This is a genomic window from Streptococcus sp. 27098_8_148 (assembly GCF_041432105.1).
GTDB lineage: Bacteria > Bacillota > Bacilli > Lactobacillales > Streptococcaceae > Streptococcus > Streptococcus parasanguinis_AE.
Map to the genome: position 1 here is coordinate 57,672 of NZ_JAPVYY010000004.1, position 57,671 is coordinate 115,342.

The 57,671-nt window shown below is 43.2% G+C and carries 56 protein-coding genes, 1 tRNA gene, 1 other RNA gene and 1 pseudogene (2 of these 59 cut by a window edge); 41 read left to right on the forward strand and 18 right to left on the reverse strand.

Annotated elements, in window-relative coordinates; genetic code table 11:
- The 14 genes from O3646_RS04465 to O3646_RS04530 form a co-directional block, all read left to right on the forward strand.
- A protein-coding gene (locus O3646_RS04465) for a sensor histidine kinase (protein ID WP_371610592.1) crosses the window boundary here: on the forward strand, nt 1-176 show its 3' portion. The gene continues 1,141 nt to the left of window position 1, outside the view; only the last 176 of its 1,317 coding nucleotides appear in the window; its start codon lies off the left edge, out of view; the stop codon is at nt 174-176.
- Between the two features lie 5 nt (nt 177-181).
- Nucleotides 182-865, forward strand: a complete 684-nt coding sequence (locus O3646_RS04470) for a response regulator transcription factor (protein WP_037585171.1) — start codon at nt 182-184, stop codon at nt 863-865.
- Nucleotides 862-2,160: an extracellular solute-binding protein gene (locus O3646_RS04475; RefSeq protein ID WP_371610593.1), complete on the forward strand. Its 1,299-nt coding sequence runs from the start codon at nt 862-864 to the stop codon at nt 2,158-2,160. The genes O3646_RS04470 and O3646_RS04475 overlap by 4 nt, the downstream gene beginning before the upstream one ends.
- 140 nt (nt 2,161-2,300) lie before the next feature.
- Entirely contained in the window at nt 2,301-2,738 is a 438-nt protein-coding gene (locus tag O3646_RS04480) for a PTS sugar transporter subunit IIA (RefSeq protein ID WP_061455738.1), read from the forward strand.
- Between the two features lie 14 nt (nt 2,739-2,752).
- Complete coding sequence (locus O3646_RS04485) at nt 2,753-3,247, forward strand: PTS sugar transporter subunit IIB (RefSeq protein WP_000261775.1); 495 nt, start codon at nt 2,753-2,755, stop codon at nt 3,245-3,247.
- A 56-nt stretch (nt 3,248-3,303) separates the two neighbouring features.
- Nucleotides 3,304-4,146: a PTS sugar transporter subunit IIC gene (locus tag O3646_RS04490; protein ID WP_014712796.1), complete on the forward strand. Its 843-nt coding sequence runs from the start codon at nt 3,304-3,306 to the stop codon at nt 4,144-4,146.
- On the forward strand, nt 4,130-4,984 hold the full coding sequence (locus tag O3646_RS04495; protein WP_037585172.1) for a PTS system mannose/fructose/sorbose family transporter subunit IID: 855 nt from the start codon (nt 4,130-4,132) through the stop codon (nt 4,982-4,984). The genes O3646_RS04490 and O3646_RS04495 overlap by 17 nt, the downstream gene beginning before the upstream one ends.
- Before the next feature lie 101 nt (nt 4,985-5,085).
- The gene (locus O3646_RS04500; RefSeq protein WP_003013750.1) at nt 5,086-5,379 is read left to right on the forward strand and encodes a hypothetical protein; all 294 of its coding nucleotides are present in this window, start codon (nt 5,086-5,088) and stop codon (nt 5,377-5,379) included.
- A gap of 130 nt (nt 5,380-5,509) precedes the next feature.
- On the forward strand, nt 5,510-5,791 hold the full coding sequence (groES, locus tag O3646_RS04505) for a co-chaperone GroES (RefSeq protein ID WP_024055367.1): 282 nt from the start codon (nt 5,510-5,512) through the stop codon (nt 5,789-5,791).
- Nucleotides 5,792-5,812: 21 nt separating this feature from the next.
- Nucleotides 5,813-7,438: a chaperonin GroEL gene (groL, locus tag O3646_RS04510; protein WP_003004647.1), complete on the forward strand. Its 1,626-nt coding sequence runs from the start codon at nt 5,813-5,815 to the stop codon at nt 7,436-7,438.
- Nucleotides 7,439-8,463: 1,025 nt separating this feature from the next.
- Nucleotides 8,464-9,198, forward strand: a complete 735-nt coding sequence (locus O3646_RS04515; RefSeq protein ID WP_037608250.1) for a response regulator transcription factor — start codon at nt 8,464-8,466, stop codon at nt 9,196-9,198.
- Nucleotides 9,199-9,229: 31 nt separating this feature from the next.
- Nucleotides 9,230-10,516 (forward strand): sensor histidine kinase, encoded by a 1,287-nt coding sequence (locus O3646_RS04520; protein WP_254729376.1) that lies wholly within the window; start codon nt 9,230-9,232, stop codon nt 10,514-10,516.
- Between the two features lie 289 nt (nt 10,517-10,805).
- Nucleotides 10,806-11,486, forward strand: coding sequence for an ABC transporter ATP-binding protein (locus O3646_RS04525; protein WP_070674680.1), 681 nt, complete (start codon nt 10,806-10,808; stop codon nt 11,484-11,486).
- On the forward strand, nt 11,483-12,190 hold the full coding sequence (locus tag O3646_RS04530) for an ABC transporter (protein ID WP_371610594.1): 708 nt from the start codon (nt 11,483-11,485) through the stop codon (nt 12,188-12,190). Before O3646_RS04525 ends, O3646_RS04530 begins: the two co-directional genes overlap by 4 nt.
- A gap of 197 nt (nt 12,191-12,387) precedes the next feature.
- Here O3646_RS04530 and O3646_RS04535 read toward each other — a convergent pair whose 3' ends face one another.
- Nucleotides 12,388-12,918, reverse strand: coding sequence for a hypothetical protein (locus tag O3646_RS04535; RefSeq protein WP_070465254.1), 531 nt, complete (start codon nt 12,916-12,918; stop codon nt 12,388-12,390).
- Nucleotides 12,919-13,134: 216 nt separating this feature from the next.
- On the opposite strand from O3646_RS04535, the gene O3646_RS04540 reads away from it, so the two are divergent.
- Nucleotides 13,135-13,665 (forward strand): hypothetical protein, encoded by a 531-nt coding sequence (locus O3646_RS04540; protein WP_049486467.1) that lies wholly within the window; start codon nt 13,135-13,137, stop codon nt 13,663-13,665.
- Nucleotides 13,662-13,760 (forward strand): TipC family immunity protein, encoded by a 99-nt coding sequence (locus O3646_RS04545; protein WP_227038345.1) that lies wholly within the window; start codon nt 13,662-13,664, stop codon nt 13,758-13,760. The genes O3646_RS04540 and O3646_RS04545 overlap by 4 nt, the downstream gene beginning before the upstream one ends.
- A 503-nt stretch (nt 13,761-14,263) precedes the next feature.
- Here the strand turns inward: O3646_RS04545 and O3646_RS04550 are convergent.
- From O3646_RS04550 to O3646_RS04580, 7 genes are all read right to left on the reverse strand, one after another.
- Nucleotides 14,264-14,779: a DUF308 domain-containing protein gene (locus tag O3646_RS04550; protein WP_371610595.1), complete on the reverse strand. Its 516-nt coding sequence runs from the start codon at nt 14,777-14,779 to the stop codon at nt 14,264-14,266.
- A 218-nt stretch (nt 14,780-14,997) separates the two neighbouring features.
- Nucleotides 14,998-15,414 (reverse strand): helix-turn-helix domain-containing protein, encoded by a 417-nt coding sequence (locus O3646_RS04555; protein WP_371610645.1) that lies wholly within the window; start codon nt 15,412-15,414, stop codon nt 14,998-15,000.
- Between the two features lie 518 nt (nt 15,415-15,932).
- Nucleotides 15,933-16,943, reverse strand: a complete 1,011-nt coding sequence (locus O3646_RS04560) for a YeiH family protein (RefSeq protein ID WP_031576934.1) — start codon at nt 16,941-16,943, stop codon at nt 15,933-15,935.
- A gap of 315 nt (nt 16,944-17,258) precedes the next feature.
- Entirely contained in the window at nt 17,259-17,672 is a 414-nt protein-coding gene (locus O3646_RS04565; RefSeq protein ID WP_371610646.1) for a helix-turn-helix domain-containing protein, read from the reverse strand.
- Nucleotides 17,673-17,768: 96 nt separating this feature from the next.
- Nucleotides 17,769-17,841: transfer RNA gene (locus O3646_RS04570), tRNA-Lys, on the reverse strand.
- 5 nt (nt 17,842-17,846) lie between these two features.
- Nucleotides 17,847-18,039, reverse strand: a non-coding RNA gene (gene ssrS / locus O3646_RS04575) — 6S RNA.
- Between the two features lie 66 nt (nt 18,040-18,105).
- The gene (locus O3646_RS04580) at nt 18,106-19,377 is read right to left on the reverse strand and encodes a replication-associated recombination protein A (protein WP_037608262.1); all 1,272 of its coding nucleotides are present in this window, start codon (nt 19,375-19,377) and stop codon (nt 18,106-18,108) included.
- A gap of 114 nt (nt 19,378-19,491) precedes the next feature.
- Between O3646_RS04580 and O3646_RS04585 the strand changes: the two genes are divergently transcribed.
- The 6 genes and pseudogenes from O3646_RS04585 to dtd all read left to right on the forward strand — a co-directional run bounded on the left by O3646_RS04585 (nt 19,492) and on the right by dtd (nt 25,613).
- Nucleotides 19,492-19,962 (forward strand): DUF3013 family protein, encoded by a 471-nt coding sequence (locus O3646_RS04585; RefSeq protein ID WP_045759019.1) that lies wholly within the window; start codon nt 19,492-19,494, stop codon nt 19,960-19,962.
- 12 nt (nt 19,963-19,974) lie between these two features.
- Nucleotides 19,975-20,403, forward strand: a pseudogene (locus O3646_RS04590) (NUDIX hydrolase); the annotation flags it as partial.
- A 400-nt stretch (nt 20,404-20,803) separates the two neighbouring features.
- On the forward strand, nt 20,804-21,754 hold the full coding sequence (gene prmA / locus O3646_RS04595) for a 50S ribosomal protein L11 methyltransferase (protein WP_125826758.1): 951 nt from the start codon (nt 20,804-20,806) through the stop codon (nt 21,752-21,754).
- A 1-nt stretch (nt 21,755) separates the two neighbouring features.
- Nucleotides 21,756-22,499: a 16S rRNA (uracil(1498)-N(3))-methyltransferase gene (locus tag O3646_RS04600; protein WP_371610596.1), complete on the forward strand. Its 744-nt coding sequence runs from the start codon at nt 21,756-21,758 to the stop codon at nt 22,497-22,499.
- A 174-nt stretch (nt 22,500-22,673) separates the two neighbouring features.
- Nucleotides 22,674-24,893 (forward strand): bifunctional (p)ppGpp synthetase/guanosine-3',5'-bis(diphosphate) 3'-pyrophosphohydrolase, encoded by a 2,220-nt coding sequence (locus O3646_RS04605; protein WP_195327199.1) that lies wholly within the window; start codon nt 22,674-22,676, stop codon nt 24,891-24,893.
- Nucleotides 24,894-25,169: 276 nt separating this feature from the next.
- Nucleotides 25,170-25,613: a D-aminoacyl-tRNA deacylase gene (dtd, locus tag O3646_RS04610; RefSeq protein ID WP_150905184.1), complete on the forward strand. Its 444-nt coding sequence runs from the start codon at nt 25,170-25,172 to the stop codon at nt 25,611-25,613.
- A gap of 21 nt (nt 25,614-25,634) precedes the next feature.
- Here the strand turns inward: dtd and O3646_RS04615 are convergent, their stop codons facing one another.
- Entirely contained in the window at nt 25,635-26,288 is a 654-nt protein-coding gene (locus O3646_RS04615; RefSeq protein ID WP_371610597.1) for a metal-dependent transcriptional regulator, read from the reverse strand.
- A gap of 124 nt (nt 26,289-26,412) precedes the next feature.
- Here O3646_RS04615 and O3646_RS04620 point away from each other — a divergent pair, with 124 nt between their 5' ends.
- Nucleotides 26,413-27,438, forward strand: coding sequence for a DUF3114 domain-containing protein (locus O3646_RS04620; protein ID WP_371610598.1), 1,026 nt, complete (start codon nt 26,413-26,415; stop codon nt 27,436-27,438).
- Between the two features lie 34 nt (nt 27,439-27,472).
- On the opposite strand, the gene tpx is transcribed toward O3646_RS04620, so the two are convergent.
- The 4 genes from tpx to O3646_RS04640 form a co-directional block, all read right to left on the reverse strand.
- The gene (tpx, locus tag O3646_RS04625; protein WP_195623508.1) at nt 27,473-27,967 is read right to left on the reverse strand and encodes a thiol peroxidase; all 495 of its coding nucleotides are present in this window, start codon (nt 27,965-27,967) and stop codon (nt 27,473-27,475) included.
- A 78-nt stretch (nt 27,968-28,045) separates the two neighbouring features.
- On the reverse strand, nt 28,046-28,975 hold the full coding sequence (fimA, locus tag O3646_RS04630) for a metal ABC transporter substrate-binding lipoprotein/fibrin-binding adhesin FimA (protein ID WP_371610599.1): 930 nt from the start codon (nt 28,973-28,975) through the stop codon (nt 28,046-28,048).
- 11 nt (nt 28,976-28,986) lie between these two features.
- Nucleotides 28,987-29,829: a metal ABC transporter permease gene (locus O3646_RS04635; protein ID WP_324737880.1), complete on the reverse strand. Its 843-nt coding sequence runs from the start codon at nt 29,827-29,829 to the stop codon at nt 28,987-28,989.
- On the reverse strand, nt 29,826-30,548 hold the full coding sequence (locus O3646_RS04640; RefSeq protein WP_371610600.1) for a metal ABC transporter ATP-binding protein: 723 nt from the start codon (nt 30,546-30,548) through the stop codon (nt 29,826-29,828). The genes O3646_RS04635 and O3646_RS04640 overlap by 4 nt, the downstream gene beginning before the upstream one ends.
- 148 nt (nt 30,549-30,696) lie before the next feature.
- Between O3646_RS04640 and O3646_RS04645 the strand changes: the two genes are divergently transcribed.
- Together O3646_RS04645 and O3646_RS04650 are read left to right on the forward strand one after the other, a co-directional pair.
- The gene (locus O3646_RS04645; protein ID WP_223345468.1) at nt 30,697-32,592 is read left to right on the forward strand and encodes a M13 family metallopeptidase; all 1,896 of its coding nucleotides are present in this window, start codon (nt 30,697-30,699) and stop codon (nt 32,590-32,592) included.
- Nucleotides 32,593-32,996: 404 nt separating this feature from the next.
- Nucleotides 32,997-34,088: a glycerol dehydrogenase gene (locus O3646_RS04650; RefSeq protein WP_070674705.1), complete on the forward strand. Its 1,092-nt coding sequence runs from the start codon at nt 32,997-32,999 to the stop codon at nt 34,086-34,088.
- 58 nt (nt 34,089-34,146) lie between these two features.
- On the opposite strand, the gene O3646_RS04655 is transcribed toward O3646_RS04650, so the two are convergent.
- Nucleotides 34,147-35,469, reverse strand: coding sequence for a DUF1958 domain-containing protein (locus tag O3646_RS04655; RefSeq protein WP_195487391.1), 1,323 nt, complete (start codon nt 35,467-35,469; stop codon nt 34,147-34,149).
- A 165-nt stretch (nt 35,470-35,634) separates the two neighbouring features.
- Between O3646_RS04655 and O3646_RS04660 the strand changes: the two genes are divergently transcribed.
- From O3646_RS04660 to O3646_RS04670, 3 genes are all read left to right on the forward strand, one after another.
- Complete coding sequence (locus O3646_RS04660; RefSeq protein WP_349977233.1) at nt 35,635-37,611, forward strand: peptide ABC transporter substrate-binding protein; 1,977 nt, start codon at nt 35,635-35,637, stop codon at nt 37,609-37,611.
- Nucleotides 37,612-37,734: 123 nt separating this feature from the next.
- Nucleotides 37,735-40,236 carry a leucine--tRNA ligase gene (gene leuS / locus O3646_RS04665; protein ID WP_349977234.1) on the forward strand — a complete coding sequence of 834 codons (2,502 nt, stop codon included), beginning with the start codon at nt 37,735-37,737 and terminating at the stop codon, nt 40,234-40,236.
- 192 nt (nt 40,237-40,428) lie between these two features.
- On the forward strand, nt 40,429-41,100 hold the full coding sequence (locus tag O3646_RS04670; protein ID WP_023919569.1) for a DUF4352 domain-containing protein: 672 nt from the start codon (nt 40,429-40,431) through the stop codon (nt 41,098-41,100).
- Between the two features lie 76 nt (nt 41,101-41,176).
- On the opposite strand, the gene O3646_RS04675 is transcribed toward O3646_RS04670, so the two are convergent.
- The 3 genes from O3646_RS04675 to cbiM are packed head-to-tail and all read right to left on the reverse strand — an operon-like array spanning nt 41,177 to nt 43,679.
- Nucleotides 41,177-41,902 (reverse strand): energy-coupling factor ABC transporter ATP-binding protein, encoded by a 726-nt coding sequence (locus O3646_RS04675; RefSeq protein ID WP_023919567.1) that lies wholly within the window; start codon nt 41,900-41,902, stop codon nt 41,177-41,179.
- A gap of 12 nt (nt 41,903-41,914) precedes the next feature.
- Nucleotides 41,915-42,703 (reverse strand): energy-coupling factor transporter transmembrane component T, encoded by a 789-nt coding sequence (locus tag O3646_RS04680; RefSeq protein ID WP_023919566.1) that lies wholly within the window; start codon nt 42,701-42,703, stop codon nt 41,915-41,917.
- Nucleotides 42,696-43,679: a cobalt transporter CbiM gene (gene cbiM, locus O3646_RS04685; protein WP_371610601.1), complete on the reverse strand. Its 984-nt coding sequence runs from the start codon at nt 43,677-43,679 to the stop codon at nt 42,696-42,698. The genes O3646_RS04680 and cbiM overlap by 8 nt, the downstream gene beginning before the upstream one ends.
- A 256-nt stretch (nt 43,680-43,935) precedes the next feature.
- Here cbiM and O3646_RS04690 point away from each other — a divergent pair, with 256 nt between their 5' ends.
- The 7 genes from O3646_RS04690 (at nt 43,936) to glmS (ending at nt 52,072) form a co-directional block, all read left to right on the forward strand.
- Nucleotides 43,936-44,385, forward strand: a complete 450-nt coding sequence (locus O3646_RS04690) for a MarR family winged helix-turn-helix transcriptional regulator (protein WP_195327190.1) — start codon at nt 43,936-43,938, stop codon at nt 44,383-44,385.
- 18 nt (nt 44,386-44,403) lie between these two features.
- Complete coding sequence (locus O3646_RS04695; RefSeq protein ID WP_021154346.1) at nt 44,404-45,258, forward strand: SDR family oxidoreductase; 855 nt, start codon at nt 44,404-44,406, stop codon at nt 45,256-45,258.
- Entirely contained in the window at nt 45,251-45,979 is a 729-nt protein-coding gene (locus O3646_RS04700; RefSeq protein ID WP_371610602.1) for an ATP-binding cassette domain-containing protein, read from the forward strand. Before O3646_RS04695 ends, O3646_RS04700 begins: the two co-directional genes overlap by 8 nt.
- Nucleotides 45,972-47,492 (forward strand): ABC transporter permease/substrate-binding protein, encoded by a 1,521-nt coding sequence (locus O3646_RS04705; RefSeq protein ID WP_371610603.1) that lies wholly within the window; start codon nt 45,972-45,974, stop codon nt 47,490-47,492. The genes O3646_RS04700 and O3646_RS04705 overlap by 8 nt, the downstream gene beginning before the upstream one ends.
- Before the next feature lie 178 nt (nt 47,493-47,670).
- Nucleotides 47,671-48,366 (forward strand): gamma-glutamyl-gamma-aminobutyrate hydrolase family protein, encoded by a 696-nt coding sequence (locus O3646_RS04710; RefSeq protein WP_371610604.1) that lies wholly within the window; start codon nt 47,671-47,673, stop codon nt 48,364-48,366.
- A gap of 279 nt (nt 48,367-48,645) precedes the next feature.
- Entirely contained in the window at nt 48,646-50,031 is a 1,386-nt protein-coding gene (locus tag O3646_RS04715; protein ID WP_201036995.1) for a glycoside hydrolase family 1 protein, read from the forward strand.
- Nucleotides 50,032-50,263: 232 nt separating this feature from the next.
- A complete protein-coding gene (glmS, locus tag O3646_RS04720; protein WP_371610605.1) occupies nt 50,264-52,072 on the forward strand; it encodes a glutamine--fructose-6-phosphate transaminase (isomerizing) in 1,809 nt (602 codons plus the stop codon).
- A 58-nt stretch (nt 52,073-52,130) separates the two neighbouring features.
- Here glmS and O3646_RS04725 read toward each other — a convergent pair whose 3' ends face one another.
- A complete protein-coding gene (locus O3646_RS04725; RefSeq protein WP_049485854.1) occupies nt 52,131-52,988 on the reverse strand; it encodes a 5'-nucleotidase, lipoprotein e(P4) family in 858 nt (285 codons plus the stop codon).
- A 434-nt stretch (nt 52,989-53,422) separates the two neighbouring features.
- Here O3646_RS04725 and O3646_RS04730 point away from each other — a divergent pair, with 434 nt between their 5' ends.
- From O3646_RS04730 to O3646_RS04755, 6 genes are all read left to right on the forward strand, one after another.
- On the forward strand, nt 53,423-54,424 hold the full coding sequence (locus tag O3646_RS04730; protein ID WP_045759043.1) for a uroporphyrinogen decarboxylase family protein: 1,002 nt from the start codon (nt 53,423-53,425) through the stop codon (nt 54,422-54,424).
- Between the two features lie 17 nt (nt 54,425-54,441).
- A complete protein-coding gene (locus tag O3646_RS04735) occupies nt 54,442-54,642 on the forward strand; it encodes a hypothetical protein (protein WP_049482364.1) in 201 nt (66 codons plus the stop codon).
- Between the two features lie 98 nt (nt 54,643-54,740).
- Entirely contained in the window at nt 54,741-55,742 is a 1,002-nt protein-coding gene (locus O3646_RS04740; RefSeq protein WP_371610606.1) for a uroporphyrinogen decarboxylase family protein, read from the forward strand.
- A 27-nt stretch (nt 55,743-55,769) separates the two neighbouring features.
- A complete protein-coding gene (locus O3646_RS04745) occupies nt 55,770-56,648 on the forward strand; it encodes a transporter substrate-binding domain-containing protein (RefSeq protein WP_003004175.1) in 879 nt (292 codons plus the stop codon).
- 66 nt (nt 56,649-56,714) lie between these two features.
- Nucleotides 56,715-57,407, forward strand: coding sequence for an amino acid ABC transporter permease (locus tag O3646_RS04750; RefSeq protein WP_371610607.1), 693 nt, complete (start codon nt 56,715-56,717; stop codon nt 57,405-57,407).
- A gap of 3 nt (nt 57,408-57,410) precedes the next feature.
- Nucleotides 57,411-57,671: the beginning of an amino acid ABC transporter permease gene (locus O3646_RS04755; RefSeq protein WP_023919541.1), read on the forward strand. It continues 426 nt past the right edge of the window; the window shows 261 of its 687 coding nt (coding positions 1-261); the start codon lies at nt 57,411-57,413; its stop codon lies beyond the right edge, outside the window.

Consider the following 57,671-nt stretch of genomic DNA (forward strand, 5'->3'; position numbering starts at 1 on the left):
AAGATTACCTGATTGAGTTGCAGGACAATGGGGTTGGATTTGAAACCTTGACCTATGGCTATGGGCTCAAGCAGATGATGGAGCGTATTTCCATCCTAGGAGGACAGCTTCAATTTGAAAGTCGCGATGGATTTTTCACGCGCGTCAGTTTACCGAAATATAAAGAAGGGAGATAGAGATGGTGATAAAAGTAATGGTAGCAGATGACCAGGCCTTGATTCGAGAATCTCTGAAAATTATTTTGTCAGCCCACCCCGATATTGAAGTGGTGGCCACAGTGGAAGATGGGAATCACGTCTTGTCGAGCATTCCACAGACACATCCTGACCTGATCTTAATGGATATTCGGATGCCAGGCATGGATGGGGTCTTGGCGACAAAAGAAGTCAAAGAGCACTATCCGGATATCAAAATTATTATTTTAACGACCTTTGATGATGATGAATTTATCTATAGTGCACTCAAGTATGGTGCTTCAGGTTATCTTTTAAAGGGAGCCTCGACAGAGGAACTCTATGAAGCGATTAAGGTGGTGTATCAAGGCGGAGCCATGATCAACCCGAATATCGCTAGTAAAGTCTTTCAAATTTTCTCACAAATGGCCAAAACCAACTTCTCTATTGCTGTAGATGAGGACAATGTCAAGGATTTGAGCACGACGGAATGGCGTATTATCCAAGAGGTCGGCTATGGGGAGTCCAATAAAGAAATTGCAGCCAAACTCTTCTTATCAGAAGGAACCGTGCGCAATTACTTATCAACGATTTTGGCGAAATTAAACCTACGAGATCGAACGCAATTAGCGATCTGGTCAGTCCAAACAGGAGTGACGAGACGTGATTTTTCTAAAGGAAATACAGAATGAAATTGAAGCGAAAGCATCTTTGTTGGGGGATTGGTCTCCTTGTTGTGCTCTGTGTGAGCGCTGGTTTTTATTGGTGGAAACAGCAACTGACCGTACTCCATATCGGCGTTTATGCAGGTTCTAGCTGGGATGTGCCGACCAGTCAACGTTCCCATGCCTTGGATCGTGCGATTCAAAAATTTGAAAAATCCCATCCCCACGTCCGTGTAGAGTATGAAAACGGGATTCCTCAGTCGGATTATTCTGACTGGCTCTCCGAAAAGATTGTCTCAGGAAAGACGCCGGATGTGTTTATGGTCTCTGAGCAAGATCTTTCCTTATTAGCTGCGCGTGGCGTGCTCGAGAAGTTAAATGGTTATATGGATCGAAAAGACCAAGCTGCCTTTTATCCCGTTGCCTTTGAATCCGGTGTCTATCAGGGGCAAACCTATGCCTTACCTTATGAAAGCAATCCGATTTTGATGTGTGTCAATAAAGATCTCTTGGATAAAGAAGGCATCGCGGTTCCCAAAGAAGGTTGGACCCTTGAAGAGCTCTATACGATTTGCAAGAAACTAACCAAAGATACCAATGGGGATGGGCAATTGGACCAATTTGGGAGTACAGAATACACCTGGAAAGAAGCCTTGGCGGCAAATGGAGGTCATCTCTTCCAAGGTGGCATGCTCAAGCTGACAGCTCCAGAGGTGAAAGAGTCTCTGACTTTTCTTCAAAAATTGGAAGATCTAAATAAAAATTACAAGGTGAGCTCTAAAGATTTTGACCAGGGAAAAGTCGCCTTCTATCCCATGACCTTGGCCCAATATCGGACCTATAAACCTTATCCCTACCACGTTTCTAAATATTCAAACTTCACCTGGACCTGTATCCCGATGCCGGCTAAGTCAAAAACGACCAAGGCAACCTTGGTCACGACGACTTCTTTTGCTATGTCGGCTCGAAGTTCTCATTCCAAGTTGGCTTGGGAATTGATGCAACTCTTAACAGAGGATCCAGAAATTCAACAAACTCTCTTTGCCCAATCCCAGGGGATCTCTGTCATGCCACAGGTCGTCAAGAGTCGCTCTAGTAAAGACCTTTTGCAGGTGGATGATTTTGGGACGGATTCCTTGACCAATCAGACCTTGAACCGCATTATGGAACAAGCTGTTGAAAGTAGTCCGAAAAATGTCTCAAAAGAGGTGTTAGAAAAGTTAGATTACTTGATTGGCAATGCCTTGCGCGATCAAGATGTTGAGAACCGCTTGCCTCAAATTCAGAGGGAGATTGAAAGTAGTCTACAGGTAGGAGTTTAGAGTAAAATAAGATGGCATTTTGTCAAGTGACAGATGTCATTTTTTTATTGCTAAATGTCATATTAGGAATGTGACATTTGACAATGTAAAAACGCTTTCAAATAATCTACAATAGAGTCAAATAAAGGAGGCGTAGCAAAATGAAATACCTCATTTTGGTCAGTCATGGTGGACTGGCAGAAGGTCTAAAGACATCACTAGCCATGTTTGCTGGTGATAAGATGGATCAAGTCATCGCAGTTGGACTCAAAGAAGGAAAATCGGTCGATGACTTCGCAGTTGATTTCAGAGAGAGCATTTCAGGATTGACAGCTGATGATTCTGTTTTGGTCTTGGCAGATATCGTAGGTGGTAGTCCATTAACCACTGCAGCCACGGTTCTAGAAGAAGCTGGAAAGCTCGATGGAGCCTTGATCCTTGGTGGGATGAACCTCACCATGGCCTTGACGGCAGTTGTGATGAAGGATGTGTTGGATGGAGACGATTTGTCAGCTACCATCTTATCAGAAGCACGATCTGCACTACAGCCTTTTGAAGTTTCAGCTACTAGTGCTGAAGAAGATGATGACGATATTTAATAGGGAGGTACCTTATGGTAGTAACATTTGTACGGATTGATGACCGCATGATTCACGGTCAGACAGTCACACGCTGGGCAAAAGAAAAACCATGTGATGGTTTGATTGCCGTAAACGATGCAGCAGCATCAAACAAGGTTTTGATCCAAGCTTACAAAGGCGCATCAGACAAGAAAACCTTTGTATGGACAAAGGAAGCCTTTAAGGAAAAATCAGCAAAAGTAACAGAATCAGATAGTCGTTACTTCTTGATCACCAAAAATCCAATCGATATGAAGGAAATTTTGGTCGACCAAGGATTTGTCCCAGGTGATGTCAAAGAAATCATCGTAGGCCCTGCAAATGATCGTCCTGGAGCTGTGAAATTGGGGAATAACCAATCCATCACTCAGGAAGAAGCAGAAGCCTTCCAAGCCATTCAAGCAGCAGGCTACAAGGTGAAATTCCAATTGTTGCCAGATGTTTCCATCGGGTATTGGGATGATTTCAAATCAAAATTTGGTTTTTAAAACTAACAGTCTTATCTGTTAGGTAAATATATTTACAAACAAAAGGAGCGTTTGTTATGACAATTTCATGGATTCAAGCAATCTTGCTTGGTATTTTCGCCAGCTTGTCTTCAATGCCTGGTATGGGGGGTTCCAGTATCGGGAACTATACACTCGGTCGTCCTTTGATCGGTGGGTTGATTTCAGGTTTAATTCTTGGAGATGTGACAACCGGTATTATGGTCGGGGTTGCCCTTCAAGTCGTTTATATCGCCTTGGTAACACCTGGTGGTACCGTATCTGCCGATGTGCGTGCCATCTCTTACATTGGTGTTCCTCTTGCTATCTTGTTTGTGCATGCCAATAACATCACAGATGAAGCAGGAATCGCCGCAGCTGCAGCTCCAATCGGTGCAGCCGTTGGGACAATCGGTACAGTTCTTTTCTACGGTACCGCTACTATGAACTTGGTATGGCAACACATTGGTTGGAAAGCCGTTGAAGAAGGAAACTTCAAAAAACTCTACGCAGTTGACTGGGTTTACCCTTGGATCTCTCACTTCCTCTTCTCTTTCCTTCCAACAATGATTATCACCAAATACGGTGAAAACATGGTTGATTTGATGAAACAATACCTTCCTATGGATGGTTACTGGATGAAAGCCCTCTTTACAGTCGGTGCTCTTCTCCCATGTGTCGGTATTGCCATCTTGTTGAAACAAATTGTTACAGAAGCAACTGACTTCATTCCATTCTTTGTTGGATTTACCTTGGCAAAATCTCTCGGATTGAACTTGGTATCCAGTGCTGTTGTTTCATTAATCTTTGCAGTAATCTACTATGAACTTGAAGTGATCAAATCGATGAAAGCTGCTCCAGCCGGAGTGGTGGACCTAGACGATGATGAGGAGGATATTTAAAATGGCTGATAGAAAGAAAATTTCAAAGAAAACATTAGCAAAAGCATTCCATCATTGGTATTATGGTCATTTGACTTGTTTCTCTCAAGAACATATGCAAACCTTCGGGTACTTGACTTCTATGCTTCCGATCGTAGAAGAAATGTATGACACAAAAGAAGAACAAAAGGATGCTATGCAAACCTATACGGCCTTCTTCAACACTGAACCACAACTTGGATCTCTTGTTGTAGGGATCACAGCTGGTTTGGAAGAAGCGCGTGCAAACGGAGATGCAGTGGATGGCGAAACCATCAACGGTATGCGTGCCGGTTTGATGGGACCAATCGCTGGTATTGGTGACTCATTGGTTGTTGGTACCTTGATCCCAGTTCTCTTGGGGATTGCCCTTGGCCTTTCTAAAGGTGGTAACGTCGCTGGTGCCCTCTTCTACATCGTCGTATGGAACCTCTTAGTCTACTTTGGTATGCGCTTTGCCTTCTTCAAAGGTTACCAATTAGGGGATAAAGCCGTTGAATTCCTTGTAGGACCAAAAGGACAAGCTCTTCGTAAAGCGATCAGCGTTGTCGGTGGAATGGTTATCGGTGCCGTAGCAGCTACTTGGGTATCTGTTACAACAGCCCTTCAATTCAAGAATTCTGAAGGAAAAGTCTTCTTGAACATCCAAGAAAAGATCGATGGTGTTTATCCAGGTCTCTTGACAGCAGCCTTCATCACTCTTTGCTGGTGGTTGATGTCTAAGAAAAAAATTTCACCAAACAAAGTCATGTTACTTCTCGTTGTAGTTGCTTTGATCGGTGTTGCCCTTGGTATCTTCGACCCACATCTTAAATACTAAGGAAAAGAAAAAACAAATTTGCTAGTAGGAGTTTTTGAGAATGAAGTGAATGGACCTCCTTTACTTGCACTTCATTCTCAATTTTTATCAGGAGGAATCCCATGGTTACAAAACAAGAACTTGTCAATGGATATGAAACAGAAATCAACTACCAACGCCACATGCTTGAAAACCTTGGTCGTTGGTTCAGCTTACTCTTTATCATTGCCAGTATTGGTGTGGTATTGATCTATCTCTTTCACAAAAGTTTCCTCCCACTCTTGATCCTCGGGATTTTACTAGCCTTGGTTGGAATTTTAGGCATGATTGTTTTTGGATATGGCATCTACCGCGGGCGGATCAATCTTCAAAAAGTGATCGATGATTTCAATCAAAAATTGACAATTTTAAATTGAAATTTTAGAAACATCTCATCTATTTTTGAGGTGTTTTTTTCTTGACTATTTCTGACCAAGTGATACAATAGAAACATAGGTTAGCACTTACGTATAGAGAGTGCTAAAAAACTCGTATGGAGGAATGAAGATGTTAAAACCATTAGGAGACCGTGTGGTCTTAAAAGTAGAAGAAAAAGAACAGACTGTTGGAGGTTTTGTCCTCGCAGGTGCGAGCAAGGCTGATACAAAAACAGCTGAAGTAGTGGCCGTTGGTGAAGGTGTGCGTACCCTAAGTGGCGAACTCATCGCCCCAGCTGTAAAAGCAGGAGATCACGTTTTGGTTGAAAGCCATGCAGGAATTGAAGTGAAAGATGGGGAAGAAACTTATACCATCGTTGGAACAGCAAACATTCTTGCAATTGTAGAGTAAGAGAAGAAAGAGGTAAGAGAAATGGCAAAAGATATTAAATTTTCATCTGATGCACGTTCTGCAATGGTCCGTGGTGTCGATGTCTTAGCAGATACAGTGAAAGTTACGTTGGGCCCTAAAGGACGCAATGTGGTTCTTGAAAAATCATTTGGTTCACCCTTGATCACAAATGATGGGGTGACCATCGCAAAAGAAATTGAATTGGAAGACCATTTTGAAAATATGGGTGCTAAATTGGTGTCAGAAGTGGCTTCTAAGACCAATGATATCGCAGGTGACGGTACAACGACCGCAACTGTTTTGACTCAAGCCATCGTCCGTGAAGGGATCAAAAACGTTACTGCAGGTGCTAACCCAATTGGCATCCGCCGTGGGATCGAGACCGCTGTTGCAACAGCAGTAGAAGCTTTGAAAAACAATGCGATCCCAGTATCAAGCAAGGAAGCCATTGCTCAAGTAGCTGCTGTGTCTTCTCGTTCTGAAAAAGTCGGTGAGTACATCTCTGAAGCCATGGAAAAAGTTGGTAAAGATGGGGTCATCACGATTGAAGAGTCTCGTGGAATGGAAACAGAACTGGAAGTCGTTGAAGGCATGCAGTTTGACCGTGGTTACCTCTCACAATACATGGTCACTGATAATGAAAAAATGGTGGCAGACCTTGAAAATCCATACATTTTGATTACGGACAAGAAGATTTCAAATATCCAAGAAATCTTGCCATTGTTGGAAAGCATTCTTCAAAGCAACCGTCCACTCTTGATCATCGCAGATGATGTCGATGGCGAAGCTCTTCCAACACTTGTCTTGAACAAGATCCGCGGTACCTTTAATGTCGTAGCTGTTAAGGCACCAGGATTTGGTGATCGCCGCAAAGCCATGCTAGAAGACATTGCCATCTTGACAGGTGGTACAGTCATTACAGACGATCTTGGTTTGGAATTGAAAGATGCAACCATTGAAGCCCTTGGTCAAGCAGCTAAAGTTTCAGTCGATAAAGACAGTACCGTCATTGTCGAAGGTTCTGGTAACCCAGAAGCGATCGCTAACCGTGTGGCGGTCATCAAGTCACAAATCGAAACCACAACCTCTGAATTTGACCGTGAAAAATTACAAGAACGTTTGGCCAAATTGTCTGGTGGTGTTGCCGTGATCAAGGTTGGTGCTGCAACAGAAACAGAATTGAAAGAAATGAAACTCCGTATCGAAGATGCCCTTAATGCGACTCGCGCAGCCGTTGAAGAAGGAATCGTTGCCGGAGGTGGTACAGCTCTTGTCAATGTTATCTCTGCAGTCGCAGCCCTTGAATTAGAAGGAGATGAAGCAACCGGACGCAATATCGTTCTTCGTGCTTTGGAAGAACCTGTGCGCCAAATTGCTCACAATGCCGGTTACGAAGGATCTATTGTGATTGATCGCTTGAAAAATGCCGAAGTCGGAACAGGTTTCAATGCTGCAACAGGTGAATGGGTGAATATGATTGATGCAGGAATCATCGACCCAGTTAAAGTGAGCCGTTCAGCCCTTCAAAACGCCGCTTCCGTAGCGAGTCTGATCTTGACGACCGAAGCAGTCGTAGCCAACAAACCAGAACCAGCAGCCCCAGCAGGACCAGGAATGGATCCAAGCATGATGGGTGGGATGATGTAACCTGATACCAATGATTGGTGCTAAAGCACCGAATCATTGGACGGTAGCCGCTATGTTGCGGCCTACCTAATCATCTTACTAGCTCAAAGGGAGGAAAATATCGTTCCTCCCTTTTCACGTCGTAACCCCTTGGTTAATTTATCAGGTGCATTTATTGTTATGGCAAGCACCATGGTGCCTTGCCGAAGTGTCTTACTAAGAAAATAAAGAAGGCGTTATAGGCCTTCTTTATTTTCTGTCGTAACTGTTACACGATTGAGGCTATACCTCTCATCGTTGGATAGTAGCCACTATGTTGCGGCCTGGCTAATCGTCTTACTAGCTCAAAGAGAGTGGGACAGAAATCGGTAATTCGTTAGAATTCGATTTCGTTGTCCCACCTCCGCACAGTTGAGTAGGGCTGTAAAAGCTGATGAAATCAGCGTAGTAGAGCCCACTCAACCACTGCGTCTTGCTCGACAATCCAAAAATAATTGAGAGGCTAGGACTTTTGTCCCAGCCTCTTTTTATCGTGCTTTGGGATTTTCATTTATTATGGAATAATATTTTTATTTTAAATTTTGTAACAGAAATGATAAATACTAATTAAAGAGGACTTGCGTAGATGCTTGGGAATCAAGCATTTGCGGTGTTTTCAGGCAGAGGGATATTTGCCAACAAATTGCAATACAAATTAACTGATTTTGTAATAATTCTAGTGTATACTAGTAAGAGTAGATCACAGGTCTACATTGTTGCAAGGGGAGAACTTCCCACATACATGTCTATTGACAATAAAACTTGATCGTAATATCGCTGTTAGTAAAATGAGAGTTTGAACATAGCATAGATTTTATCGACCTTTTTCATATTAAAAAATATTTTTCAAATTCCCCTTGCGCAAGCTCTTCCGGATTCCTCCGGGAGAGTTTTTTTGTTAAGGAGAAAAGGTAGAAGGGCTATTAAGTCTCTTTTGAAAGAGTGGCTCAGCAGGCATCATTTATGGTAAAATAGAACATATTCGTAGAGGGGAAGGAGTGAGGACTTTGTTGAAGATTTTTGTGTTAGAAGATGAATGGATCCAACAATCGCGTATCGAAGCGGTCTTGCAGGATCTCATCCGTCAAAAATTCTTGCAATGCAAAGCGCCAGAAGTGTTTGGGAAGTCAAGCCAGTTGCTGGATGCTATCACAGAGAGAGGCGCCCATCACCTATTCTTTTTAGATATCGAGATTAAAGGTGAGGAGAAAAAGGGGCTGGAGATCGCAAAAGAGATTCGTAAGAAAGATCCCCATGCGACCATTGTCTTTGTCACCACTCACTCTGAATTTATGCCCATTACCTTTCAGTACAAAGTGGCTGCCTTGGATTTTATCGATAAAACGCTGGGTGAGGAAGAGTTCAAAGAGAGAATCAGCTCAGCCATCGATTATACCTTGGAGCAAGCTGGGACCACGATTGCGCAAGATGCCTTTACGTTTGAGAGTGCGATGGCGCGTGTACAAGTTCCTTTTAATAAGATTTTGTATGTTGAAACGTCTCCAACCATTCACAAGGTCATTTTACACACCCAGGAAGAGCGCTTGGAATTTTACGCTAGTATTGCCGATATCGAAAAAGCAGATCCCCGCTTGTATCGGTGCCACCGCTCCTTTGTGGTGAATCCGCAAAATATTACGAAGATTGATAAAGAAGCCAAGAAAGCTTTTTTTGAAAATGGGGACAATTGCTTGATCTCACGGACCAAGTACAGAGGCTTACTGGAAGCTTTGAAAAAATAGAAGGGAGAAAGAATTGCTGTTAGATATTCTAATGTCTTACCTAAAGTTCTTCGTCAGCATGCTGATCTATCGTCATATCAGTAGACAAGAGTTCACCTTGCGCTGGCTCTTTTTGTGCCCCTTCTTCTTTGCAATTATCTTTACCCTTGTACCACCGGTAGGCTTTTTTGGCTATTTCTTAGTATTTATTGCCTATAGTTTCTACCGAAATCGTAACATACGACACCTTTTGAATATTTTTTATGGGCTCTATCCGGTTGTCATGGAGAGTCTCATTGGGCGTCTCTTAGCCTTTTATGTCTTTCCAATGTTAGGGATCGTACTTGTTCATGAGGCATCTGTCAGCTGGTATGATGCTCTACTTGAATTGCTGGTCTTTCCTGTTTATATAGGAATCACTAAATTGTTAAAACTAGATTTTACAGATTTAAAAGTAGGGTTTCAACGGCAGTATTTTAATCGTTTCCTACTCCCAATGGATCTTTCCATGTTTGTGTATTTGCTCAGTGTTGTAGGTCTGGTGGTTTTTGAGGATGCTATTCCTCATGCAGATGCTTTACGGGAACAGTTAAATAGTATTTATCTGATTTTGTTTTTTGTGATGCTCTTGTATTTCAATGCAGTGTCCAAAGAACGATTGAAACAAGAGATTCTAGAGCAAAAAGATAGGCAACTGCAGGAATTAGCCACCTATAGCCAACACGTCGAAATGCTCTATGGGGAGATTCGTGCCTTTCGTCATGATTACCTGAATATTTTAACCAGTCTCAAGTTAAGTATTGAGCATGAAGACCTCAATGCGATCAGGGAAGTCTATGAGAACGTTCTTCGAGAGAGTGGTCAACAATTTTACGATAGCAAGTTTGATATTGCCAAACTCAGTCACATCGAAAATCCAGCTGTAAAAAGTGTTCTGTCCGCAAAATTGTTGGAAGCTCAAAATAAAGGGATTGGGATCTCTGTCGAGATCGATGAACCTGTTCGTGATTTATTCATCGAGGTTTTAGATTTCATCACCTTCTTATCCATCCTTTGTGACAATGCTATTGAAGCGAGTCTTGAATCAGATGACCCTCAGCTGACTCTTGCCATGCTCCAGGAGGAAAACTCCCTCATCTTAATAGTTGAAAATAGTACAAAAGCTGAAAAAATAGATCTGGCTAGAATTTTTGAAAAGGACTTCTCAAGTAAAGGAGATGGCCGCGGTCTTGGCTTGTACAAGATCCAACAATTACTGGAAAAGTATCCCAAAACGACAGTGTCTACCAAGAGTTCAAACTACCGATTTACCCAGAGCCTGACCTTTTGGAAGGAATAATGGAAGAGAGAGTGGGACAGAAATCGGTCATTCGTTAGAATTCGATTTCGTCGTCCCACCTCCGCACAGTTGAGTAGGGCTGTAAAAGCTGATGAAATCAGCGAAGTAGAGCCCACTCAACCACTGCGTCTTGCTCGACAATCCAAAAACAATTGAGAGGCTAGGATTTTTGTCCCAGCCTCTTTTTTGACCATTCACGACGATTTTTTGACCGATTCTGACAGAGAGCTTCCAAGGTTTTCCTCTTGAAGTATAATGGACACAAGATCAATAAGAAAAGAGGGATCGTATGTTTCAGGTGGCATCTATTACAAAATCATTTAAGGAGAAAGCTGTATTAAAGGGGGTGTCTTTTTCGATAGAAGAAGGAGATAAAATTGCCTTGCTGGGAAATAATGGAGCAGGTAAAAGCACCCTGTTCAACATTATCGCTGGGCAGCTCCAGGCTGATTCGGGGACGATAAAGACTTCGCTTGATTTTCAAAGAGAAATTGGGATGATGCCTCAGGGGGATCTACTCATCGAGGATCTAACCGTTGCTGAATTCGTCGAATTAAAAAGCCGGATGAATCAGCTGAAGCAGGCTGATATCAATGGACTCTTAGAGATGGTCGAATTAAGAGAATCAAGAGAGCAGATGGTGGGAAGTCTTTCTGGTGGTCAAAAGAGACGCTTGTCCTTGTTGTTAACCATTTTGAATCATCCAAAGTTGATTTTTTTAGATGAGCCAACGACTGGCATGGACTTGGAAGCAGTGGATAATTTTTGGAAATTACTGGAGCAGCAAGAGTTTACATCTGTTGTGGTGACCCATGATTTTAACCAAATTGATGCCTTTTTTACAAAAGTCTTGATTTTAAAAGAGGGTCGAATTGCTGCCGCAAAGGCTGTTGAGGACATTCACCAGGCTGGTCAAACCATTGAGCAGTATTTCCGAGAAGAGATGAATAAAGGAGGGGAACAAGCATGAAAAAGATTCAATTAAAACAAGTTTTACGAAATAAGCGCTTTGTATTATTCACCATTATTTTACCCATAGGCTGGTATATCTTCTTTGATCAGCTTCAAAAAGGGGTTTCGCCAAGTATTTTATTAGGCATTGCCGTATTTATCGGGGTCATTGGCAATAGCCTTGCAACCTTTAGTAAGCGAATCGCCTCAGATATTGGGTTTTATTCTTTTGAATCCCACTTTACAAGCTATAGTGTCAAGAACTATTTATGGGATCAATCGATCGTACAACTGATTTTGAACAGCTTGATCTTTTTAGCAGTACTAGTAGTTGCTGTTCTAGGTTTTCACTTTCCAGTGACGACTAGCCTGTTGGTGCAATTTTTCCTCTTATCCTTGATGGGGATCTACTTTAGCGTGATTGGCTTTGTTCTTGGGGTAAGAGTAGATGCCAAGACGATTGATACCATTGGCTTTCCTGTCATTATTTTGGCCGCTATGACCATTATTCCCTATGATACGCTTGGCGCAAGTGGAGGATTTATGGACTTGGTTGGCAAGCTACAACGGGCTTTCCCAGGCTATTATTATACAAAGCTGATCCAAGATTTGACTGAGAAACAAACGATCGATGTCTCTCAATTGGCGCTCTTTGTTGCCGTATTTGGATTGAATTTGCTATTTTTCTATCTGCTCGTACCCAAAGGAAAAATGGGGAACTAAGAGCAGTTAAAAAGAGGCTGGGACAAAAGTCCTAGCCTCTCAATTGTTTTTGGATTGTCGAGCAAGACGCAGTGGTTGAGTGGGCTCTACTACGCTGATTTCATCAGCTTTTACAGCCCTACTCAACTGTGCGGAGGTGGGACGACGAAATCGAATTCTAACGAATTACCGATTTCTGTCCCACTCTCTTTTCTTTGCTATAAAACGGTTATTCGGTATTCGTCCGTCAAGTACTTGGAAAGATCTTGCCAATCTTCTTCCTTAAATTTACAAAGATTGACGAAGAGTTTTACGGTATGGTGCTCTGTGTTAATGATGACATTCGATTTTGAGAGATTTTCTAGTGCTGTATTGTCCCTCAGTTGAAATTCGATGAAATAACTCTTACTATTTTGGTGATCGGGGTCACTAACATCGACCACTTTATAGGCTGCACTCAGCAAATCTTCCTTGGGAATAAAGATATCTTTTGTCAGAATCACTCCCTGATAAGCATGGATCCCATCAGAAGTCAGCTCAAAGGCGATCTGACGACTGGTCAGTCTTTTGATCCCAGCAATGGTTGCATAGATCGCAATCAACAATAAAAGGATCTGAATGAGAGTGATAAAAGTGATTTTTGGAAACCCCTCAAAACCTAGGATCGATAAAAAAGCTAAGTGGATAAAGAGCGCACAGGCAAAAGCCAGAGAGCCATATCCGACATATTTTGAATAATAGATTTTCATTTTGGACTCCTTACATTTAAGATGCAACGAAAACTTGGAATTTCAAGTACCCTTATCATAGCGGATTCGATGAAGAGCTGTCAAATGTTTGGTGGGGTTCTTGTGATTAGATCATTTCAGGTTATGGTATACTAGATGGAAAGTGTGGCTAGGAGTGAAATGAAAAGCTACTGTAGAAATCATAACCGGGTCAATGCTGGTAAGAAAGGAAGACAAATGCTAACACCTCTGATATTTATGATTTCTCTCGTCTTACTTTTACGTCGTTTTAAAAGCAAACGTTCACGAAAGATCATTGGATTCTTATATGCTTCCTTTGCAATCTGGTTTGTTTATTCGATCCTTACTTATGGGAGCTATACCCTCCAGCCTGGTCAAAGTGTTCAATTGAGAGTTTATCCCAATACGGACCAGCTAGAGTATAATTCGGAACTCCATTTTAAAAAATTAGACGATACGAAGTTAAAATTGTCCGGTCGAAAAGGTTGGGGGATGAAAGATAGTAATATAGTCTATAGTGTTGAAAAGCAAACAATAACGGAGCTCATTTTTTTAAAAGACAAAACAGAACGTAAAGACTTACCGAATGATAAAAGTAAGAGTTTCTACTTAGAAAACGATGGAATAGTGGTTCAAGGGGAAGTTGAGGAAGTATTTGGGGTGACGGAACGAAAGCCCTACAACATCACCATCACCAATGTAGACGATAAACCGGCCCACTTTAAAGCGCAAGTGGTGGATCGGTGAACTGGACCTCTATCTACTCCAGTCGCTTCAGCCCAAAAAATTGGGGCGATTTGACCGTGAAAGATATTTGGAGAGATGATTCATCTAAAAACTAGAAAATAAGTTCTTTCTTTCATAACAGAAAAAGCGAGCCTTGCTATGAAGCTCACTTATTTGTATTCATAAAAAAGTGAGCCAAATACTTTTAAGACAAGCAAAAAAGCCTTGGTTTTCAAGGCTTTTTGTGCATAAAAAATGCCCCCTGCATGAATTTGTAAGAACTTTTCATATTGAAAATAAACAAAAATGTTGAAATATAGCTGATTTTAGGGAAATACTTTTAGGTATTTTCAATGTCAGGATTTAAAAATGGGGCAAAAGCGGGGCAAAAACGAATGACTCGTATTTTGTTTGAAAACCTATAATACCTAATGATTATGCTATTCTAGATATATAGTTTTGTTATAAATAAATGTCAGTGCGAGATCAAATTGGAGAATAAAATGGAAAAACAAATTTCTACGTAGAATGGAATGCGAAAAAGTGATAATTAAAGAGACGAAAAAGCTGAGAATATGATTTCCCAGCTTTTTTGAATGCGATAGAAATAGCAACTAGACTATTTACGAAAGGCCTCAATAATGTAGGTGAAGCCAGTAACTAAAAATGAAAAGGCAATGACATAAACGACAAAGACACCTGTAGCCACTGGATTGAACAGAATCACTAGACCTAGTAAAAATTCAAGCAAGGCTACCCACCTGATATTGCTACCAATAATAGGGAAAATCAATCCTAGACGATTGCCTTTAAAGAAAGCAATAATGGCTTCTACAATTAACCAAATTCCTACAATGGTCGGAATGACGACCGGCAGGGTCACAAAGCCATAAGCAACGAGGTAAAGAGCTAAGAGAAGACTAACAAATCCTTGGAAAAGATAAGCAGGTGAGCGAAGCTCTTTTGGTGCAGAGAAATAGCCTAAAATAGCTGCTATAGAAGAAACCAGTAAACCAAATGAAATCCACCAGCTGTAAGCAACAAGATTAGCTACTGGGTTTGTAAATAGGAAAAGTCCTAAAAGGACAAAAACAACTCCTGCAAGGAATAGCAGTAAACGATTAGAAAATTTCATTTCAATACCCCCTATATAGTATAGTTTTCTAATAAAACTATTGTACTTATTTTTATAGAAAATGTCAATAAAATAAATAAACAATTTGGAAGTTTCAGTCTGACTTACAAAAAGAAAAGGAGTTTTCACTCCTTTTCACAGATTGAAGACAAAGTCCTTATAAAAGTGTCTTCTAAAGATTTTAACTTCAATCTGAAGCGAGGTTATCCTCGCTTTTTCTATTTATCAAACAATTCCTTATTTTCAATTAAGAGTTCTAGTGGAGATTTATCCCTTGCTTCAATAAAACCAGGTTCATATTGGTTATGAAATGTTCTTTTCTGAGAAGTTGGATCAATATACAACTCATCTCCATCTTCTGTGTATAGTTGGTTGCCTCTTGTTAGGTAAAGTAAATCCTCTAAGTACTGTCCATCAGTTTCTAGAAAATCTTCGATGTATTTGACAGCCTTTAAGATCTCACTTACTTTATCAGAGTATTCATTAGATTCAAGAACACTCTTTTCTAACTCAATCTCTTTACTAGTTCCAAATAGTTGGGTTGGAGTTGCATTAAAATATTCTGCTATCTTATCCAAATTTGCAAAGGTAGGATAGCTTTTTTGTTTTTCGTAATCAGAGATGTCTGGAAAGATTGCTCATAAAAAAATGTGGGGCAAATGATGGGGCAAATCAGTTATAGACAAGCAAAAAAGCCTTATAAATCAAGGCTTTTTCCTGTTGATTTAGATGCCCCCTGCATGGATTTGGAAAGGATTTTCATATTGAGAGTAATTAAAAATATTGAAATATAAGTGATTTTAGGGAAGTACTTTTAGGTATTTCCAATGTCATGATTTAAAAATGGGGCAAAAACGAATGACTCTCATTTGGTTTGAAAACCTATAATATCTAATGATTATGCTATACTAGAAATATAGTGTTGTTATCAATAAATATCAGTGCGAGACTAATCGGAGGATAAAATGGAAAAACAAATTAATGAAAAAATTATCGAAATGGATAGGGAATATCCCTTTTTATTTTGCTTTAAATCAGATTTTTGGATGGAATAGTAGATGATAAGACAAAATATCTTTGAACATACAAAAAGACAAACGCCAAAAATGACGTCTGTCTACGTTCTGAGGTAGCCTTTAGGCTCCCTTTTTTCTTAGAAAATACCGATGAGTAATTGCATGCCAAGACTAGTCAGGATGATAGCAATCCAGCAAAGGGCTCCAAGAAGAATGGATTTTCCACTGGATTTGATCATAGCAACGAGGTTAGTTTTGAGACCAATAGCACTCATAGCCATGATGATGAGGAATTTGGAGAGCTGTTTGAGAGGTGAAAAGAAGCTATTGCTAACACCAAAAGAAGTAAGGACGGTAGTTAGCAGAGAAGCTAGGATGAAGTAGAGAATGAAAACGGGGAAGATTTTTTTAAGCTTTACTCCTTGGTTGTTGTCTTGTTGACGGCTTTGCCAATAGGAGAGGAAGAGAGTAATAGGGATAATAGCTAAGGTACGAGTCAGTTTGACAATGGTTGCAGATTCTAGAGTATTGGTATGATACAGACTATCCCAGGCGCTAGCTGTGGCTGTTACAGAGGAAGTATCGTTGACCGCAGTACCCGCAAAGAGAGCAAAACCTTCGTTGGAGAGATGGAGCCAAGAACCTAGAGTTGGAAAGATAAGAGCTGCCAAGACATTGAAGAAAAAGATGACAGAGATGGCTTGAGCCACCTCTTTTTCTTTAGCATGAATGACAGGGGCTGTAGCAGCAATGGCAGAACCGCCACAGATAGAAGAGCCTACCCCAATCAAGGTAGCTAGCTTTGTATCCATGTTAAAAAATCGTTGGAAAAAGAAAGCAATAATTAAAGCGATAGAAATAGTCGAAAGGATGACAGGAAGGGAAGATTTTCCAACTGCGAAAACTTGAGAGATATTGAGTCCAAAACCAAGTAAGATAACAGCATACTGAAGCAATTTTTTGGAGCTATAAGTCAAACCAGCATCCAGTTGTTTATAGGGAGTGAGAAAGGGGTAGAGAATCATTCCGATAAAAATGGCGAAAACAGGTGCTCCCACAACAGGCAGAAAGCCTCCTAAAACCCAAGAGATGATAGAAATGATCAGACAGGCTAACAGTCCTGCCCAATTTTTTGATAGAAATGACATAAAAACCTCCGAAAATAAATACTCCTTATTATAATCTTATCTGTCAGAAAAGTAAAATAGAAAGTAGGAATAAGGTTGTAAATTAACGGAATTTTGCGGTCAGAGAGCTTTTGTAGTTTAATAGATATATGTTCTTTGATCAATAAGGATGCAAATGTGGCATATGTTATTGAAAAAAATGAATTTGATGAGCCTGGATATGTGAAGTAATTATGTGAGATAAGAAAATAAATAAGAGAGTTGAAAATGTACTGCACCCCAAAAGTTAGACAGAAAAAATCTAACTTTTGGGATCAGTACATATCCTCGCTTTTTTTAATCTAATAGGTCCTTATTTTCAATTAAGAGTTCTAGTGGGGATTTATCTCTTGCTACAATAAAACCAGGTTCATATTGGTTATGAAATGTTCTTTTCGGAGAAGTTGGATCCATATACAACTCTTCTCCATCTTCTGTGTATAGTTGGTTGCCTCTTGTTAGGTAAAGTAAATCCTCTAAGTACTGTCCATCAGTTTCTAGAAAATGTTCGATGTATTTGACAGCCTTTAAGATCTCACTTACTTTATCAGAGTATTCATTCGATTCAAGAACACTCTTTTCTAATTCAATCTCCTTACTTGTTCCAAAAAGTTGAGTTGGAGTTGCATTAAAATATTCTGCTATCTTATCTAAATTTGCAAAGGTAGGATAGCTTTTTTGTTTTTCGTAGTCAGAGATGTCTGGAAAGATTGCTCATAAAAAAATGTGGGGCAAATGATGGGGCAAATCAGTTATAGACAAACAAAAAAGCCTTGTAAATCAAGGCTTTTTCCTGTTGTATGTAGATGCCCCCTACAGGGCTCGAACCTGTGACCCATAGATTAAGAGTCTACTGCTCTACCAACTGAGCTAAGGAGGCAAATATAAAAAGCTGTATTGGTGCCGATACTTCACGATTTGTATTGAACCCGCGCAATTAAGCAGGTGGGCAACTCGCTCTGACTTAGCTGCTTCCGCGTGAAACGGCCTGCATACTGCCAGAAGTCTTTTGTTTCCCTAATAATACAAAAAATAGTCGGTCAACACTTAAGTGTGAAGTCGTACACCACAGCGTTTCTATATGTATATGATACCACATTTTGAAAATATTTCAAGGAAAAATCTCAATTTTTTGAAACCGATATCACTTTTTCTTAAATTGATCAATCTTCTCCTTGGTGGCTCCGAGAGCACGCTCGTACTTGCCATTTTCATTGGGAATAAAGTAGGAAGCGTGTTTGAGCTTGTCTGGCAAGTAGTCCTGATTGACCCAGTTGCCAGGGTAGTTGTGAGGGTATTTATAGTTTTGCGCATTTCCCAGTTCCTTGCTTCCAGCATAATGACCATCGCGGAGGTGGCGAGGAATAGGAAGGTTGCCAGAACTTCTAAGATCAGCCAGCGCCTTGTCCATGGCAACGTAGGCTGAGTTGGATTTCGGCGAAAGGGCTAGATCGATGACGATGTTGGCGATGAGAATGCGGGCCTCAGGAAAGCCGATGCGCTCAGCTGCTTGTAACGCTGTCACGGTATGAATCTGCGCATCTGGATTGGCCAGACCGATATCCTCATAAGCGATGACAGTCAAGCGACGAGCTAGGCTGGGTAGATCTCCGGCTTCGATCAAACGAGCTGCATAGTGGAGACTAGCATCGACATCCGAACCACGGATAGATTTTTGCAGAGCAGAGAGCACGTCGTAGTGGCCGTCTCCATCTTTGTCCATGGTGATGTAGCTGCGCTGGAGACTGTTTTCCATGATCTCTAGCGTAATATGGCGAATTCCTTCTGCATTTTCAGAGGTCGACAGCACCGCCAGATCGAGAGAATTAAAGGCAGAGCGAAGATCTCCATTGGTTGAGGTAGCGATGAAATCCAAAGCGTCCTCATCGAGCACGACTGGAAAATCAAAACCACGGTCGGGATCGTCCAGCGCCGTTTTTAGAGCTTGCTTGACCTCCTCCGTCGTCAACGGTTCCAGCTCAAAGATTTGTACGCGGCTACGAATAGCGGGTGTGACAGAGAAAAAGGGATTTTCAGTCGTTGCACCGATCATGATGACCAGACCACTTTCGAGCAAAGGCAGGAGAAAATCTTGTTTAGTTTTATCGAGGCGATGGATCTCGTCCAAGAGCAGGACCAAGCCACCAGAAAATTTGGCCTCCTCTGCGATTTCTTGTAGGCGTTTTTTACTGTCAACTGTTGCATTAAAGGTCCGAAAAGCATACTTGGTCGTTCCTGCGATCGCAGAAGCAATACTGGTCTTTCCGATCCCCGGAGGTCCATAGAGAATCATAGAGGACAGACGATTGGCCTCGACCATGCGACGAATGATTTTGCCTTCTCCAACCAGGTGCTGTTGACCGATGACTTGATCGATCGTTCGTGGTCGCATACGGAGTGCGAGATTGTCGGGCATTTCCTTCTCCTTTCTAGCTTTGTCTCCTTTCAAAGAGACGGTTTTTATGGTAAGATTGTAGTAACTATTGTATCATATTCCGCTCTAAGAGTGGGAAATTAGAAAGAGGACGCTATGTCTAAATACGGATTTTTGGATGTTTTAGAAGAGGAGATGGACAAGGTTTTTCCCTTTGATTTTGAGATCAATTGGGATAAGAAAAACCATGCGGTAGAAGTGGCTTTTCTCTTGGAAGCGCAAAACACAGGCGGGGTTGCACTGGTTGATGAAGCCGGTGAAGAGTCTGATGAGGATATTTTCTTTGAAGAAGCCGTGCTCTTCTACAATCCAGCCAAGTCTCATGTGGAAGAAGATGCCTATTTAACGGCGATTCCTTATGAGCCTAAAAAAGGCTTGTCTCGTGAGTTTCTAGCCTATTTTGCGACTTTCCTCCGAGATACAGCTGAGTTGGCCTTGGATGAGCTCATGGATTTCTTAGCAGACGAAGAAGCAGAGAGCTTTGAGATCGTCTGGAACCAAGAAGTTTTTGAAGAAGGCAAGATTGGCCTAGAAGAAAGCACCTTTTATCCCTATCCGAGATATTAAGAGGGAAAGCTCATGCTTGAGGATTGCTTAGAAGCACGATTCGAATTTACGGGTTGTAAAATTGCCTTGATTTGTGAGGGGCAAATTTTGACCATCTTGCGCGATGATAAAGAAACGATTCCTTACCCTAATATGTGGGACTTGCCAGGTGGTGGTCGGGAAGGAAATGAGACACCTTTTGAGTGTGTGGCGCGTGAGGTTTATGAGGAATTGAGCATCCAACTGTCGAAAGAGGAAGTGATCTGGTCGGGAATCTATCCTGGCCTCTTGGATGAGAAAAAACAGTTCGTTTTTCTAGTTGGCAATCTAGCCCAAGAAGAGTTTGACCGCATCGACTTTGGAGATGAGGGACAGGGCTATAAGTTAGTGAGCTTTGAAGAGTTTTTAATTTCAGATCGAGTGGTTCCTCAATTGCAAGAACGGGTGAGAGGTTATGTGGAGGGAAATGTTCCTGATCCTGTTTTAAGCATGACAAGTTTGGATAACGATGTCAAAAGAAAGTTGGAGAATGGGCAATACAGCAGAGAAAAAGCTAAGGCCATCTATGAAGATTTTTTAAGGATGAAAGAGCATAAAGAAGAAGGATTTTTAATAGCAAAAGCAATCGTTATTTTTATTATTTTCTTCTTTCCAATCATGGTTGCTGGGGGAAATTTTAGAAGACTAGATGATGTTGTTCTGGCCTTGGGTTTTTTAGTGTTGTTTGTTGTTTTATTCATACCGACATATCTTTCAGTCTATTACCGTAAGATTGGTCGATACAAGAGACAACTTCGTAAGGCGATGAAAAAATATTATGCAGATGTAATAAAGGAATGTAATGGATAGTAAGGAGAATTAGATGGAAACATGGCAAGAGTTAAAAGTTACAGTGAAGCGTGAAGGGGAGGAGCTGGTCTCCAACCTCTTGATCGAGTTAGGTGCCCAAGGGGTCGCAATCGAAGACAGCATGGACTATGTGGGGAATGTCGACCGTTTCGGGGAGATTTTTCCTGAGGTCGAGCAGCAAGAAGAAATCGTGGTGACGGCCTACTACCCGGAAACGGTTGATGTAGCAGCGGTTGAAGCGGATTTGCAGGCTCGCTTGGCAGAATTGACCGACTTTATGGATCTGGGTGAGGTCAAGATGGGTACGACTGCCTTGGCTGAGGAAGACTGGGCAGACAACTGGAAGAAATACTATGAACCAGCTCGTATCACTCATGACTTGACCATCGTGCCGTCATGGACGGACTATGAGGTGACAGCGGGAGAAAAGATTATCAAGCTGGATCCAGGGATGGCCTTTGGAACGGGAACCCACCCGACGACCAAGATGAGCCTCTTTGCCTTAGAGCAGGTTCTTCGTGGTGGGGAGACAGTGCTAGATGTGGGGACAGGTTCAGGAGTCCTTTCCATCGCTAGCTCCCTTCTTGGTGCCAAGGAAATCTTTGCCTATGACTTGGATGACGTAGCGGTTCGCGTCGCTCAGGAAAATATTGAACTCAACCCAGGCATGGAAAACATCCATGTAGCCCCAGGCGATTTGCTGAAAGGCGTGGAGATTGAGGCAGATGTCATCGTGGCCAACATCCTGGCGGATATCCTTATCCATCTGACAGATGATGCTTATCGCTTGGTCAAGGATGAAGGTTATCTCATCATGAGTGGCATTATCAAGGACAAGTGGGACATGGTGCGCGAGTCGGCTGAGTCAGCAGGATTCTTCCTTGAAACCCACATGATCCAAGGGGAATGGAATGCCTGCGTCTTCAAGAAGACCAAGGATGTCTCCGGTGTGATTGGAGGCTAGCATGCAGCAGTATTTTGTAAAAGGTTTGGCTAGCTCACCTGTCGCCATTGAGGACAAGGAAACCAGCAAGCACATGTTTCAGGTCATGCGCTTAAAAGAAGATGATGAGGTGACTTTAGTCTTTGATGATGGGATCAAGCGCTTGGCGCGCGTGGTCAATGTAGAAGCCCGTCAGTTGGAGCTGGTTGAGGAATTAGCTGACAATGTGGAACTGCCAGTCCAAGTGACCATCGCATCAGGCTTTCCCAAGGGAGACAAGCTGGAGTTCATCACTCAGAAAGTAACAGAACTGGGTGCTAGCCAAATCTGGGCCTTTCCTGCAGACTGGTCCGTTGCCAAGTGGGACGGCAAGAAGTTGGGTAAAAAGGTCGAAAAACTAGAAAAAATTGCCCTTGGAGCAGCCGAGCAAAGCAAGCGGAATCTTGTCCCAAGCATTACCCTTTTTGAGAAAAAGGCAGACTTTCTAGCCCAACTGGACCAGTTTGACTCTATCGTAGTGGCTTATGAAGAGTCAGCCAAAGAAGGAGAGGCAGCAGCTTTACTTCAGTCGCTGACCGGACTAGAAGCTGGAAGCAAACTGCTCTTTATCTTTGGACCAGAGGGTGGTCTCTCACCTGCTGAAATTGAAAGCTTTACAGCTAAAGGAGCAGTGTTAGCAGGACTTGGACCTCGCATCCTGCGAGCAGAAACAGCCCCACTCTACGCTCTTAGCGCAGTGAGTGTTGTTACAGAATTAATGAACTAACGAAGTGAAGGAATCGCTTCGTTAATTTTTTTACAAAAAACTTTTACGAATGATGAAAAGCAAGGTGGATCCCAGAATGATCTTCGAGAAGTATCCGTTTATTAAAGTAGCTTCATTGGTTCCCATCTGCTTCTAAAAGTGTTAAAATAGTATCCAAGAAACTGGAGAAAATACATGCCGAAAGAAGAGAATTTAACTGGGGACCAAGTCGTTGCCCTTACAAAAAAATATTTATCACCTGAAGATGTTGCTTTTGTACAAAAGGCTTTGGTCTATGCGGTTGATTGCCATAATGGGCAATTCCGTCAGTCTGGCGAGCCTTATATCGTCCACCCGATTCAAGTGGCAGGAATCCTTGCCAAGCTGAAACTGGATGCTGTGACGGTCGCCTGTGGCTTTTTGCATGATGTCGTAGAAGATACGGATGCGACTTTAGATGATTTAGAGCGCGAATTTGGTCATGATGTGCGCGTGATCGTCGATGGGGTGACCAAGCTCGGGAAGGTCAAGTACAAGTCCCACGAAGAGCAGTTGGCTGAAAATCATCGCAAGATGCTCATGGCCATGTCTCAAGATATTCGTGTCATTTTGGTCAAATTAGCAGACCGTTTGCATAATATGCGTACCCTCAAGCATTTGCGCAAAGATAAGCAAGAACGCATTTCGCGTGAGACCATGGAGATCTATGCACCACTGGCCCATCGTCTCGGGATTTCCAGCGTTAAGTGGGAACTTGAGGATTTGTCCTTCCGTTATTTGAACGAAGTCGAATTCTACAAGATCTCCCATATGATGAAGGAAAAACGTCGCGAGCGAGAAGAGTTGGTCGAAGAGGTTGTCCACAAGATCGAGACCTATGCTGGGGAACGCCATCTGCATGGGAAAATTTATGGTCGACCAAAGCATATCTATTCGATCTATCGCAAAATGCAGGATAAAAAGAAACGCTTTGATGAAATCTATGATTTGATCGCCATTCGCTGCATCCTAGATACTCCAAGTGATGTTTATGCCATGCTAGGCTACATCCATGAGCTCTGGAAGCCAATGCCGGGGCGTTTTAAGGACTATATTGCCAACCGGAAGGCCAATGGCTATCAGTCTATCCATACGACTGTATACGGCCCTAAGGGACCGATTGAATTCCAGATCCGAACCAAGGAAATGCACGAGGTTGCTGAGTATGGGGTTGCGGCTCACTGGGCCTATAAAAAAGGGATCAAGGGTCAAGTAAACAGCAAGGAATCAGCTATTGGGATGAACTGGATCAAGGAGATGATGGAGCTCCAAGACCAGTCAGGCGATGCCAAAGAATTTGTTGAAAATGTGAAAGAAGATATCTTGGCAGAAGAGATTTACGTCTTCACACCAGATGGAACCGTGCGCTCGCTTCCGAAAGATTCCGGACCGATCGATTTTGCCTATGAAATCCACACCAAGGTTGGGGAAAAAGCGATTGGTGCCAAGGTTAATGGCCGGATGGTGCCTCTTAATACCAAACTTCGGACGGGAGACCAGGTGGAGATTATCACCAATGCCAATTCCTTTGGTCCGAGCCGTGACTGGCTGACCCTTGTTAAAACTAGCAAGGCGCGCAACAAGATTCGTCAGTTCTTTAAAAATCAAGACAAGGAATTGTCGATTAACCGTGGTCGTGACCTCTTGATGGCCCAATTCCACGAGCATGACTTGGTAGCCAATAAGTTCATGGACAAAAAGCACATGGACAAAGTGCTACAAAAATCAAGCTATAAGACAGAAGAAGCCTTGTTTGCGGCGATTGGTTTTGGAGAGATTGGGGCTATTACCATCTTTAACCGCTTGACGGAGGATGAACGCCGGGAAGAAGAGCGGGCTAAGGCACGCGCAGAAGCAGAAGAGCTAGTCAAAGGTGGCGAGGTCAAGGTTGAAAATAAAAAAGACACCTTGAAGGTCCGTCACGAGGGTGGCGTGGTCATCCAAGGTGCTTCTGGACTCTTGATTCGGATTGCTAAGTGTTGTAATCCAGTTCCAGGTGATGAAATCGTCGGCTACATCACCAAAGGACGCGGTGTTGCCATTCACCGTCAGGACTGTATGAACCTCCGAGCTCAAGACAACTACGAGCAACGCTTGATCGATGTAGAATGGGAAGATAACAATACGACCAAGGACTACATTGCTCACATCGATATTTACGGTCTCAACCGTGCCGGACTTCTGAACGATGTACTCCAAGTCCTCTCCAATACAGCTAAGATGGTCTCAACCGTCAATGCCCAACCAACCAAAGATATGAAATTTGCCAATATCCACATTTCCTTTGGGATTCCGAACTTGTCTATGTTGACAACGGTTGTGGATAAGATTAAGAGTGTACCGGAGGTGTACTCTGTTAAGCGTACCAACGGCTAATCGGCTGCTCAGTTATCTTTTATTGCTTCGTTAGCTCGCCTCGCCGTACTTAAGTACTGTCTTTGTCTCGCTGCCTCGCACTAAAAGCAACTGAACAGCCTTTTCTTTTCAGATAGTATGCCTGCGTCTCACCGCCTTGTTTGATGTCGATTTTCTTTGAAGAAGGTAGGACGTGCTCAAAAGTCTTTTATTGCTTGGTTAGCTCGTCGTCTGAGGTCGATGTTCTTTCAAGGGTAGCAGTGAATGCTCAATAGATTTATAAAACAGGATAATAAAATGAAATTAGTAATTCAACGGGTCAAGAGTGCCTCGGTTTCCATTGATGGCCAAGTTTACAATGCGATCCAGCAAGGCTTGCTGCTCTTAGTGGGAGTGGGGCCTGAGGATGACCAGAAAGATTTAGATTATGCGGTCCGCAAGGTATCGCAGATGCGTATTTTCTCAGATGAGGAAGATAAGATGAATCTTTCGGTCAAAGATATTCAAGGAGAAATCTTGTCGATCTCTCAATTTACCCTCTTTGCGGAGACAAAAAAAGGCAACCGTCCTGCTTTTATAGGGGCTGCCAAGCCAGATATGGCCAGTCAGTTATATGATGCCTTTAATGATCAATTAGAAAAAGAAGTCCCAGTCAAACGAGGGATCTTTGGAGCCGATATGGCGATTGAATTGATCAATGATGGTCCGGTGACGATTTTGCTAGATACAAAAAATCCATAAGTAAGAAAACATGCAGTCGGGTTAGACTGCATGTTTTTCGATATAGAGTTGTTGGGCGATCACTTGGTTGATAGAAATTTCTTGTTCATGTATAACGAAGTGATAGAGGCCTGTGTAGTCATCGTACCGTTGAAACACGATGGTATCACCAATTTGGAGATGGATCTGGTCTAAAAATTTTAACAATTCATAGGTGTCATAGACCCTTTGCAGAATATACAGACCAGGCTCAGTCGTTTCACTGAGACGGTCTTGGTAGGCTTCGACAAGCCTTTCACCTTTCTTTGGAATTGTCCCACCATGAGGGCAGGTCTTAGGATTTCCAAGCATGTGATCCAGCCGGTCGATGAAATGTTCAGAAACGGTATGCTCGAGAACTTCTGCCTCTTCATGGACTTCTTCAGTTGTGTAGCCAAGATTTTTCAGCAGAAATACTTCGATCAAGCGGTGCTTGCGGTAGAGATCAGAGACCAATTGCGAGCCCAGATCTGTTAGTAGATAGCCATGGGTCTTATCTTTCACCAAGAGGCCCTCAGAGACCATCCGCTTAATCATCTCGGTCACAGCGGGTGGAGAGACCTGCATGCGACTGGCGATTTCCTTATTACTGATTTTTTCTACTTCTGTGCCAATTTCATAAATGCACTTGAGGTAATCTTCTTTGTTTGGTGTCATGCTTTCCTCTTTTCTTCGCTCACTTCTAGTATATCAAAAAAATCCTCAAAAACGCTAGTGGAGTAATGAGAATTGTCTCAAGCTCCAAAAGATGGTAGTATAGAAGCATAGAAAGGACGGCATCATGAACAGACGGGAATTAGCGAGACTAGGCTGGAGAGAAAATAGTTTAGCCTATCTAGAGAAGCACTTGCAGGGATACAAAGATCCACAAGCCTACCAAGAACAATACCAGTCTGTCTTTTTCTTTGCCAGTCCTCTGTTTCAAAACATGTGGTTTCAAGAGATCAAGGATCTAACGGAGACTGCTGCCCAAGACTTGCTGAGGGGCGTTATGAAAATTCTCCTTATGCCAAGTGATTTGTCTGGAACTTGTGAAGAAACAGCCTTTCTTCTGACTAGGATGGCTCCAGATTGTCCGCCAGGATCCGACTTTTGGACGGCATTTTCACGCGTCGTGCAGGTCGCCTTTGAAAGGGATCCCTTGGCGGACCAGTCGGGAGATCAGCTCTTGAAACGCCAGGTTCACCAGTTGCGTTACCTACTTTCAAGTTACCAGGCACAATGGATTCGGACGCATAATGCCAGAGCTGGACAGACTGACGAGGAGGCCTTACAAGCTTACTTACAGGAGACAAAAGGAATTAAGATTGATGCCTATGCGGCAGCCCGCCTTCATAACAAGGTCTCCCTAAGGCCTGATGGTCACCTTCATTATCCATCAGGGGCCTCCCAACAAGTCAATTTCAAGGTCTTGTTAAATTTTCATACGGAGTATATTCTCGATCAAGCTGGGCATTTCCTCAATGAAGTCGATCCAGTAGAAGTTTCTGAAAATGGCATTGTCAATGGTGCCAGTTTTAACTACGGGTTGGCTAGGGGACGGACCCATAAGGACTTAGATATTGACCCCGTCAAAGCTTGGGACCCAGCCTTTCGGAAGCAGGTCCTTTATCGTCAAGGTGTTCGCTATCTAGCCCCTAAAAATGATCGCAGTGTCGAAGGCTACTGGAGTCGAAAAGGAGTCTTTGCACAAGGAGGCAAGAGCTACAAGCAACAAGTGGCACAGCGCGTGCGGAGTTTCCTCAGAGGCATCCCTCGCTTACGCTGGCGCGTCCTCCTACAGAATGGACTTCATCGGATTTTATAGCAATGGAAAAGAGGTCGCAGACCTCTTTTTTCATTTATCCAAGCGCATTGACGGCTTCGATTGCAGCGTCGTAATTTGGTTCGCTGTTGATATTGTCTAGGTATTCAACGTAAGTAACCTTGTTATCCGCATCTAAGACCAAGACAGCGCGTGCGAGTAGGTGCCATTCATTGATCAAGAGGCCGTATGCTTTCCCGAAGGAATGGTCGTAGTAGTCTGAGAGCATGATGGCATTGTCGAGCCCTTCAGCAGCGCACCATTTACCTTGAGCAAAAGGAAGGTCGACAGAGACCGTCAAGACGACAGTGTCTTCCATATCCGATAAGGTTTGATTGAAGTGACGTGTTTGCATCGAACAGATACCTGTGTCGATGGATGGGATAATGCTGAGGACTTTTTTCTTGCCAGCAAAATCAGCTAAAGATTTCTTCTCAAGAGCTGGAGTGATCAATGAAAAATCATGGGCCATTTCCCCTACTTGAAGTTGAGATCCGGTAAAGGTCACAGGGTTTCCTAAAAATGTTGCCATAAAAAGACTCCTTTTTTCTTTTCATTGTACATCAATGAAGGAGGAAGAGCCACTGATTTGTTTAGAAATCTGAATGGTCTACTGACTCAATCCTTCTGCGATCTTGTCTAAGTTCCACTTCATCATGCTGTAATAGCTATCGCCCTTTTCTCCTTCTTTGGCGATGGAATCAGTGAAGATCTTTGCATAGATCGGGATATTGGTATCCTTAGAGACAGTTTTCATAGGGCGTTCATCGACACTGGATTCGACAAAGAGGGCCGGTACCTTGGTTTGACGCAATTTCTCTACCAGCGTTTTGATTTGTTCAGGTGTGCCTTCTTCTTCCGTATTGATTTCCCAGATATAGGCAGATGGGACACCGTAGGCTTTGGAGAAGTACTTGAAGCATCCTTCACTGGTCACGATCATCTTCTTCTCTGCCGGGATGTTATTGAATGCTTGCTTGGCTTCTTGGTCGAGCTTACTGAGTTTTTCAGTATAGGCAGCTAGATTTTTTTCGTAGAAGTCCTTGTTTTTGGGATCTTTTGCGATCAATTGTTTGGCAATGTTTTTAGCGTAGATAATCCCATTTTCAAGGTTGAGCCAAGCGTGTGGGTCTTCTTTTCCAGCTTGGTTTTGGCCTTCTAGGTAGATGACGTCGACTCCCTCGCTAACAGCGAAATAGTCCTTGTTTTCTACTTTATTGGCATTTTTGACCAACTTGGTAAACCAAGCATTGCCACCGGTTTCAAGGTTGATCCCGTTGTAGAAGATCAGGTCTGCTTGCGAAGTTTTTTTGACATCTTCTGGGAGTGGTTCGTATTCGTGGGGATCTTTGCCGACGGGAACGATACTGTGCAGTTCGATCTTATCCTCCGCAATATTTTTAGTTATATCTGCAAGGATGGAGTTGGTGGTGACCACTTTCAATTTACCAGAAGCTCCAGAAGAAGACCCCTTGCTACAGGCTAGAAGACCGAATAAGAGTGCTACAAAGAGGGCGAGGATAGAAGCGATTTTTTTCATGTGTTTCTCCTTTAATGAGACGAAAGAGCGTGCTTGTTCTTTCTCTGCTTAGGAGCGATAAAAAAGCTGATGAGAAAGAAGAGGGCAGAAGTGAGGACAATACAAGACCCAACGGCGATGTTCAAACTATAGCCAATAAAGAGTCCCAGAACGGATGCAAGAGCACCTAGGCTGGAGGACAAAAGCATCATGGACCAGAGGCTATTGGTATAGAGATAGGCTGTCGCAGCGGGTGTGATGAGCATGGCGACGATGAGAATGGTTCCGACACTTTGCATAGCAGTGACAGAAACCAAGGTCAAGAGCACCATGAGCAGGTAGTGGTAGACCTTGACCCGGACGCCCATGGATTGAGCCAGAACGGGATCAAAAGAAGTAAGAAGCAAGGGGCGAAAGAGCAGGAAAATCACCAGTAAGACTGCCACCCCAACACCGATGGTCATCCACATATCTTGGTCTTGCACAGCCAAGATATTCCCAAAGAGAATGTGGAAGAGGTCGGTGGAACTTTTAGCGACTCCAATCAGAATGACTCCTAAGGCAAGGAAAGAAGAAAAGGTAATCCCTATCGCTGTGTCGCTCTTGATGATGGAGTTACTCTTGATATAGGTGATGAGGATAGAAGCTAAAAGTCCAAAGACAATGGCGCCAATAAAGAAATTGATGCCAAGGATAAAGGACAGGGCCACCCCTGGAAGGACTGCGTGCGAGATAGCATCTCCCATGAGAGACATGCCTCGCAAAATAATGAAGCATCCGACAGCTCCAGCGACAATACCGATGGCAATGGCTGTGATCAGGGCATTCTGTAAGAAGTGGAATTGCTGTAATCCATCAATAAATTCTGTAATCATCCGACTCCACCTCCTATAAAGAGTTCATGCCCGTAGGCTGCATGCAGATTCTCCTTGGTAAAGGTTTCCTCTGTTTTCCCAAAAGCGATCAGCTTGCGATGGAGAAGGAGGACCTGGTCGAAATAAGCTGGGACCTTGCTGAGATCGTGATGGACGATCAGAATGGTCTTACCTTCTTGTTTCAAGGTCTGAAGGGTCTGCATGATAATGTCTTCGCTGACGGAGTCAATCCCTGCGAAGGGCTCATCCAAAAAGATGACCTCTGCTTCTTGGACCAAGCAGCGGGCGATTAGCACCCGTTGGAATTGCCCTCCCGAAAGCTGGCCGATCTGGCGATCTGCTAGATCAAGAAGATTGACAAGTTTCAAGGCATTTTCCACTTTTTGGAGATCTTCTTTACTTTTTCGCTTGAAGATAGAAAGATGGGGGTAGAGGCCCAGTGAGACACACTCCCGCACCGTGATGGGGAAGTGGAAATCAATAGCGGATTTCTGTTCGACGTAGGCCACCCGTTGAAGAACTTGGCTGAGGTCTTTTTGATCGAGCTGGACCCTTCCCGAATGAGGGAGAAGTCCTAGCATGGCCTTGATCAGGGTTGATTTTCCTGCTCCGTTGGGCCCAAGAATTCCTAGGATGGTTGGACCCTGGATGGTGAGGGAAAGATCCTCCAAGGCCAGTGTTTGCTGGTAGGCAACACTTAGATGTTCAATTTGAATCATGATTTTGCTCCTTTACCATTAATATACATAAATAAAAAAATTAAGTCAAGTTAATTTTTAAAATAATTTGGCTTAAATCTCTTGTAATCATTGAAAAAAGTTCCTATTTTTGATAAGGTTATTAGAAAAGAATGAAAGCGAGAAGATCATGGTACGTTTACAAGATGATTTTTATGATTACGTCAATGGGGAATGGGCTGAGACAGCTGTGATTCCTGATGACAAACCGTCAACTGGTGGTTTTATGGACTTGATCCAAGATATCGAAAACTTGATGTTGGATATCACTGGAAAATGGCAACGGGGAGAAGAACTGCCTGAAGACAGCATTCTGCAAAACTTTGTCAAATACCATAAAATGGTGGCAGATTTTGATGCGCGAGAAGCAGCTGGTGTAGCACCAGTCATGCCCTTGATCAATGAAATTAAGGCTCTGTCTTCTTTTGAAGACTATACCAGCAAGTTGGGCACCTATGAACTAGCTGGCAAACCAAATCTCATGCCATTTAGCGTGTCACCAGACTTTATGAATGCCCAAATGAATGTCTTGTGGGGAGAGTCTCTTGCTCTCATCTTGCCAGATACAACCTATTATGAAGAAGGCAACGAAAAAGGCCCAGAATTACTGGCTATCTGGCGCCAAATGATGGAAAAACTCTTACCTAAATTTGAATTCTCAGAGGAAGAAATCAAGGATATCCTGGATAAGGTCATTGCGGCGGATGCAGAATTGGCCAAATATGTCTTGTCAAATGAAGAAAGATCAGAGTACAACAAACTCTATCATCCTTATGAGTGGGCAGATTTCAAGGCCTTGGTCCCAGAATTGCCACTCGATGCCTTCTTTACTGAAGTGATCGGACAAACACCAGATAAAATCATCGTGCCAGAAGAGCGTTTCTGGAAGGAATTCGCACCAAAATACTACTCGGCAGCCAACTGGGAAACCATTCATGCCAAATTGAAACTTGGTGCAGCTTTAGATTGGACGTCTTTCTTGACGGAAGAAATCCGTGTCTTGTCTGGTGAATATGGACGGATGATCACGGGGATTCCAGAAGCACGTCCGAAAGAAAAAGCCGCTCTGGCCTTGGCAGAAGGACCTTATAGCCAAGCACTTGGACTCTGGTATGCGGGAGAAAAATTCTCACCAGAAGCAAAAGCAGACGTAGAGCATAAAGTAGCGACCATGATTGACGTCTATAAGGAGCGCTTAGAAAAAGCAGACTGGCTCGCTCCTGAAACTCGTGAAAAAGCTATTGTCAAACTCAATGTCATCACACCACATATCGGCTACCCTGAAAAATTACCAGAAACATACGCCAAAAAGATCATCGACGAAAGCAAGACCTTGGTTGAAAATGCTCAAGCCCTTTACGAAATTTCCATTGCCCATACTTGGAGCAAGTGGAACCAACCGGTTGATCGAAGCGAATGGCACATGCCAGCCCACCTGGTCAATGCCTACTATGATCCGCAACAAAACCAAATCGTCTTCCCAGCAGCGATTTTACAAGCACCTTTCTATGACCTTCACCAATCATCATCAGCCAACTACGGCGGAATCGGTGCAGTCATTGCCCATGAAATCTCCCACGCCTTTGACACCAATGGAGCATCCTTTGACGAGCATGGTAGCTTGAAAGACTGGTGGAAGCCAGAAGATTACGAAGCCTTTACCGCTCGGACTCAAAAGGTCATCGATCAGTTTGAAGGACAAGACTCTTACGGTGCCAAGATCAACGGGAAATTGACCGTTTCTGAAAACGTAGCAGACCTCGGTGGTATCGCTGCAGCCCTTGAAGCCGCTAAGAAAGAGGAAGATTTCTCAGCAGAAGAATTCTTCACCAACTTTGCTCGCATCTGGCGCATGAAAGCTCGGACAGAGTACATGCAACTCCTCGCAAGTGTCGATGTCCATGCACCAGGAAAACTCCGCACCAATGTTCAATTACCAAACTTTGACGAATTCTTTGAAACCTTTGATGTCAAAGAAGGCGACGGCATGTGGCGTGCACCAGAAGACCGTGTGATCATTTGGTAGTCTAAGATACTAAGCCCGTAAAAAAAGCGAGAAGAAAATAGGAGATTGACCATGTGGGCCAGGCCCACCAGTCAATCTCTCTTTTTCTCGACGCTTTTAGGGCGAGTTCAATTTCGCGATACTAGTTTTGTTGATCAAAGGAAGTAGTCTCGACTTCAGTTAAGCCATTGATTGATTTTCTCAATGCTTGTAAAAAAATAAAAATCCCAAAAGCCAAGTTTCAATCTACTGAAACTAGCTTTGGGGATTTTTGATAATAAGATTCATCAAATGAAAATGAAACGCTTCCAATGACTGCGTGAACAGATAAATTTAATTGATTGGAGCCTTGTATAATTCTTTGAATTTCATAGAAATAAATGCTACTATGGGTGTGAACTAAATAAATTTTAAAGGAGCAGACTATGAGAAATTTTGCAAGTCCGTCACGTTACATTCAAGGGGAAAATGCCTTGTTTGAAAATGCGCAATCTATTTCAGAATTAGGGACTCACCCTGTTTTACTATGTGATTCAGTGGTTTATGATATCGTAGGGAAACGTTTTGAAGAATACCTTGGTCAAAATGGGCTTACGGTTTTGCCAGTCTTCTTTAATGGAGAAGCTTCTGATAACGAAATCAATCGTGTGGTTAGTTTGGCAGAAGAAAATGGCTGTGATTTGGTCATTGGACTTGGTGGAGGAAAGACCATTGATAGTGCTAAAGCTATTGCTGATCTTTTAAAATCACCAGTTGTGATTGCCCCTACCATTGCCTCTACAGATGCTCCTGTTTCCGCCTTATCTGTTATCTATACAGATGAGGGTGCCTTTGAGCGCTATATTTTCTACTCTAAAAACCCAGAATTAGTCTTGGTGGATAGTAAAGTGATCTCTCAAGCACCAAAACGCTTGCTCGCTTCTGGTATCGCAGATGGTCTAGCAACTTGGGTCGAAGCGCGTGCGGTGATGCAAGCGAATGGAAAAACCATGTTGGGTCAACGACAAACCTTAGCGGGTGTCGCCATTGCACAACGTTGTGAAGAAACCTTATTTGCAGACGGTCTTCAAGCCATGGCTGCTTGTGAAGCCAAAGTTGTAACCCCTGCTCTTGAAAACATTATTGAAGCTAATACCCTTCTCAGTGGTATTGGATTTGAAAGTGGGGGATTAGCTGCTGCCCATGCCATCCATAATGGCTTTACAGCCCTTACTGGGGACATCCACCATTTAACTCACGGTGAAAAAGTAGCCTACGGAACGCTCGTTCAATTGTTCTTGGAAAACCGTCCGAAGGAAGAATTGAATAAATACATTCGTTTCTATCAACAAATCGGTATGCCAACTACTCTGAAAGAAATGCATCTTGAAACTGCAAGTTATGAAGATCTTCTCAAGGTTGGCCAACAGGCCACCATCGAAGGAGAAACCATCCATCAAATGCCATTTGAAGTGAAGGCTTCTGATATTGCCCAAGCCATCGTAGCAGTAGATGCCTACGTTCAAGGTTTGGCCTAAGATGACTTTGTCGACAAACCAAGAACTCCCATACCTTATGGTAATGGGAGTTCTTTTTCTATTTTCTTCTTTTTGGATCGGTTTGTTTAAAGATCAGGTATAAAATTCCGGCAGGCAGGAAGCAGAAGAGCCACATGACATCGAGTCCCTTGCTTTTACTGCTAGAGGTCGTTGCTTTAGACTCACTGACGGCCACCCCAGGTTTAATGCTTGGAGATACCTGTTGCAAGCCGTTCTGAACGACTAGGCGGTTATTTTCGAGTTTTAGCGCTGGCTTCGTCCCCTTCTTAACAGTCGCATAGAAGTCTTGCTTCAAGTGAATGGTCTTCCCGTCGATGGTATGCTCACCTGCAGAGAGGACTTTTTTATACTGGTAGTCTGCGAACATTTTCTCAGCCAAGGTATTCCCGATTTGATTGCGGTAACTTTCGGCGATCTCGACATCGTAGTTTCCAACCCCCAAAATGACTTCGATAATCCGCTGTTTACCCCGCTTGGTTGTCGCGGTGTAGTTGTAGTCAGCAGTCGGGCTGGATCCAGTTTTGAGTCCATCTGTTCCTTTAAGGGCGAATTTTCCACCTTCGAGGGAAGTATTGTAGTTATCGTAGCTTTGCTCGTAGGGTGTTCCTTCCATGATCGTAGTGTGAGCTTGCTTGGTGTATTCCAACATTTCTGGCAGGTCGTTTACGATGTGATAAGCCAGAATAGACATGTCCCGCGCTGTGATTTCGTTATTCGCATTGACATCGTAGCGCTGAGGATTGTAGTAGCCCTGAAGGACTGAAATCATTGCCCCATTTGGATTGTGCCATTTGGTATGGCTCATCCCCATTTCTTGTGCGTACTGATTCATTAAGTCCAAAAACTTATCGGGATCATTGTCAGTGACGGCGTTGGCGAGCATAATCACGGCCGCACTGGAAGATGGAACAAAGAGCATCTTGATCAATTCAGATACTTTGTAGTCAACACCAGCTACAATAGGTGAGTTACTTAAAAGATTGTTTTCCGAGATGGCTTGGTCTGCCTCTGTTGCTGTGACCACGGTATCGTACTTGATCTTGCCTTCCTTGAGGGCCCGAAAGACCACATAGGCACTCATGAGCTTGGCCATGCTTCCTGAGTCCCGGACCGTGTCGATATTGTCTCCGTACAATATAGCTCCAGTATTGGCGTCGATGACGATGTCAGCCTTAGGCTTGTAAAAATCGTCCAATACCAGTCCAGCATCAGCTGCGATTTTCATGACATCTTCTTGCTGGTAGATGTCGTCCGCAAAGGCAGTGGAAATAGGGCCTAATGTCAAGACTCCTACAAGGAGGGACAAGAGGCTGTGTTTTAGTCGTTTGTGTAAATGTCTCCCATAATTCATAGATTCCATTATATCATACAGGCCAGGGATTCAACTTGAAAAAATTCTAGAAAAAGTAGAAATTGAAAAAATAAAGAAAAAATAGAATAATTTCGCAGTAAAAGCGTTTACATTTCCCTAGAAAGTGCTATAATTTAAATTGAGTATAACATTTTTTACAATGAGGTGATTTATATGAACAAAGGGAAGGTACTCTTAGCTACCAGCGCTCTGCTTTTATCAGCTGGTGTACTGGCAGCCTGCTCAGGAGGAAAATCTGGAAGTTCCGGCGGACAGACTTTTAGCTATGTCTATACCCAGGATCCGGATACTCTCGACTATTCGATTTCTAATAAAAAATCGACTTCCGAGTTTACAGGAAATGCGATAGATGGCTTGTTGGAAGTGGACAAGTACGGGAATTTGATCCCATCGCTTGCTAAAGACTGGACTGTTTCCAAGGATGGCTTGACCTATACTTATAAACTCCGTAAAGGGGTCAAATGGATGACTTCTGAAGGGGAAGAATACGGAGAAGTCAAGGCCAAAGACTTTGTCACAGGTCTCAAGCACGCAGCAGACAAGAAATCACAAGCGATTTACTTGGTCCAAAAATCTGTCAAAGGTTTGGATGATTATGTTTCAGGGAAGACATCTGATTTCTCAACTGTTGGTGTGAAAGCTATTGACGATTACACCGTTCAATATACCTTGAGCCAACCAGAAAGTTTCTGGAATTCCAAGACTACGATGGGGATCTTGATGCCGGTCAATGAAGAATTCCTGAAATCTAAAGGAGATGACTATGGTCAAGGAACTTCTCCATCTAGTATCCTCTACTGCGGTCCTTATTTGATCAAATCTATCACTTCTAAATCTTCTGCGATATTGGAAAAGAACCCAACATACTGGGATGCGGATAATGTTAAGATCAGTAAAGTCAAGCTGACCTATTATGATGGACAAGACTCAGAATCCTTGATTCGTGGGTTTGATAACGGCGACTATACAGTTGCCCGTGTTTTCCCAAATGGTTCTAACTATAAGAGTGTAGAGAAGAAGCATAAGGACGACATTGTCTATACTGACCAAGGTTCCTCTACCTACAATCTTTCCTTCAACATTGACCGTCAGGCTTATGAAATCACAAAGAAGACTACTGATGCTCAAAAGACTTCAACTAAGAAAGCAATCTTAAATAAAGACTTCCGTCAAGCCATTATGTTTGCCTTCAACCGCAAGGCTTATGTAGCGCAAACTAACGGGGAAGCGGGTGCCAATAAGGTGATCCGTAATACCTTTACGCCACCAAACTTTGTCCAAATCAATGGCCAACAATTTGGTGATGCAGTAGAAAAAGACTTGGAAGCTTATGGGGATGAATGGAAAGGGGTCTCTGTCGCAGATGGAAAAGACACCCTCTACAATCCAACCAAGGCCAAAGAAGAGTTTGCCAAAGCCAAGGCAGATTTGCAGGCTCAAGGAGTTGAATTCCCAATTCATTTGGACCTTCCAACTTCTTCAACTTATACAGAAGGGATCAAACAAGCTCAATCCTTTAAACAGTCAGTTGAATCTACACTAGGAGCAGAAAATATTGTCATCGACCTGAATATGGTTTCTGAGGATGATCTGCAACGGGTGACTTACTTTGCTGAAAATGCTTCGCAACAAGACTGGGATTTGAACAATAACTTGGGTTGGGGACCAGACTATACGGACCCATCTTCTTACATCGATATCACTAGTGGTAAATCCGGCGAAAACGCCAATTCTTACTTTGGATTCGATGCTGGTACGGATAATGCAGCCGCAAAAGCAGCTGGTTTTGATGAATATGATCAATTGATCGAAGATGCGCACAATGAAACCAAAGATGTGAACAAGCGTTACGAAAAATACGCTGCCGCTCAAGCTTGGTTGACCGATAGTGCCCTCTTGATTCCGATCCATTCAGATGGAGCTTCTCCAGTCGTTCGTAAGACTGTACCATACTCTGCAGCCTTTGCTTGGACAGGCCACAAGGGTCAAACCTTCAACTATAAATATTTGGAAGTTCAAGACAAGGTTGTATCGGCTAAAGACTACGACAAAGCGCGTGATCAATGGAAGAAAGAAAAAGAAAAATCCAATAAAAAAGCGCAAGAAGAACTTGAAAAGCATGTGAAATAGACTTTTCTTGAAGAAAACAGGAAAGACAGGTCCCGTATGGGACCTGTCTTTTTCTTTGTCTGAACCTTTAAAAATCGCCTAAAAATGGTATAATAGGAGCATCACGAAAATTGGAGAGACGCTATGAGTTTTTACAATCATAAAGAAATCGAGCCTAAGTGGCAAAAATACTGGGCTGACCATCACACCTTTAAGACAGGAACAGATGCTTCAAAACCTAAGTTTTATGCATTGGACATGTTCCCTTACCCATCTGGAGCGGGTCTGCACGTAGGACATCCAGAAGGCTATACAGCGACCGATATCCTCAGCCGTTTCAAACGTGCCCAAGGCTACAACGTTCTTCACCCAATGGGATGGGATGCCTTTGGTTTGCCTGCAGAGCAATATGCTATGGATACAGGGAATGACCCAGCGGAATTCACAGCAGAAAACATTGCTAACTTCAAACGCCAAATCAATGTGCTTGGCTTCTCTTACGACTGGGATCGTGAAGTCAATACGACAGATCCGAACTACTACAAGTGGACGCAATGGATTTTCACCAAGCTTTACGAAAAAGGCTTAGCTTATGAAGCGGAAGTACCAGTAAACTGGGTGGAAGAATTGGGTACAGCTATCGCCAACGAAGAAGTTCTTCCAGATGGAACATCTGAGCGTGGGGGCTATCCAGTTGTCCGCAAACCAATGCGCCAATGGATGCTCAAAATCACTGCCTATGCGGAACGTTTGTTGGCGGACTTGGATGACCTGGACTGGCCAGAGTCTATCAAGGACATGCAACGCAACTGGATCGGGAAATCAACTGGTGCCAATGTCACTTTTAAAGTAAAAGGGACTGACAAGGAATTCACCGTCTTTACGACTCGTCCAGATACTCTTTTCGGTGCGACCTTCACTGTTTTGGCGCCTGAACATGAACTAGTAGATGCCATCACGACATCTGAACAAGCTGAGGCTGTAGCGGACTACAAACACCAAGCTAGCCTTAAATCAGACTTGGCTCGTACAGACCTTGCCAAGGAAAAAACAGGGGTTTGGACTGGTGCTTATGCTATCAACCCTGTCAATGGTAAAGAAATTCCAATCTGGATTGCCGACTATGTTCTTGCTAGCTACGGAACAGGTGCTGTTATGGCCGTACCTGCCCACGATGAGCGTGACTGGGAATTTGCTAAACAGTTTGGTCTTCCAATCGTAGAAGTCTTGGAAGGTGGCAATGTTGAAGAGGCTGCTTACACAGAAGATGGCCTTCACGTCAACTCTGATTTCTTGAACGGTCTCAACAAAGAAGAAGCGATTGCTAAAATTGTGGCTTGGCTAGAAGAAAAAGGCTTTGGTCAAGAAAAGGTGACCTACCGTCTCCGCGACTGGCTCTTTAGCCGTCAACGTTACTGGGGTGAACCAATCCCAATCATTCATTGGGAAGATGGGACTTCGACAGCTGTTCCAGAAAGTGAACTCCCACTTGTCTTGCCAGTAACTAAGGACATCCGCCCTTCAGGTACTGGGGAAAGCCCATTGGCTAACTTGACAGACTGGCTGGAAGTGACTCGTGAGGATGGTGTCAAAGGTCGTCGTGAGACGAATACGATGCCACAATGGGCCGGTTCAAGCTGGTACTACCTTCGCTATATCGATCCACACAACACTGAGAAATTGGCTGACGAGGACCTTCTCAAACAATGGTTGCCAGTCGATATCTACGTAGGTGGTGCAGAACACGCTGTGCTTCACTTGCTCTACGCTCGTTTCTGGCATAAATTCCTCTATGACCTTGGTGTTGTACCGACTAAGGAGCCATTCCAAAAACTCTTTAACCAAGGAATGATCTTGGGAACCAGCTACCGTGACCACCGTGGCGCTCTTGTGGCAACTGACAAGGTTGAAAAACGTGACGGTTCCTTCTTCCATGTGGAAACAGGAGAAGAGTTGGAGCAAGCACCAGCTAAGATGTCGAAATCCCTCAAGAATGTGGTCAACCCAGACGATGTGGTGGAACAATACGGTGCCGATACCCTTCGTGTCTATGAAATGTTCATGGGACCACTCGATGCTTCTATCGCTTGGTCTGAAGAAGGTCTGGAAGGAAGCCGTAAATTCCTTGACCGTGTTTACCGTTTGATTACAAGTAAAGAAATTGTTGCGGATAACAATGGTGCTCTTGACAAGGTCTATAACGAAACTGTTAAGGCTGTCACTGAGCAAATCGAGTCGATGAAATTCAACACAGCCATTGCCCAACTCATGGTCTTTGTCAATGCGGCGAATAAGGAAGACAAACTCTATGTGGATTATGCCAAAGGCTTTATCCAATTGATCGCCCCATTTGCGCCTCACTTGGCAGAAGAACTCTGGCAAACAGTCGCAGCAACCGGTGAGTCTATCTCTTATGTGGCTTGGCCAACATGGGACGAAAGCAAATTGATTGAAGATGAAATTGAAATTGTCGTTCAAATCAAAGGAAAAGTCCGTGCTAAACTCATGGTCGCAAAAGACCTGTCACGCGAAGAATTGCAAGAAGTCGCTCTGGCTGGCGAAAAAGTCAAAGCAGAGATTGATGGCAAAGAAATCGTGAAGGTGATTAGTGTCCCTAATAAGCTTGTTAATATTGTTGTGAAATAAAAAATGAATCCTCCAGAGCTAAATTCTGGGGGATTTTTGAATTCATTTAGAGAATGAACAAAATAATTTACATAATTTCATAGAGATAAATCACTATTTAAAGAAATTTTTAGTTTTATCCCTCAAAATGCTTTTTTTTTTGAGCAAATACATTATAATTATATCAAAGAAAAAGTTTAAAGGAGATTTCTTATGTCTAAGAAAATCAAGGATGAAAACGGGAACGTTTATGTGAAAAAAACACCTTTCTACAAGAAATGGTGGTTTATTTTGCTTGTAGTGTTAATTGCTTATGGTGCTGTAACGAAGGGTGGAGGTTCAATAACTTCAAAAAATTCAACAGGTAACTCAACGACAACACAAACGACCAGTTCCACTGAGCAAGCAACTAATGATAAAAATGGGAAAACAGCAGTATCTGAAGAGAGTAAGTCTGCCGAGAAGAAATCTGTAGCACAAGCGATTCCCAAAATTGGTGAAGTTACTAAAGTGGGGGATGTTGAATATATTGTAAATTCTAAGTCTATTTCTCAAAATGTTGGAGGAGAGTACGGAAAGACAGCAAATGGTAGCTACTTGATTTTGAATGTAACAGTAAAAAATTCAGGAAAGAAATCAATTACTGTTACGAACGATTTCTTTAAACTGCTAAAAGGTGATACGGAGTATGAAACCGATAGTGTAGCTGGTATGTATGCTAATGAGGAAGGAAAATTCTTTCTTTCAGAGTTAAATCCGGAAAACAGCATCACTGGTAATGTGGTTTTCGACCTTAATGCGGAAACTGCTAATGCATCCGGACTTGTATTACAAGTACAAACCGGTGTTTGGGGAACACAAAAAGGAAAAATAAACTTGGATTGATAAGTTGTTTATGTATAGATATTACGCTTGTCTCTCTCATCAAAAAAACTTCGGTAAAAAAATTTACCGAGGCTTTTTAACATGTAGTGAAGGATTGTTGAATGGCCGGGTCATTTTCCCAATCGGCTCGATCGTAGCTGCCTGTGATGGTGTGTTCTTCAGAAAAGAGGAGGACCCGTTCGACAATCGGTGCGATTTGTTCGAAATGGTGGGAGGAAATCACAATTGTTTTTCCAGCTGTTTTTAGTTCTTGCAGCAAGGTGACAATCAGCTTCTGGTATTTTGGCGAGAGGCCGTTAAAAGGCTCGTCAAATAGCAAGAGACTAGGATTCATGGTGAGGACACTGGCGATAGCGACTAGCTTCTTTTCGCCACCAGAAAGATGGTAGGGAATGCGATCTCTCAGGTGTTCAATCTCTAAAAGACCGAGCGTATCCTTGACTCGTTGTTGGACTTCGGTTTCGGCTAAACCTAATTGGCGTGGCCCAAAAGCCAGTTCATCATAGACACTTGTATTGAACAATTGGGTATCGCTGTTCTGAAAAATGAGTCCAACCTGCTGGAAGAGTTGCCCAGCACGATGGGGATCTTTCAAGAAGTCTTGGTCAATGGTCCAGTCCTTGAAGTGGTACTGACCAGAAGAGAGGGGCAAGAGTCCAACCAGAATTTTAAAAAGGGTAGATTTTCCCGCTCCGTTTGGACCCATCAGGCCAACGGTTTCCCCCTTTTGGATCTGGAGTTGAATATCATGGATTCCAGTCTCCTCGGTGTAGTGGTAATTTCCATCTTGAATGCGAATCATATACTTTCCTTTCTAGCCAAGTAAGATCGTGAAGGTCGTGAGAACTGCCAATTCCAATAGGAAAAAGACGTCTTCCTTCTTCCAGTGGAAGGCTTCTTTGCGCTTTGTATCCATGCCGTAGCCTCGAAGAATCATCGCTTCGTACACTTCTTTTGTATGGTTTTTTGTGGATAGGTACAAGAGACCAAGGAGGGAGCCAAAGAGATTGAGATTCACCTTTTGCCCAACTGTTCTCAGCTGGACGCATTCGATCTGTTGTTGCAAGTGTTTCCCTAAGATATAGCCATATTTGAGTGTGATATCAATGGTTTGCACAAAGGTTTTTGGAACACGTAACTGACGAAGGGCCTCGACCAGTTGCACACTTGTCGTTGTGGCTAGAAAGAGGGAAATATTGAGGACAATCATCCCTGCACGTAGCAAAAAGAGCCCTCCATTTTGAAATCCTTGAAATAAGATGCTAGGCAATATCACAATTGTGGAAATCAGCAGCACCTTGAACAGGACCTTAAAGAGGTGGAGTAGGACCTCTCCAGGAAGCATGGCAATGTGCATTAACAAAAGGATACCAATCAACCACAGTTGGATGGGATGGTGGGCAGTCGTAATGAGAATGGCTAGAATTAAAAAGGAAACGAGTCGCATCCAAGACGAAGTTTTGGCCTTGAATGCGGGCGTCGTTTGTTTCATTTTGCCAAGAAAGTGGCGCAATGTTTGAAGATTCATTTGTAAATAGTGATGGCTTTTGGATGCTTCAAGAGTTGCTTGCTCTTGATGAAGCCAGTCAGGGAGTTTACGCATGAGAAGTTTTTTCTCCGTTCATTGATCGAATGATTTTACTGATGATATAGAAGATAAGGACGGCTGTCACGGCTGAGAGAATATAGCCGATCGCAATTTTAGTTCCAGGAATGGTGTAATCACTAAACAAGGCATCAAATGAGAATCCATTTTTGATCCCTGTTGGAACTTTGCCATGAAGCAGGCTACCCAATTCTTCAGCAGACCATTCACCAAAGGCTGTCCCATCTGCGAGAAGTCCAAGTGGGCTGAGGACGATCAAAGCAAGGAGCACCCAGCGAATTTTTTTAACGAATGAAGTTGTATTGACTGAACTTGGTGTGTACAACTCTGTAGGAGCGACTTGTTTGACAAAACGGTAAATCACAAAGGTGAAGAAGGCTTCGACCCAACCTGCGACAAGGAGGTGAGCACCCAACATAGCAGGCACCGTGATACTCAATCCATAAGGATTATAGAGTGGCTGACCAGCTTCTGACGCGATGAGTGGTTGCAAGCCCAATTCAACACCAGCTAAGAAGGCTGCAGCATTGATCGAAAGATAAGAGCCGACAATGACGCCAAGCGTTTCCTGATGGTGCTTGCGGAACAAGCTATAAATAGCATAACCAACGAAAGGCATCACAATGGCCATGTTGAAAATATTGGCCCCAAGAGCGAGAATACCTCCATCCCCAAATAAGAAGGCCTGTAGCAGTAAGGCGACTGTCAGCGCCAGAGAGGCTGCATAGGGACCTATGAGAATGGCAAGAAGGGTTCCTCCGACAGCGTGAGCGGTCGTTCCGCCAGGGACAGGAACATTAAACATCATCAATAAGAAGGACAAAGAAGCAGCAATCCCAAGCATCGGCGCTAGCTCTTTATTTTCTTTTAATTGGACCTTGACTTTTTTGATGGACAAGACAATAACAGGCGCAGCAGCAACCGCTAAAACTGCACAACTTGCAGGACTAAGGTAATTATCTGGTATATGCATAACAAATTCTCCATTAGTATGATTTAATTTCGTTAACAGATTACCACATTATAAAATCAGGTGTCGTTGCAAAACGAGTCCAACATTTGTTACACTTGCTAGAAAGAGGGAGAAGAAACTAGTTTGAAGGGCTAGAAAGGCTTTTTAAGGTGAATTTAGATAAAATTATTGGTTCCATATCGAAATAGTTGACAGATGTAACGAGCAGTGATACAATGACTGTGATGTTTCGATATCGAAATAAAAAGGAGACAAAATGGACAAGATGCAAGGGGGCCACCAAGCTTTACAGATACGCTTGTTAAATGGGCGTATCTTTCAAAAACTGCTGAGCAAGGAACCAGATGCCCTATACCGAAGTGAACAAGGGAAAATTTTAACGATTTTGTGGAAGCAAGAGTTGGAGTGCGCTACTGCGACAGATATCGCTCTTGCGACGGGTCTAGCCAATAATACATTGACCAGTATGGTTAAGAAATTGGAAGAACAAGGCTTGGTTACGATTCAACCTTGCACACAGGATAAAAGGAAAAAATATATTTCTTTGACAGACCTCGGTTGGGCGCAAAAAGAAATCGGTGACCGCGTTAGTAAAGAGTTGGGTGAGATTTTCTACCAAGGATTTTCGGATCAAGAAATTCAAGAATTTGAAGCCTATCAAGAGCGGATTATCACAAATCTAAAAGCTAAAGAAAATGACATCTAGGGAAAGGAGGCAACAGTTATGATTGGAATAGCAGGTGTAACAGGGAAATTAGGCTCTTATGTGGCTGATCTTGTCGATCAGCAAGGAATTGCTTCTATCCATCTGGCAAGAAGCCCAGAGCGGGCAACAGTCTACGCGTCAGCGGAAATTCGTAAGATGGTGTATGCCAATACTCCAGAGGTGGTTGAGGCCTTAAAGGGTATCGATGTCTTATTGATGGTCTCTGCTCGGGAAAATCCAGAGCGTGTTGAGGAACACACGAGTTTTTTAAATGCCGCAAAGCTAGCGGGGGTGCAGCATATCGTCTATACCTCCTTTTACGGAGCAGATGAAAAAGCAACCTTTACCTTGTCTCGAGATCATGCCCAGACGGAAGCCTATATCAAGGAGTTAGGATTCACCTATACATTTTTGAGAGATAATTTTTACTTGGACTTCTTGATAGATATTGCTCTTGAAAATGGAGAGATTCGTGGTCCAGCAGGAAGTGGGAAGGTTTCAGCAGTTGCCCGTAAGGACACATCTAGTGTTGCAGCAGAGATTCTTTTACATGCTAAGAAATGGGAAAATCAAACCTTGAATCTAACAGGACCAGAGGAACTTTCCATGGAAGAGATCGTAGCGCTTCTCTCAGAAGAGACCGGTAAGACCATCGCGTATGTGGATGAATCAGTAGAAGAAGCCTATGAGTCACGGAAAAAATGGCCAGCACAAACTTGGGAGTATGATGCCTGGGTCAGTACCTATACAGCGATTAAAGCTGGAGAACAAGCTGGAGTTTCAGCAGATGTCGAAAAAGTCCTAGGGCATCCAGCAAGTAGCTTATTGGATATTCTTAGAGACAGAAAACTTATTGAGGAAAAATATGATTGAATACAAACATGTAGCCTTGCGCTACACGGATAAAAACATTTTAAAAGATGTCAATCTCCGCATTGAAAATGGAGAATTTATGGTTCTTGTGGGACCTTCAGGATCTGGAAAGACTACCATGATCAAGATGGTGAACCGTCTTTTGGAACCGACAGATGGCAATATCTATATGGATGGGAAACGCATCAAAGACTATGACGAACGGGAGTTACGTCTCAGTACCGGCTATGTCCTTCAAGCCATTGCCCTATTTCCAAACTTGACCGTTGCGGAAAATATTGCTCTCATTCCTGAGATGAAGGGCTGGAGCAAGGAGCAAATCGCTTCGAAAACAGAAGAACTCTTGGCCAAGGTGGGGCTTCCTGCTGCAGAGTATGCAAATCGCATGCCTAGTGAATTATCTGGTGGGGAGCAACAGCGGATTGGTATTGTGCGCGCTATCATTGGAGAACCAAAAATTCTATTGATGGACGAACCTTTTTCAGCCTTGGATGCCATCTCTCGCAAGCAGTTGCAGGCTCTTACTAAAGACTTGCACAAAGAATTCGGTATGACGACTATCTTCGTAACACATGATACGGATGAGGCCTCAAAATTAGGGGATCGAATTGCAGTTCTGCAGGATGGAGAAATTCGTCAGGTGGCAGACCCTGAAACAATTTTACAAGCGCCTGCGACAGACTTTGTCGCAGATTTGTTTGGAGGTGCTCACCATGTCTAAACTACTTACAACTTTTCAAGAACGTTTTGGGGACTGGGTCACTGCACTGGGGCAACATTTGCAACTGTCATTACTGACCTTGCTTCTTGCGATTTTTCTGGCTGTTCCATTAGCTATTTATTTGAGTATCCACAAAAGAACAAGCAACTGGGTTTTACAGATAGCTGGGATCTTCCAGACCATTCCTTCCATGGCTCTTTTGGGCCTCTTCATTCCTATTATGGGAATTGGGACGCTTCCGGCCTTAACAGCTCTTGTCATCTATGCCATTTTCCCGATCCTTCAAAATACCATTACCGGTTTACAAGGGATTGATCCAAGCCTTGAAGAAGCAGGAATCGCCTTTGGGATGACCAAGTGGGAGCGACTCAAGAAGTTCGAGATTCCCTTGGCCATGCCCGTCATTATGTCTGGGATTCGCACGGCAGCCGTGATGATTATTGGGACAGCTACCCTAGCTGCCTTGATTGGAGCAGGGGGACTTGGTTCCTTTATCCTCCTAGGGATTGACCGCAATAATGCCAGTCTGATTTTGATCGGTGCCCTATCTTCTGCCTTCTTAGCTATCGCATTTAACCTTCTTCTCAAATGGATGGAAAAGGCCAAATTGCGGACCATCTTTGCGGCTTTTGCTGTGATGGTTATTGGATTAGGAGCTTCTTATACACCAAGTCTTCTTCCAAAACCGAAGAAAGAAAATCTGGTCATCGCTGGAAAGTTAGGACCAGAACCTGAAATTCTCGCCAATATGTATAAGATCTTGATCGAGAAAAATACAGATATGACAGTGACCGTCAAACCGAATTTTGGCAAGACCACCTTCCTCTATGAAGCCCTGAAAAAAGGGGATATCACTATCTATCCAGAGTTTACAGGTACGGTGACCGAAAGTCTCCTCAAGCCAGCACCACAAGTCAGTCATGATCCAGAAACGGTCTATCAAGCTGCCCGAGATGGGATCAAGCAACAAGACGACCTAGCCTTGCTCAAACCCATGGCTTATCAAAACACCTACGCTGTCGCAGTGCCTAGGAAGATTGCCCAGGAGTATGGCCTTAAGACCATTTCAGATTTGAAAAAGGTGGAAGGGCAACTCAAGGCAGGCTTTACCTTGGAGTTTAACGACCGAGAAGACGGAAACAAGGGCCTGCAGAAGGTCTATGGTCTTCATCTACAAGTCTCCACCATGGAACCAGCCCTTCGCTACCAAGCTATCCAGTCTGGCGATATCCAGATAACAGATGCCTACTCAACAGATGCCGAGCTGGCTCGCTATGACCTGGTGGTCCTTGAAGATGACAAACAACTCTTCCCACCTTACCAAGGAGCACCCCTCATGAAAGAAGCTCTTCTTAAGAAACACCCTGAATTGGAAGCTGTTCTCAATCAGTTAGCTGGTAAAATCACAGCAGAGCAAATGAGCCAGATGAACTACCAAGTCGGAGTAGAAGGCAAGTCTGCTGCTCAAGTGGCGCGTGACTTTTTGGTAAAAGAAGGGTTTATTAAAAATTAACAAACCATTCTCAAGTCTTTGCACTTGAGGATTTTTTGATAGAAAGCAATTTTAACCCCTTTCAGCAAGCTTTTGTTATAGAGGGAGAGACCTTCTCTTCAAAAACTCTCCATTGAGTCTAGCTTAAAATTGTGTTACAATAAGCCTTGAAAACGAATGAAAGTATATGGAAACAAGTATGAAAATAAGACCAGTGATTGGAATTACAGGAAATGAAAGACCCTTCCCGGATGATCCAGACGCGAACATGAGTTATGCGGCGACTGGTTTTGTCGAAGCGGTCAAAGAAGCAGGAGGGATTCCCTTGATCTTGCCGATTGGAGATGCAGCCTTGGCCAAAGACTACATATCGATGATTGATAAGCTCATCATTACCGGTGGACAAAATGTCTTGCCCAAGTTTTACGGAGAAGAAATCACCATCGACAGTGATGACTACCTCTTGAAACGCGATCTCTTTGAGTTGGCTTTGATTGAAGAAGCGCGTGCGGCTAAAAAAGCGATCTTTACCGTCTGCCGTGGGACCCTGCTCTATAATGTCGCTCTAGGGGGAACTCTGTATCAAGACATTGAACACCACTGGCAGGACAATCCAGGTCAGTACACCAGCCAAGAGTTGGTGACCAAGGATCAGACGATCCTGCAAGAGATCTATGGTAAGACCAGTCGCATCAATTCTTTCCATCATCAAAGTATTAAAGACTTGGCAGATGGTTTAGAAGTGATCGCGCGGGATCCTAAAGATGACATCATAGAAGCCGTTCAATCCACAGATGAGAGTCGTTTCCTCGGCGTTCAGTGGCATCCGGAATTGCGTTTTGACAAGAGCCCAGCAGATCGCAAGCTCTTTGAATATGTTGTGAATGACTTATAACGAAGACCGAGGCTGGGACAAAAGTCCTAGCCTCTCAATTATCTTTTGATTGTCGAGCAAGACGCAGTGGTTGAGTGGGCTCTACTACGCTGATTTCATCAGCTTTTACAGCCCTACTCAACTGTGCGGAGGTGGGACGACGAAATCGAATTCTAACGAATGACCGATTTCTGTCCCACTCTCTTTTCTTTAATCTGCGTAAGAAAGACTGTAAATTGTGCCTAGGTTTTGGAGGAGGATGCGCTACAATAGAGCTAGTAGAATGAGGAGGATTAGGACATGTATCAATTTCCAAAGGATTTTTTATGGGGGAGTTCGACCTCGGGCCCTCAAACAGAAGGGCGTCTAGCCCAGGATGGAAAGGGAGACAATCTCTGGGATTACTGGTATAGGATCGAGCCCAACCGCTTTTATCAAGGGCAAGGACCAGAGAAAACATCGACTTTTTATGAACACTGGGAAGAAGATCTGGACCTCTTGTTAGAAACCGGCCACACTGCCTTTCGAACCTCTATCCAGTGGTCACGTATTTTCCCAGAAGGACGAGGGGAAATCAATCAAGCAGGTGTTGAGTTCTACCGCCGTGTCTTTGAAAAGATTAAAGAAAAAGGGATTCACCTCTTGGTCAACCTCTATCATTTTGATTTACCGATGGCTCTTCAAGAGCAAGGGGATGGTTGGGAAAATAAAGAAACCGCCTATGCTTACCAGGAATATGCGCGTTTTTGTTTCAAGACCTATGGAGATCTGGTCGATCAGTGGATCACCTTTAATGAACCTATTGTCCCTGTAGAATTTGGTTATTTTTATGATGCCCATTTTCCTCATAAGGTAGACGCAGCAGCAGCTGTAAAAGTAGCCTACCACACCCAGTTAGCAAGCTCTCTAGCAGTGAAGGCCTGTCATGAGGTGAATCCTAATTACCGTATCGGGATTGTGCTCAATTTGACACCAGCCTATCCTCGGAGCCAGCATCCAGAAGATGTGAAAGCTGCGCGTATTGCCGAGCTCTTTCAAGCCAAATCTTTTTTAGATCCATCTGTTCTTGGTCATTATCCTGAAGAATTAGTGGAGATCCTACGGGAGCGTGATCTCTTACCGGATTATGATCCCTTTGAATTGCGCTTGATCGAGGAAAATACGGTGGATTACCTAGGGGTTAACTATTACCAGCCACTCCGTGTAGCAGCTCCTCGTTATGCTCCAAATCCAGCATCTCCCTTACTCTTTGAACAATTTTATGAACCCTATGTCATGCCAGGACGCAAGATCAATCCCCACCGAGGTTGGGAAATCTATGAGCAAGGTTTGTATGACATTGCCCAAAATATCAAGGAAAACTATGGCAATATCGAGTGGATCCTGACCGAAAACGGGATGGGAGTTGAAGGAGAGGAAAAATTTCGCAAGGATGGAGTGATCCAAGACGATTACCGGATTGACTTTGTCAAAGACCATCTTCGCGAGCTCCACCGGGCTATTCAAGATGGTGCCAACTGTAAAGGCTATCTGATCTGGACCTTTATTGACTGCTGGTCATGGCTCAATGGCTACAAGAACCGCTATGGTTTAGTTGAGTTGGAGCTCGAAAGTCAAAAACGAACCCTCAAAAAATCTGGTCATTGGTTCCGTAAGTTGAGTCAGCGGAATGGATTTGAAGAGTAGAAAAAGCAACCTATCAACCAAGATGTTGATAGGTTTTTCTTAACCCTCCCTTAACTAGACCAATTTTCTTGAATTTCCTAGTTGACAAACTGTAAGAAGTATTGTATACTGACTCCGCTGGTTGCTTTTTGGTCAAATTAGACTAGACCAATTTTAAAGTAACTGAGAAATCGACCATGGGTCGTTTGACTAAGTAAAGGGGAAAGTATAGCAAGGCTATATCGTAAAAACTATGTGCGGAATCGTTGGTGTTGTAGGAAATACAAATGCTACTGATATTTTGATTCAAGGACTTGAAAAACTCGAATACCGAGGCTATGACTCTGCGGGTGTTTTTCTGGCTAGTGAAGGCAAGAGCCAATTGGTAAAGGCAGTTGGCCGTATTGCAGAATTGTCATCTAAGGCAGAAGGTGTCGAAGGGACAGCTGGGATTGGACATACCCGTTGGGCCACTCATGGAAAACCAACTGAGGACAATGCTCACCCACACCGCTCTGAAACAGGTCGCTTTGTTTTGGTCCACAACGGGGTCATTGAAAACTATCTTGAAATCAAGGAAGAATACCTAGCAGGTCACCATTTCAAGGGGCAAACAGATACAGAAATCGCTGCCCACTTGATCGGAAAATTTGCTGAAGAAGAGGGCTTGTCTACGCTTGAAGCCTTCAAAAAAGCCCTCCACATCATCCGTGGGGCCTATGCTTTTGCTTTGATGGATGCGGAAGATCCAAGCACCATCTATGTAGCGAAAAATAAGTCACCACTCTTGATCGGTCTTGGAGATGGTTACAATATGGTTTGCTCTGATGCTATGGCCATGATTCGTGAAACCAACCAATACATGGAAATCCATGACCAAGAGTTGGTCATTGTCAAGGCTGACAGCGTTGAAGTACAAGACTATGATGGAAACGTCAAAGAACGGGCAAGCTACACGGCTGAACTTGACCTTTCTGATATTGGAAAAGGGACTTACCCATACTACATGCTCAAAGAAATCGATGAGCAACCAACTGTCATGCGTAAGTTGATCCAAGCCTATACAGATGAATCTGGTCAAGTAGTGGTAGAGCCAGCTATCATCAAAGCGGTTCAAGAAGCAGACCGCATCTACATTCTTGCAGCTGGAACTTCTTACCATGCTGGATTTGCTTCTAAGAAAATGCTAGAAGAGTTGACGGATACTCCAGTAGAACTCGGTATCTCCTCTGAGTGGGGCTACGGCATGCCACTTCTCAGCAAGAAACCACTCTTCATCTTTATCAGCCAATCTGGTGAAACAGCCGATAGCCGCCAAGTATTGGTCAAAGCCAATGAAATGGGCATTCCAAGCTTGACAGTGACCAATGTTCCAGGATCTACTCTTTCACGTGAAGCAGACATGACTATGTTGCTCCATGCTGGTCCTGAAATTGCGGTCGCTTCCACCAAGGCTTATACGTCTCAAATCGCAGCCCTTGCCTTTCTGGCTAAAGCTGTTGGGGAAGCCAATGGCAATGAGAAGGCCAAAGCCTTTGATTTGGTGCACGAATTGTCTATCGTTGCCCAATCGATCGAATCAACCCTTTCAGAAAAAGAAGTGATCGACGAAAAAGTTCGTGGCTTGTTGGAAACAACCCGCAATGCTTTCTATATTGGACGTGGCCAAGATTACTATGTTGCTATGGAAGCCAGTCTGAAACTAAAAGAAATTTCTTACATCCAATGTGAAGGCTTCGCTGCGGGTGAGTTGAAACACGGTACTATCGCTCTGATCGAAGAGGGTACACCGGTTATCGCCCTCTTGTCTGATCCAGTCCTAGCCAGCCACACACGTGGAAACATCCAAGAAGTGGCAGCACGTGGGGCTCATGTCTTAACCATTGCAGAAGAAAATGTCGCTAAAGAGACAGATGATTTGGTCTTGACAGCGGTTCACCCTTACCTCTCTCCAATCTCAATGGTGGTACCAACCCAATTGATTGCCTACTTTGCAACCATTCATCGTGGGCTCGATGTTGATAAACCACGGAACCTTGCTAAGTCTGTAACAGTTGAATAAAATTATCTATATAGAAAAAAACATCCTCGTTAGGTTTTTCCTAGCGAGGATGTTTGCTTTATTTATCAAAACCTTGCAAGGCTTTGAGGCGTTCTTCTGTTTGTCCCTTGGCATCTAGTTTTTTACCTTGGTAAACAGCAGATTCCCATGATCCATACATTGGATTTGGGAAGATGATGAATTTTTCACCGAATTCTTTTTGCAATTCGTCCAATTTCTTGTCGCGATCAGCTTCAGAGGTCTTAGAGAAGTCTGCAAAGTCAACCAGGTTGTCCCCAAAGAGCAAGACAAGATTGGTCTTTTCTTGTACAGCTTGGCGACGGCCTTCTTTTGATTTGACGCCATCTTCTAAGAACATGAGGTGGTCACGTCCTTGAACAGGAATGCCTTCTTTTTCAAGGTTCTTAATGGTATCATCTACTTGAGAGGTTGTACGGTCAGAAATGTAGTAGATTTGAACCCCGTTTTGATCCGCATATTGAAGGAAATCTTTGGCACCTGGCACCGCTTTTGCGGCTGCTTTTTTCACCCAAACATCCCAATCTTTAGGATTGAAGGCCGTACCATCTTTGACGTTTTGAACTTGGTAAGGGCTGTTGTCTAAAACAGTTTCGTCCAAATCCAAGACGATGGAATAAGGCTTATCAGAAGGAGTTTGGAGGATCACTTTCAAACGGTCAGTAGCGACATTGTAGCCTTGTAAATACAAAGCCTTGGTTTCTGCTGCCTTTTGGTACCAGAGAACAGACATGGTATTTTCTTGTGAGCGCTGCTGATCATAGGTCATCGTCACCTGATTTTTAGTGCTACTTGCTTTTGTCTCTTGCGTTTTGTTGGTGTTGCTTCCACAACTCGTCAGTAAAATGACAGAAGCAAGAGCAGAAACGATGGTAAAGGTGGTTTTTGTTGTTTTCATAAACCGTACACTCCTTAAAATTATTCTATAAAAATTATACTCCTTTCAATCTTGCCTGACAAGAAAGAGAAGAAGGTGTCTAGGAATCGGTGAAAAGAAAAAGAAGGAAAAACGCTGCTATGAAAGGTTTCTTCGCCTCAACATATGCTATTTTTTCCTTTAAAAGAAGGGATATAGTTTTCTGCTATAACCGGATCAAGAAAAGATCAAAGCATCCCTTTTCTTCTAAAATGAAACAATAAAGAAAGATACTCGCAAGTCCCTATTTTCAAGCACTTGCGTTTTTTTGATGCCTTTCTCAATAAAGAAATTTTAAGGCCTTGATAGGGAAAATATATTAGTCAGCTACTTTTTGAGGTGATATCATGGTTACAAATTCCAGAAGGAAAGCAGTCAGTCTTTCTGTTGGAGAAATATTGAGGAGGATGTACAGTATGAGTAAAAAAGAATTGGTTCTTCGTGCCATTCGAGGCGAAACAGTAGAGCGAATCCCTGTAGGATTTTGGCTCCATTATGTGACCCAAGAAGAAAAAGAATTGGGTCTAGACAATCCGGCTGTAGTAGAAAAAAGTATTAAGGGCCACCAACACTATGTAGAAGAAATTTCACCTGATTTTGTCAAGATCATGAGTGATGGCTTCTTCCGCTATCCGAGTGCTCTTTATTCGAGAGAGATCAGATCGATCCGAGAATTGAAGGATATTCAACCGATTGGAGAGCATCATCCATGGATTGAAAAACAAATCGAGGTGGTCAAGGAAATTTGTTCTCATTTCCATGAAGAGATTGCTTCTTTCTACAATATCTTCTCGCCCATTTCTTATTTGAAACGCTGGTTCCGTACGGATCAATCTCGTGGAGACCAAGTGATTGCAGACTTTATCAAGGAAGATCCAGAAACTTTAGCTCATGTCCTTGACGTGATTGCAGGAGACATCGCTACTTTAAGTCGTCGCTTGATCCAAGAAGCAGGTATTGAAGGTATTTACTTTTCAACCCAGCAGATCCAAGATGAGCGTGTGACAGATGAAGAATACCGCAAGTTCATTGAGCCTAGCAGCATCGCTGTCCTAGAAGCAGCCAATGAAGCTGGAGGCATCAATATCCTTCATATTTGTGGTTTTGAAGGGGCCAGCAATGAAGTGGAGCTCTTCAAGGATTATCCAGCCCAAGTCATTAACTGGGCGACCCATCATGAAGGCCTTAGCCTAGCCGCAGGTCGTAAACTTTTCGGCGATCGTGCCGTCTTGGGTGGCTTTGTCAATGGCAAGAAAGGTTTGCTCTACCAAGGGGAACGAGAAGCTATTGAGCAAGAAACGCGTCGCTTGGTGGCTGAAGCCGGAAGTCGTGGTTTGATTCTTGGAGCAGACTGCACCGTGCCAGATGATTTCCAATTGGAACGCTTAGATTGGGTGCGTCAAGCAGCCGTATTGTAAAAAGAAAGGAGAGGGAGATGAAAAAGATCAATGTATGGTGTATCCTGGTAACCGTTTTGTTTTTGCTTCTCGGGCTTAGTAAAGTTGCTCTAGCAAGCAGTCATGGGATTGTACGGAAAGATCCGGACATCGAAAAATTGGAGAAAATTCCAGCCCATAGTCTCTCTCTCCTTCGCCCCTCTGATATAGCGGGAATTTTACTTCTTGAAGATCAGTGATAAAAAAAGATGAAGAGCTTGATAAAAAATATATATTAGTCAAAGCATAATTGAAGTGATAAGATAACAAACAAGAAAAGATAGAACGAGGTAAGAACATGTCATCAAAAAGAGAATTAGTGTTAAAAGCTTTTAAAGGAGAAGCAGTTGACCGTGTGCCAGTTGGATTTTGGCATCATTTTACAACAGAAGAAGAATGGTTGAAAGGATTTTCTAATCCGGAAATTATTGAAAAAAACCTCAATGGTCATAAAAACTTCCTTCACAAGGTCAAACCAGACTTTGTCAAACTCATGAGCGATGGTTACTTTGCTTATCCAAACCCAGCCATTCACAAAGGTCTGGAAAATATCTCTGACTTAGCAGGGATTGAACCACTCGGAGCAGATCATCCATGGATCACAGAGCAGGTAGAGCTCGTTAAAAAAATCCGTGCCGGTTTTGAAGAAGACATTGTGGCTATCTACAATATCTTTGCTCCGGTGACCTACTTCAAATGGTTGGTCGGAGAAGTTTCAGGTGGAGATGACTTGATCGCTAACTTTATCGATCAAGATGCAGCAACTCTTAAAAAAGTATTGGATACAATTGGCCAAGATATTGCAAGTTTGAGCCAACGAATCATTAAAGAAGCAGGAGCAGACGGGATCTACCTCAGTGTTCAAAGTATCCAAGATGCGCGTGTCAGTCAGGAAGTTTACAAACAAGTCATCGCACCGAGTGAACTCCATGTCTTAGAGACAGCTAATGAAGCTGGTGGCGTAAATATCCTTCATATCTGTGGCTACGAAGGAGCTCGCAATGATATCCATCTCTTCACAGACTACCCAGCCCAAGTCATTAACTGGGCAGTCGGACCAGAAGGCATCAGCCTAGCAGAAGGACGCGAAATCTTCGGTGGACGTACGGTTCTTGGTGGTTTTGAAAATGGCAAAAATGGTCTTCTCTACACAGGAGACAAGGCTGCCATCCAAGCAGAAACCAAACGCATCATCGCAGAAACAGGAACGACAGGCTTGGTCATCGGTGCCGATTGTACCATCCCAAGTGACATTGATGAAGAACGAATCGAATGGGTTCGTGAAGCTGCAGCAGAATAAGGAAAATAGAAAAAGGGAGAACAGAGTATGAGTAAAAAAACATGGATTATCGGTGGGGTGGCAGTACTTGCCATTGCAGGTGCAACCATTCTTGGACGGAGCTTGAACCATGCAAACGACAGCAAGGGCTCAACAGGATCGAACAAGGTGACAACCTTGAAAGTAGCCCACACTCAAAACTATGTACCGTATGATTTCGTTGATGAAAAAGGGGAATCAGATGGCTATGAAGTAGCCGTTCTCAAAGCCATTGACGAAAAACTACCAGACTACAAGTTTGAGTACACTGGAACGAGTGATGACGATCTCTTGATCGGTCTAGAATCTGGTAAATACGATATCGGAACCAAAGGAGCTTGGTATACCGAAGAACGTGCCAAGAAATTTATCATTCCAAAAGAACCAATTGGAGCAAGTATCATCGGTTTTACCGTACGGAAAGAAGATGCGAATAAATACAAGAACATCGATGACTTCGCTAAAGAAAAAGGAAAATTGGTTCCAATTTCACCACAAAATGCACAATGGAATGTTATTAAAGAATACAATGAAAAGCATAAGGACCAACAAATCGAATTAACAGCTGCGGAATCTTTCAAAGTCGCAGATGCTTATGCTTGGGTTCTTGAAGGACGTTACGATGCCTTCTTTGACATCAAACTTTCCTTTGAAAAAGCTGTCACAGATAAAGATGGTTCTTACCACCAATATGCGGACAAACTGAGCTGGTTTGCCTACAAAGGAATTCCAACTTACCCATTGATCCATAAGGATAAGAAAAACGAAAAATTTGCGGAAGCATACAGCAAGGCTATCAAAGAGTTAGAAAAAGATGGTACACTTGCTAAATTGTCGAAAAAATATTTCGGTGAAGATGTCTTCAGTTATGTAGATAAAGAGAAATAAGATGGAACTGGGTGCGCATAGCCCCAGCTTCCTTATTTCTATACGGATACAGAAAGGAAAAGAAACATGGTCTCATACGACATTTCCAAGGTCTGGTCATTTATTCCAACCTTGGTCCAAGCCCTACCAGCGACCCTAGCTTTGATGGTTTTAACGACGGTTCTCGGTTCTGCATTTGGCTTGGTTTTGACCTGGGCACAAGTATCAGAAGATAAGGTAGGAGCAGGTCTTGCAAAAGGTTATGTCTTTACTTTGCGTTGTACCCCTCCGATTGTCTTACTCTTTTTGGTCTTTTATGGACTTCCCCAATTTTTGAACTGGTGGTTGGGCATTGACATTGACCACTGGTCCAAGTTTGTCTTTGTTCTTGTGGCCATGTTTCTTCTCTTTGCCGCTATGATCTCTGAAGTCTTCAAGGCAGCCTATTTGGCCATTCCAAAAGGTCAGATGGAAGCAGGCTTGAGTATCGGCTTGACGCCAGCTCAAACCATTTGGCGGATTGTCCTTCCCCAAGCCTTTCGCGTGGCTCTTCCAAATATGACGACCGCCATCTTGAATCTCATGCGCGATGCCGCTTTGGCTTATACCATTGGCTTTATAGATATTATGGGAGCAGGCAACAACTTGATCAGCCGCAATCTTGGGAATTATTCCCTCGAGACCTATACAGCTGTAGCAGTGATCTACTGGGGAATTGCCCTTGTGATCTCCTTCTCCGCTCAATTCCTTGAGAAACGACTCAGTGTAACAGAAAGGTAGCTTATGGATTTCAATTTTATTAGTAAAGCATTTCTAGCCACCTTGGGTGGTGTTCCAGTGACCCTTCTGATCATGGTCGTATCGATCCTCTTGAGTTTCCTTCCAGCCCTCTTTTTGGCGCTCGGTCAGATTTATAAGGTCAAAGGTGTTCGCAGTTTCTCAGTGATTTACTTAGCTTTTATCCGCGCGACGCCTCCGATTCTCTTGATTCTCTTCTTTTATAGTCTCTTTCCCAGCCTCTTAAATAGCTTTTTTAAGAGTATT

Coding starts and splice junctions, on each gene's coding strand:
- groES (WP_024055367.1), top strand. CDS start 5,510: ATGTTAAAACCATTAGGAGACCGTGTGGTCTTAAAAGTAGAAGAAAAA.
- O3646_RS04615 (WP_371610597.1), bottom strand. CDS start 26,288: ATGACACCAAACAAAGAAGATTACCTCAAGTGCATTTATGAAATTGGC.
- O3646_RS04650 (WP_070674705.1), top strand. CDS start 32,997: ATGAGAAATTTTGCAAGTCCGTCACGTTACATTCAAGGGGAAAATGCC.
- O3646_RS04500 (WP_003013750.1), top strand. CDS start 5,086: ATGGTTACAAAACAAGAACTTGTCAATGGATATGAAACAGAAATCAAC.
- O3646_RS04485 (WP_000261775.1), top strand. CDS start 2,753: ATGGTAGTAACATTTGTACGGATTGATGACCGCATGATTCACGGTCAG.
- O3646_RS04600 (WP_371610596.1), top strand. CDS start 21,756: ATGCAGCAGTATTTTGTAAAAGGTTTGGCTAGCTCACCTGTCGCCATT.
- O3646_RS04725 (WP_049485854.1), bottom strand. CDS start 52,988: ATGAAAACAACAAAAACCACCTTTACCATCGTTTCTGCTCTTGCTTCT.
- O3646_RS04635 (WP_324737880.1), bottom strand. CDS start 29,829: ATGATTACAGAATTTATTGATGGATTACAGCAATTCCACTTCTTACAG.
- O3646_RS04535 (WP_070465254.1), bottom strand. CDS start 12,918: ATGAAAATCTATTATTCAAAATATGTCGGATATGGCTCTCTGGCTTTT.
- O3646_RS04705 (WP_371610603.1), top strand. CDS start 45,972: ATGTCTAAACTACTTACAACTTTTCAAGAACGTTTTGGGGACTGGGTC.
- O3646_RS04540 (WP_049486467.1), top strand. CDS start 13,135: ATGCTAACACCTCTGATATTTATGATTTCTCTCGTCTTACTTTTACGT.
- O3646_RS04620 (WP_371610598.1), top strand. CDS start 26,413: ATGAACAGACGGGAATTAGCGAGACTAGGCTGGAGAGAAAATAGTTTA.
- O3646_RS04640 (WP_371610600.1), bottom strand. CDS start 30,548: ATGATTCAAATTGAACATCTAAGTGTTGCCTACCAGCAAACACTGGCC.
- O3646_RS04690 (WP_195327190.1), top strand. CDS start 43,936: ATGGACAAGATGCAAGGGGGCCACCAAGCTTTACAGATACGCTTGTTA.
- O3646_RS04695 (WP_021154346.1), top strand. CDS start 44,404: ATGATTGGAATAGCAGGTGTAACAGGGAAATTAGGCTCTTATGTGGCT.
- O3646_RS04750 (WP_371610607.1), top strand. CDS start 56,715: ATGGTCTCATACGACATTTCCAAGGTCTGGTCATTTATTCCAACCTTG.
- leuS (WP_349977234.1), top strand. CDS start 37,735: ATGAGTTTTTACAATCATAAAGAAATCGAGCCTAAGTGGCAAAAATAC.
- O3646_RS04530 (WP_371610594.1), top strand. CDS start 11,483: ATGAAAAAGATTCAATTAAAACAAGTTTTACGAAATAAGCGCTTTGTA.
- O3646_RS04675 (WP_023919567.1), bottom strand. CDS start 41,902: ATGATTCGCATTCAAGATGGAAATTACCACTACACCGAGGAGACTGGA.
- O3646_RS04475 (WP_371610593.1), top strand. CDS start 862: ATGAAATTGAAGCGAAAGCATCTTTGTTGGGGGATTGGTCTCCTTGTT.
- glmS (WP_371610605.1), top strand. CDS start 50,264: ATGTGCGGAATCGTTGGTGTTGTAGGAAATACAAATGCTACTGATATT.
- O3646_RS04740 (WP_371610606.1), top strand. CDS start 54,741: ATGTCATCAAAAAGAGAATTAGTGTTAAAAGCTTTTAAAGGAGAAGCA.
- fimA (WP_371610599.1), bottom strand. CDS start 28,975: ATGAAAAAAATCGCTTCTATCCTCGCCCTCTTTGTAGCACTCTTATTC.
- prmA (WP_125826758.1), top strand. CDS start 20,804: ATGGAAACATGGCAAGAGTTAAAAGTTACAGTGAAGCGTGAAGGGGAG.
- O3646_RS04525 (WP_070674680.1), top strand. CDS start 10,806: ATGTTTCAGGTGGCATCTATTACAAAATCATTTAAGGAGAAAGCTGTA.
- O3646_RS04560 (WP_031576934.1), bottom strand. CDS start 16,943: ATGTCATTTCTATCAAAAAATTGGGCAGGACTGTTAGCCTGTCTGATC.
- O3646_RS04605 (WP_195327199.1), top strand. CDS start 22,674: ATGCCGAAAGAAGAGAATTTAACTGGGGACCAAGTCGTTGCCCTTACA.
- O3646_RS04660 (WP_349977233.1), top strand. CDS start 35,635: ATGAACAAAGGGAAGGTACTCTTAGCTACCAGCGCTCTGCTTTTATCA.
- O3646_RS04520 (WP_254729376.1), top strand. CDS start 9,230: ATGTCTTACCTAAAGTTCTTCGTCAGCATGCTGATCTATCGTCATATC.
- O3646_RS04745 (WP_003004175.1), top strand. CDS start 55,770: ATGAGTAAAAAAACATGGATTATCGGTGGGGTGGCAGTACTTGCCATT.
- O3646_RS04710 (WP_371610604.1), top strand. CDS start 47,671: ATGAAAATAAGACCAGTGATTGGAATTACAGGAAATGAAAGACCCTTC.
- O3646_RS04495 (WP_037585172.1), top strand. CDS start 4,130: ATGAGGAGGATATTTAAAATGGCTGATAGAAAGAAAATTTCAAAGAAA.
- groL (WP_003004647.1), top strand. CDS start 5,813: ATGGCAAAAGATATTAAATTTTCATCTGATGCACGTTCTGCAATGGTC.
- O3646_RS04670 (WP_023919569.1), top strand. CDS start 40,429: ATGTCTAAGAAAATCAAGGATGAAAACGGGAACGTTTATGTGAAAAAA.
- O3646_RS04735 (WP_049482364.1), top strand. CDS start 54,442: ATGAAAAAGATCAATGTATGGTGTATCCTGGTAACCGTTTTGTTTTTG.
- O3646_RS04480 (WP_061455738.1), top strand. CDS start 2,301: ATGAAATACCTCATTTTGGTCAGTCATGGTGGACTGGCAGAAGGTCTA.
- O3646_RS04680 (WP_023919566.1), bottom strand. CDS start 42,703: ATGCGTAAACTCCCTGACTGGCTTCATCAAGAGCAAGCAACTCTTGAA.
- dtd (WP_150905184.1), top strand. CDS start 25,170: ATGAAATTAGTAATTCAACGGGTCAAGAGTGCCTCGGTTTCCATTGAT.
- O3646_RS04715 (WP_201036995.1), top strand. CDS start 48,646: ATGTATCAATTTCCAAAGGATTTTTTATGGGGGAGTTCGACCTCGGGC.
- cbiM (WP_371610601.1), bottom strand. CDS start 43,679: ATGCATATACCAGATAATTACCTTAGTCCTGCAAGTTGTGCAGTTTTA.
- O3646_RS04585 (WP_045759019.1), top strand. CDS start 19,492: ATGTCTAAATACGGATTTTTGGATGTTTTAGAAGAGGAGATGGACAAG.
- O3646_RS04580 (WP_037608262.1), bottom strand. CDS start 19,377: ATGCCCGACAATCTCGCACTCCGTATGCGACCACGAACGATCGATCAA.
- O3646_RS04730 (WP_045759043.1), top strand. CDS start 53,423: ATGAGTAAAAAAGAATTGGTTCTTCGTGCCATTCGAGGCGAAACAGTA.
- O3646_RS04655 (WP_195487391.1), bottom strand. CDS start 35,469: ATGGAATCTATGAATTATGGGAGACATTTACACAAACGACTAAAACAC.
- O3646_RS04700 (WP_371610602.1), top strand. CDS start 45,251: ATGATTGAATACAAACATGTAGCCTTGCGCTACACGGATAAAAACATT.
- O3646_RS04490 (WP_014712796.1), top strand. CDS start 3,304: ATGACAATTTCATGGATTCAAGCAATCTTGCTTGGTATTTTCGCCAGC.
- O3646_RS04550 (WP_371610595.1), bottom strand. CDS start 14,779: ATGAAATTTTCTAATCGTTTACTGCTATTCCTTGCAGGAGTTGTTTTT.
- tpx (WP_195623508.1), bottom strand. CDS start 27,967: ATGGCAACATTTTTAGGAAACCCTGTGACCTTTACCGGATCTCAACTT.
- O3646_RS04645 (WP_223345468.1), top strand. CDS start 30,697: ATGGTACGTTTACAAGATGATTTTTATGATTACGTCAATGGGGAATGG.